General features: G+C 67.7%; 48 protein-coding genes (1 of these 48 running past the window's edge). 22 read left to right on the top strand and 26 right to left on the bottom strand.

Annotation, left to right across the window (positions count from 1 at the left end; all coding sequences use genetic code 11):
• Nucleotides 1-479, top strand: partial view of a pseudouridine synthase gene (locus ACYVG2_RS17520; RefSeq protein WP_460782267.1) — the 3' portion only. The gene continues 469 nt to the left of window position 1, outside the view; the window shows 479 of its 948 coding nt (coding positions 470-948); its start codon lies beyond the left edge, outside the window; its stop codon occupies nt 477-479.
• Here ACYVG2_RS17520 and ACYVG2_RS17515 read toward each other — a convergent pair.
• From ACYVG2_RS17515 to ACYVG2_RS17505, 3 genes are read right to left on the bottom strand one after another with little or no spacing between them, the layout of a single operon-like run.
• Entirely contained in the window at nt 428-1,114 is a 687-nt protein-coding gene (locus tag ACYVG2_RS17515; RefSeq protein ID WP_460782165.1) for a response regulator, read from the bottom strand. The genes ACYVG2_RS17520 and ACYVG2_RS17515 overlap by 52 nt on opposite strands.
• Nucleotides 1,111-2,382 (bottom strand): sensor histidine kinase, encoded by a 1,272-nt coding sequence (locus tag ACYVG2_RS17510; protein WP_460782164.1) that lies wholly within the window; start codon nt 2,380-2,382, stop codon nt 1,111-1,113. Before ACYVG2_RS17510 ends, ACYVG2_RS17515 begins: the two co-directional genes overlap by 4 nt.
• Nucleotides 2,383-2,391: 9 nt before the next feature.
• Nucleotides 2,392-3,324, bottom strand: coding sequence for a CPBP family glutamic-type intramembrane protease (locus tag ACYVG2_RS17505; RefSeq protein ID WP_460782163.1), 933 nt, complete (start codon nt 3,322-3,324; stop codon nt 2,392-2,394).
• A 221-nt stretch (nt 3,325-3,545) separates the two neighbouring features.
• Between ACYVG2_RS17505 and ACYVG2_RS17500 the strand changes: the two genes are divergently transcribed.
• The 10 genes from ACYVG2_RS17500 (at nt 3,546) to ACYVG2_RS17455 (ending at nt 18,168) form a co-directional block, all read left to right on the top strand.
• Nucleotides 3,546-4,931 carry a serine hydrolase domain-containing protein gene (locus ACYVG2_RS17500; protein ID WP_460782162.1) on the top strand — a complete coding sequence of 462 codons (1,386 nt, stop codon included), beginning with the start codon at nt 3,546-3,548 and terminating at the stop codon, nt 4,929-4,931.
• Nucleotides 4,932-5,003: 72 nt separating this feature from the next.
• Nucleotides 5,004-6,590: an ABC transporter substrate-binding protein gene (locus ACYVG2_RS17495; protein WP_460782161.1), complete on the top strand. Its 1,587-nt coding sequence runs from the start codon at nt 5,004-5,006 to the stop codon at nt 6,588-6,590.
• 15 nt (nt 6,591-6,605) lie between these two features.
• A complete protein-coding gene (locus ACYVG2_RS17490) occupies nt 6,606-7,607 on the top strand; it encodes an ABC transporter permease (RefSeq protein ID WP_460782160.1) in 1,002 nt (333 codons plus the stop codon).
• Entirely contained in the window at nt 7,607-9,352 is a 1,746-nt protein-coding gene (locus tag ACYVG2_RS17485) for a dipeptide/oligopeptide/nickel ABC transporter permease/ATP-binding protein (protein WP_460782159.1), read from the top strand. The genes ACYVG2_RS17490 and ACYVG2_RS17485 overlap by 1 nt, the downstream gene beginning before the upstream one ends.
• Nucleotides 9,349-10,098 (top strand): ABC transporter ATP-binding protein, encoded by a 750-nt coding sequence (locus ACYVG2_RS17480; protein WP_460782158.1) that lies wholly within the window; start codon nt 9,349-9,351, stop codon nt 10,096-10,098. The genes ACYVG2_RS17485 and ACYVG2_RS17480 overlap by 4 nt, the downstream gene beginning before the upstream one ends.
• A 32-nt stretch (nt 10,099-10,130) precedes the next feature.
• Nucleotides 10,131-13,490, top strand: a complete 3,360-nt coding sequence (locus ACYVG2_RS17475) for a serine hydrolase (RefSeq protein ID WP_460782157.1) — start codon at nt 10,131-10,133, stop codon at nt 13,488-13,490.
• On the top strand, nt 13,490-14,632 hold the full coding sequence (locus ACYVG2_RS17470) for a M20 family metallopeptidase (RefSeq protein ID WP_460782156.1): 1,143 nt from the start codon (nt 13,490-13,492) through the stop codon (nt 14,630-14,632). Before ACYVG2_RS17475 ends, ACYVG2_RS17470 begins: the two co-directional genes overlap by 1 nt.
• Entirely contained in the window at nt 14,620-15,423 is an 804-nt protein-coding gene (locus tag ACYVG2_RS17465) for a GNAT family N-acetyltransferase (RefSeq protein ID WP_460782155.1), read from the top strand. Before ACYVG2_RS17470 ends, ACYVG2_RS17465 begins: the two co-directional genes overlap by 13 nt.
• Entirely contained in the window at nt 15,423-16,529 is a 1,107-nt protein-coding gene (menC, locus tag ACYVG2_RS17460) for an o-succinylbenzoate synthase (RefSeq protein ID WP_460782154.1), read from the top strand. The genes ACYVG2_RS17465 and menC overlap by 1 nt, the downstream gene beginning before the upstream one ends.
• 16 nt (nt 16,530-16,545) lie before the next feature.
• The gene (locus ACYVG2_RS17455) at nt 16,546-18,168 is read left to right on the top strand and encodes a PucR family transcriptional regulator (RefSeq protein WP_460782153.1); all 1,623 of its coding nucleotides are present in this window, start codon (nt 16,546-16,548) and stop codon (nt 18,166-18,168) included.
• A gap of 11 nt (nt 18,169-18,179) precedes the next feature.
• Here ACYVG2_RS17455 and ACYVG2_RS17450 read toward each other — a convergent pair whose 3' ends face one another.
• Entirely contained in the window at nt 18,180-19,967 is a 1,788-nt protein-coding gene (locus ACYVG2_RS17450) for an ABC-F family ATP-binding cassette domain-containing protein (RefSeq protein WP_460782152.1), read from the bottom strand.
• A 46-nt stretch (nt 19,968-20,013) separates the two neighbouring features.
• Between ACYVG2_RS17450 and ACYVG2_RS17445 the strand changes: the two genes are divergently transcribed.
• Nucleotides 20,014-20,505, top strand: a complete 492-nt coding sequence (locus ACYVG2_RS17445; RefSeq protein WP_460782151.1) for a nucleoside deaminase — start codon at nt 20,014-20,016, stop codon at nt 20,503-20,505.
• Between the two features lie 17 nt (nt 20,506-20,522).
• Here the strand turns inward: ACYVG2_RS17445 and ACYVG2_RS17440 are convergent, their stop codons facing one another.
• Together ACYVG2_RS17440 and ACYVG2_RS17435 are read right to left on the bottom strand one after the other, a co-directional pair.
• Entirely contained in the window at nt 20,523-21,773 is a 1,251-nt protein-coding gene (locus tag ACYVG2_RS17440; protein WP_460782150.1) for a glycoside hydrolase 5 family protein, read from the bottom strand.
• 8 nt (nt 21,774-21,781) lie between these two features.
• Nucleotides 21,782-22,804: a LacI family DNA-binding transcriptional regulator gene (locus tag ACYVG2_RS17435; protein ID WP_460782149.1), complete on the bottom strand. Its 1,023-nt coding sequence runs from the start codon at nt 22,802-22,804 to the stop codon at nt 21,782-21,784.
• Nucleotides 22,805-22,945: 141 nt separating this feature from the next.
• On the opposite strand from ACYVG2_RS17435, the gene ACYVG2_RS17430 reads away from it, so the two are divergent.
• The 5 genes from ACYVG2_RS17430 (at nt 22,946) to ACYVG2_RS17410 (ending at nt 29,603) form a co-directional block, all read left to right on the top strand.
• Entirely contained in the window at nt 22,946-24,229 is a 1,284-nt protein-coding gene (locus ACYVG2_RS17430; RefSeq protein ID WP_460782148.1) for an ABC transporter substrate-binding protein, read from the top strand.
• 75 nt (nt 24,230-24,304) lie between these two features.
• The gene (locus ACYVG2_RS17425; protein ID WP_460782147.1) at nt 24,305-25,177 is read left to right on the top strand and encodes a carbohydrate ABC transporter permease; all 873 of its coding nucleotides are present in this window, start codon (nt 24,305-24,307) and stop codon (nt 25,175-25,177) included.
• A 21-nt stretch (nt 25,178-25,198) separates the two neighbouring features.
• Nucleotides 25,199-26,050: a carbohydrate ABC transporter permease gene (locus tag ACYVG2_RS17420; RefSeq protein WP_460782146.1), complete on the top strand. Its 852-nt coding sequence runs from the start codon at nt 25,199-25,201 to the stop codon at nt 26,048-26,050.
• The gene (locus ACYVG2_RS17415) at nt 26,047-28,296 is read left to right on the top strand and encodes a glycoside hydrolase family 3 protein (protein WP_460782145.1); all 2,250 of its coding nucleotides are present in this window, start codon (nt 26,047-26,049) and stop codon (nt 28,294-28,296) included. The genes ACYVG2_RS17420 and ACYVG2_RS17415 overlap by 4 nt, the downstream gene beginning before the upstream one ends.
• Nucleotides 28,293-29,603, top strand: coding sequence for a glycoside hydrolase family 125 protein (locus tag ACYVG2_RS17410; protein ID WP_460782144.1), 1,311 nt, complete (start codon nt 28,293-28,295; stop codon nt 29,601-29,603). The genes ACYVG2_RS17415 and ACYVG2_RS17410 overlap by 4 nt, the downstream gene beginning before the upstream one ends.
• Before the next feature lie 70 nt (nt 29,604-29,673).
• Here the strand turns inward: ACYVG2_RS17410 and ACYVG2_RS17405 are convergent, their stop codons facing one another.
• The 6 genes from ACYVG2_RS17405 to ACYVG2_RS17380 all read right to left on the bottom strand — a co-directional run bounded on the left by ACYVG2_RS17405 (nt 29,674) and on the right by ACYVG2_RS17380 (nt 37,723).
• Nucleotides 29,674-30,792, bottom strand: coding sequence for a substrate-binding domain-containing protein (locus ACYVG2_RS17405; RefSeq protein WP_460782143.1), 1,119 nt, complete (start codon nt 30,790-30,792; stop codon nt 29,674-29,676).
• A 28-nt stretch (nt 30,793-30,820) separates the two neighbouring features.
• Nucleotides 30,821-32,140, bottom strand: coding sequence for a multiple monosaccharide ABC transporter permease (mmsB, locus tag ACYVG2_RS17400; protein ID WP_460782142.1), 1,320 nt, complete (start codon nt 32,138-32,140; stop codon nt 30,821-30,823).
• On the bottom strand, nt 32,137-33,687 hold the full coding sequence (gene mmsA, locus ACYVG2_RS17395; protein ID WP_448967801.1) for a multiple monosaccharide ABC transporter ATP-binding protein: 1,551 nt from the start codon (nt 33,685-33,687) through the stop codon (nt 32,137-32,139). Before mmsA (ACYVG2_RS17395) ends, mmsB (ACYVG2_RS17400) begins: the two co-directional genes overlap by 4 nt.
• Before the next feature lie 150 nt (nt 33,688-33,837).
• Nucleotides 33,838-34,851: a LacI family DNA-binding transcriptional regulator gene (locus ACYVG2_RS17390; RefSeq protein WP_460782266.1), complete on the bottom strand. Its 1,014-nt coding sequence runs from the start codon at nt 34,849-34,851 to the stop codon at nt 33,838-33,840.
• 110 nt (nt 34,852-34,961) lie between these two features.
• The gene (locus ACYVG2_RS17385; protein WP_460782141.1) at nt 34,962-36,197 is read right to left on the bottom strand and encodes an ROK family transcriptional regulator; all 1,236 of its coding nucleotides are present in this window, start codon (nt 36,195-36,197) and stop codon (nt 34,962-34,964) included.
• Nucleotides 36,197-37,723: an ATP-binding cassette domain-containing protein gene (locus tag ACYVG2_RS17380; protein WP_460782140.1), complete on the bottom strand. Its 1,527-nt coding sequence runs from the start codon at nt 37,721-37,723 to the stop codon at nt 36,197-36,199. The genes ACYVG2_RS17385 and ACYVG2_RS17380 overlap by 1 nt, the downstream gene beginning before the upstream one ends.
• Before the next feature lie 172 nt (nt 37,724-37,895).
• Here ACYVG2_RS17380 and chvE point away from each other — a divergent pair, with 172 nt between their 5' ends.
• The 3 genes from chvE to mmsB (ACYVG2_RS17365) all read left to right on the top strand — a co-directional run bounded on the left by chvE (nt 37,896) and on the right by mmsB (ACYVG2_RS17365) (nt 41,905).
• Nucleotides 37,896-39,044, top strand: a complete 1,149-nt coding sequence (gene chvE / locus ACYVG2_RS17375; protein ID WP_460782139.1) for a multiple monosaccharide ABC transporter substrate-binding protein — start codon at nt 37,896-37,898, stop codon at nt 39,042-39,044.
• An 87-nt stretch (nt 39,045-39,131) separates the two neighbouring features.
• Nucleotides 39,132-40,685 carry a multiple monosaccharide ABC transporter ATP-binding protein gene (gene mmsA / locus ACYVG2_RS17370; RefSeq protein ID WP_460782138.1) on the top strand — a complete coding sequence of 518 codons (1,554 nt, stop codon included), beginning with the start codon at nt 39,132-39,134 and terminating at the stop codon, nt 40,683-40,685.
• Nucleotides 40,682-41,905 (top strand): multiple monosaccharide ABC transporter permease, encoded by a 1,224-nt coding sequence (gene mmsB, locus ACYVG2_RS17365; protein WP_448967595.1) that lies wholly within the window; start codon nt 40,682-40,684, stop codon nt 41,903-41,905. Before mmsA (ACYVG2_RS17370) ends, mmsB (ACYVG2_RS17365) begins: the two co-directional genes overlap by 4 nt.
• 67 nt (nt 41,906-41,972) lie before the next feature.
• On the opposite strand, the gene ACYVG2_RS17360 is transcribed toward mmsB (ACYVG2_RS17365), so the two are convergent.
• The 6 genes from ACYVG2_RS17360 to ACYVG2_RS17335 form a co-directional block, all read right to left on the bottom strand.
• Nucleotides 41,973-42,392: a hypothetical protein gene (locus tag ACYVG2_RS17360; RefSeq protein ID WP_460782137.1), complete on the bottom strand. Its 420-nt coding sequence runs from the start codon at nt 42,390-42,392 to the stop codon at nt 41,973-41,975.
• A gap of 89 nt (nt 42,393-42,481) precedes the next feature.
• The gene (locus ACYVG2_RS17355) at nt 42,482-43,417 is read right to left on the bottom strand and encodes a 4-(cytidine 5'-diphospho)-2-C-methyl-D-erythritol kinase (protein WP_460782136.1); all 936 of its coding nucleotides are present in this window, start codon (nt 43,415-43,417) and stop codon (nt 42,482-42,484) included.
• Nucleotides 43,418-43,424: 7 nt separating this feature from the next.
• On the bottom strand, nt 43,425-44,492 hold the full coding sequence (gene mgrA / locus ACYVG2_RS17350; protein ID WP_460782135.1) for an L-glyceraldehyde 3-phosphate reductase: 1,068 nt from the start codon (nt 44,490-44,492) through the stop codon (nt 43,425-43,427).
• Entirely contained in the window at nt 44,489-45,349 is an 861-nt protein-coding gene (rsmA, locus tag ACYVG2_RS17345; RefSeq protein WP_460782134.1) for a 16S rRNA (adenine(1518)-N(6)/adenine(1519)-N(6))-dimethyltransferase RsmA, read from the bottom strand. The genes mgrA and rsmA overlap by 4 nt, the downstream gene beginning before the upstream one ends.
• Before the next feature lie 43 nt (nt 45,350-45,392).
• Nucleotides 45,393-45,836 (bottom strand): type II toxin-antitoxin system VapC family toxin, encoded by a 444-nt coding sequence (locus ACYVG2_RS17340; protein WP_460782133.1) that lies wholly within the window; start codon nt 45,834-45,836, stop codon nt 45,393-45,395.
• Nucleotides 45,833-46,090: a type II toxin-antitoxin system Phd/YefM family antitoxin gene (locus ACYVG2_RS17335; protein WP_460782132.1), complete on the bottom strand. Its 258-nt coding sequence runs from the start codon at nt 46,088-46,090 to the stop codon at nt 45,833-45,835. Before ACYVG2_RS17335 ends, ACYVG2_RS17340 begins: the two co-directional genes overlap by 4 nt.
• Nucleotides 46,091-46,215: 125 nt before the next feature.
• Between ACYVG2_RS17335 and ACYVG2_RS17330 the strand changes: the two genes are divergently transcribed.
• Nucleotides 46,216-47,445, top strand: a complete 1,230-nt coding sequence (locus tag ACYVG2_RS17330; RefSeq protein WP_460782265.1) for an MFS transporter — start codon at nt 46,216-46,218, stop codon at nt 47,443-47,445.
• On the opposite strand, the gene ACYVG2_RS17325 is transcribed toward ACYVG2_RS17330, so the two are convergent.
• The 6 genes from ACYVG2_RS17325 to rsmI form a co-directional block, all read right to left on the bottom strand.
• Nucleotides 47,442-48,746, bottom strand: a complete 1,305-nt coding sequence (locus tag ACYVG2_RS17325; protein ID WP_460782131.1) for a hypothetical protein — start codon at nt 48,744-48,746, stop codon at nt 47,442-47,444. The two genes, ACYVG2_RS17330 and ACYVG2_RS17325, sit on opposite strands and share 4 nt — an antisense overlap.
• A gap of 41 nt (nt 48,747-48,787) precedes the next feature.
• Nucleotides 48,788-49,675, bottom strand: coding sequence for a TatD family hydrolase (locus tag ACYVG2_RS17320; protein WP_460782130.1), 888 nt, complete (start codon nt 49,673-49,675; stop codon nt 48,788-48,790).
• Nucleotides 49,672-51,249, bottom strand: a complete 1,578-nt coding sequence (gene metG, locus ACYVG2_RS17315; protein WP_460782129.1) for a methionine--tRNA ligase — start codon at nt 51,247-51,249, stop codon at nt 49,672-49,674. Before metG ends, ACYVG2_RS17320 begins: the two co-directional genes overlap by 4 nt.
• 10 nt (nt 51,250-51,259) lie before the next feature.
• Nucleotides 51,260-51,898, bottom strand: coding sequence for a class I SAM-dependent methyltransferase (locus ACYVG2_RS17310; RefSeq protein ID WP_460782128.1), 639 nt, complete (start codon nt 51,896-51,898; stop codon nt 51,260-51,262).
• Nucleotides 51,899-51,930: 32 nt separating this feature from the next.
• Nucleotides 51,931-53,466 (bottom strand): molybdopterin-dependent oxidoreductase, encoded by a 1,536-nt coding sequence (locus tag ACYVG2_RS17305; RefSeq protein WP_460782127.1) that lies wholly within the window; start codon nt 53,464-53,466, stop codon nt 51,931-51,933.
• Nucleotides 53,467-53,630: 164 nt separating this feature from the next.
• Nucleotides 53,631-54,452 (bottom strand): 16S rRNA (cytidine(1402)-2'-O)-methyltransferase, encoded by an 822-nt coding sequence (rsmI, locus tag ACYVG2_RS17300; protein ID WP_460782126.1) that lies wholly within the window; start codon nt 54,450-54,452, stop codon nt 53,631-53,633.
• 40 nt (nt 54,453-54,492) lie between these two features.
• Here rsmI and ACYVG2_RS17295 point away from each other — a divergent pair, with 40 nt between their 5' ends.
• Complete coding sequence (locus ACYVG2_RS17295; RefSeq protein ID WP_460782125.1) at nt 54,493-56,043, top strand: dolichyl-phosphate-mannose--protein mannosyltransferase; 1,551 nt, start codon at nt 54,493-54,495, stop codon at nt 56,041-56,043.
• Between the two features lie 10 nt (nt 56,044-56,053).
• On the opposite strand, the gene ACYVG2_RS17290 is transcribed toward ACYVG2_RS17295, so the two are convergent.
• Nucleotides 56,054-56,791 carry a phosphotransferase enzyme family protein gene (locus ACYVG2_RS17290; RefSeq protein ID WP_460782124.1) on the bottom strand — a complete coding sequence of 246 codons (738 nt, stop codon included), beginning with the start codon at nt 56,789-56,791 and terminating at the stop codon, nt 56,054-56,056.
• Nucleotides 56,792-56,823: 32 nt separating this feature from the next.
• A partial coding sequence (locus tag ACYVG2_RS17285; RefSeq protein ID WP_460782123.1) for an HNH endonuclease signature motif containing protein occupies nt 56,824-57,671 on the bottom strand: 848 nt, incomplete at its 5' end.

Here is a 57,671-nt window from a genome sequence, read left to right as displayed (position 1 = left end):
CGTACCAGACCCTGTTCCAGCGCCGCCGGATCGAGAAGGTGTACGAGGCGGTGTCTGCGCGGCCGGAGGGATGGGCGAACGATCTGCCCAGGACGGTGCGCCTGCACATCGAGAAGCTGCGCAGCCAGGTGTGCGTCGACGTCGACACCGAGCGGGAGCCCAACTCCGAGACGCTCGTCGAACTGCTCGGCGCCGACGAGCACGTGGTCCACACGCTGCTGCGCCCGCACACCGGCAAGATGCATCAGCTGCGAGTGCACCTCGCGAGCATCGGTCTCGGCATCCTGCACGACAACCTCTATCCGATCCTCACGGATGAGACGCCGGACGATCATGACCGGCCCCTGCAGCTGCTGGCGCGCGAGCTGCGATTCACCGATCCGCTCAGCGGTGAGGAGCGCGACTTCCGCTCGCGGCAGACCCTGCGCTACGCGCCGGACCCGGCGTCCGGATCCGCGACGGCGACCACTCGGTTCTGATACGCCCAGACCACGGCCTGCAGACGTGAGCGGACCCCGAGTTTCGGCAGCATCCTGGCCAGGTGCGACTTCACGGTCGACACCTCGACGACGAGTGACGAGGCGATCTCCTCGTTCGACATGCCCTGCGCCAGCAGCAGGAGGATCTCGCGCTCGCGTGCGGTGAGCACTCCGTCTGCCCGGTGCGCCGTCACCGGCTGCAGACGGCGCCGCTGCACGAACTCACGGAGGATGCGCTTCGTGAGCGCCTGGTCGATCGTGCCGTGACCTGCGGAGACCTGCCGTACGGCGTCGATGATGAGGTCAGGCTCGGCGTCTTTGAGGAGGAAGCCCGCGGCGCCGGCCTCCAGAGCACCGAACACGTAGTCGTCGAGATCGAAGGTGGTGAGGATGAGCACGGGAACCGGGTCCTGCACCCCCTCAGCTGACAGCGCCCGTGTCACCTCGATGCCGTCGAGTCCCGGCATCCGGATGTCGAGGCAGGCGACGTCCGGTCGGAGCTCCGTAGCGAGCGCGAGCGCCTCGACGCCGTCCTCCGCGACGCCCACCACCTCGATGTCGTCCTCCGCGTCGAGCAGCGCCGACAGTCCCGCGCGCACGAGCGCCTGGTCGTCAGCGATCAGCACCCTGATCATGCCTTGTGCTCCTTCGGTCCCTGTCGCTCTGCGACGAACTCGCGGGGGATGATCAGGCTGACCTCCCAGCCGCCGTCGGATGTCGGCCCGTGGCGCAGCTCGGCTCCGACGAGGTCGGCCCGTTCGCGCATCCCCACCAGGCCGAACCCTCCACCGGACGACACCGGAGGAGCAGGCGCTGCCGCGTTGCGCACCACGACGCGCACCTCTGTCGCGCTCGTGTCGTCGATCTCGACCACACTGTCCGCGCCGGGGGCGTGCATCGCCGCATTCGCGAGCGCCTCCTGGATGGTGCGGTACGCGGCGAGCTGAGCGAGCGGACCGACGCCGGACCCGAACCGCCGATCAGGCGACGATCCCCTCATGTGCAGCTGCATGTCGGCTGCGGCCTCGGCGCGCACTCCCGCGATCAGGTCGGGCACCGAGGCGAACGTCTCGACCGAACGCTCCGCGCCGCCGTCCTCGCGCAGCAGACCCACTACGCGGCGCAGGTTCTGGAGCACCGTGGTGCTCTCGGCGCGGATCTGCGCCGCCGCCCGGCGCGCGGCATCCGGATCCGTGCCGATCTGCCGCTCCACCGCCGAGGCCATCAGGGCGATCCCGGAGAGATGATGAGCGGCGATGTCGTGCAGCTCCCTGGCCATCACGGTGCGCTCGCGTGCCACTGTCGCATCCACCATGGCGTCCCGCTCCCTGGTGAGCGCATCGAGCTCGCGCCGCTGCGCCTCGCGCGATTCGCGTCTGGCGCGCAGCATAGCGGCGAGCAGGATCGGAACGACGAACAGTCCGCCGACCTGCACCGCGGCCTCACCTGCGGCGAGAAGGGGGTCGGCCCCTTCTCCCCCGATGCCGTTGACCACGCTCGCCGTGGCGAACAGCGCCGCCGAGAGGATCAGCGCCACCCACAGCGTGCGCGACGACCCGCTGCCGTATGCGAAGAACACCGCGACGGCGACGGCGAACGTGGCGATGTCGAACACGACGCCCGGCAGGCTCAGCGCGAACAGGAAGACGATCGCGGTCACGGTGAGCACGACTGTCCTGGGCGCATGGCGCGCCCAGGACAGCGACACGCACTGCACGACGATGACGGCGACGACGAGCCACCACTGCGCCGTGCCGACAGCCGGGGTGATCGGCACGTCACCGCCGCTGTCGGCCAGCAGCTCGCGGATCAGCAGCAGTGCGCCGAATGCGGCCGCTGCGGTCACCGCGGCGGCAGCGACGTCTGCCGCTCGCGGTGCGCGAAGAGTGTCTGCGACAGCCATGTCCGGAGTCTATTGCGTGGCGATCGACGGGCTCGGGGCCGTCGGCTCCGGCGCACCCAAACGGCCACGGGTGGCGACGATGATCACCGCGGCCGCCAGCGTCGCGATGACCATCAGCATGAGCGACAGTGTGCTGCCGTCCACCGTCGGGAACATGTCCGGCAGGAGGATCGACGCCGTGTTGTTCACGCCGACGTGCAGCAGCATCGACAGCGGCAGCGACTGGTTCGTGCGGTTGAACACCCACGACATCACGATGTTGAAGGCGATGCAGAAGCCGGCGAAGTACGCCATGCGTGTCCAATCCGCGTCGGGGTAGCCGCCCCATTCGGTGAGGAACAGCGGGAAGTGCCACAGCGCCCACAGCGGGCCGAGGATGAAACTGGACTTCAGAGGACTGAAGCGCCCCTGCAGGCGGGGCAGTGCGAAGTCGCGCCAGCCCGGCTCCTCCGCGAGGCCGGTGGTGATCATCTGCAGCGCGAGTCCGGGCAGAAGGAACGCGAGTGCCTCGATCGACGGCGCCTGCATGGCTCCGCCGGAGAAGACGAAGCTGCCTGCGATGAGCGCGACGGGCACGCCCACCAGCGCCAGCGCGTACCAGCGCCAGTTCACGCGCCAGCGCCATAGCCGCCCCGCCCAACGGCGAAGTCCTGGTCTGCCGTCGACCAGTGCGGTGATCAGGAGGGCGGAGGTGATCGGTCCCAGATAGGCGCCGGGCAGCACGCCCAGCAGCTGACTCGTGCCGAGGACGACGGGGAACTCGTAGTCCCAGACGCCCAGGCCGTTGTCGGACAGGATGTACGGGATCCAGGCGATCCAGCTCAACGCGTTCGCGAGCACGAAGAACGAGACGAGCGGATGCCGGGCGATCAGGCCGACCGGGCCCGACCGTTCGCGCGGACTGATCCGGCCAGAAGGCGGGGTGATGGTCTGGGAGGTCATCGGATGGTTCCTTTCGCGAGGAGCGGAGCCTCATGCCCCGCCTCTACGACGCTAGGAATCGGGGTGCCCGCGGCACGAGCGGCGGAAGGTTGAAGATCGGATGCTGCATCGAAAGATGCACGCCGGCCACGTGCACCATTCGTCCTGTGCGACGAAGACGTATCCATGAATGTGTCCTGGGATACGAAAATCACCGCTGCTCGCGTGAATAGGGTGAGGCCATGGAGAGCCACGAAGAGGTCGCTGAATTCCTGAGGACCGAACTCGCACGCCGAGCATCCGCTCGTGGGGTTCCCGGCGCTGCGGTCGCCGTCGTCATCGACGGGGAGATCATCGATCACGCGGTCGGCGTGCTGAGCACCGCGACCGGCGTCGAAGCGACTCCCGAATCCGTCTTCCAGATCGGATCCATCACGAAGGTGTGGACCGCGACGCTCGTCATGCAGCTCGTGGACGAGGGACTGGTCGAGCTGGACCAGCCGATCCGCACGTACCTGCCGGAGTTCCGGCTCGGAGATGACGCCGCCACCGGATCCATCACGGTGCGTCAGCTGCTCACCCACCAGGCCGGATTCGAGGGCGACATCTTCACGGACACGGGGCGGGGAGACGACGCGATCGAGAAGTTCGTCGCGCTCCTCGCTGACATGCCCCAGACGTTCGCGCCCGGCTTCATGTTCTCCTACAACAACGCCGGCTACATCGTGCTCGGCCTCCTCGTCGAGCGTCTGCGCGGCAAGAGCTGGGAGCAGGCGCTCATCGAGCACATCGCCGCGCCGCTCGGACTGCAACGGGTGTCGCCGAGCCCCTATGAGGCCATCCTCCACCGCGCCGCAGTCGGCCACATGGCAGCGGGGGACGACGGCATCGCGACAGCGGCACCCCTGTGGGCGATGGCCCGCTCGAACGAGCCGGCCGGTTCGATGCTTGCGATGACGGCGCGTGATCTCGCGGGCTTCGCCCGGATGCACCTCGCCGGCGGGACCGCGCCGGACGGCACCTCCGTACTCTCCCCGTCAGCGGTGGAGGCGATGCGCACCACCGGCATCCGTCTGCCGGTCATCACGGGGCTCGGTGCCGCGTGGGGTCTGGGCTGGGAGATCGACCGCGACGACGACGTGCGCCTCCACGGCCATGACGGGAACACGATCGGGCAGGCCTCGTACCTGCGCATCGCGCAGGATGCGCAGGTGGCGATCGTGCTGCTCACCAACGGGGGCGACGGCCCCGGGCTCCTCCACGACATCGTGGATCCCCTGCTGCGCGAGCTCACCGGACAGGGTCTGCCTGCGGCCCCCGTTCCGACGGCGCAGCCAGGCGCAGTGGATGCCGCGCCGTACATCGGCACGTACTCGAACTCGATCTTCGACATGGAGGTGTCGCAGGACGACACCGGCAGGGTCTGGCTGGAGCAGCGCCCGAAGGGCCTTCTGCTCGAGATGGGCGAGCAGCCGTCCACGGACGAGCTGATCGCCTTCGGCGAGGACTCGCTGATCATGCGCGACGAGAAGAACGGCATGCACATCGTGTACACGTTCCTCGCTCCGGATGCCGAGGGCCGGCACTCCTACGTCCAGTTCGGGCGTGCGCTCGCGCGCACAGCCTGAGGATCGACCAGCACGACGCACGACACCCATCGCAGGCATGACCCGAGCATTCATCGCCCAGGAGGAATCGAAATGACACCGAAACGCACTGTCGCCGCGGCCGTCACCGCTGTCGGCGCTCTCGCACTGTCCCTCGTCGGATGCGCGTCCGACGGTGGAGGCGCACCGACGGGTGAACCGGTCGAAGGCGGGACCTTCACTCAGATCCTCAATGCGGACCCCGGCAACCTCGATCCGCAGATGTCGGCCGCGAGCGCTCTGTTCGACGTCACCGTCTTCGCGTACGACACACTCGTCGCCGTCGACGCCGAGGGCAATCCGCAGAGCCAGCTCGCCTCGGAGTGGAGCGTCGACGGTCTGACCGCCACGCTGAAGCTGAAGGAAGGCATCCTCTGCAGCGACGGCACGGAGTTCACCGCGCAGACCGCGGCGGACAATCTCAACTGGATCTCGGATCCCGCGAACCAGAGTGCGTTCCTTGGAGCCTTCTTCCCCGTGGGCGTGTCCACCGTGGCGGAGGGCGACACCATCACGCTGACTCTCAGCGCGCCAGCACCCTTCCTGCTGCTGGGCCTCGCGAACCTCCCGATGGTGTGCGATGCCGGTCTGGCCGACCGCTCCACGCTCGCGGCGGCATCCAACGGCACCGGACCTTACGTCCTCACCGAAGCCGTGCCCAACGACCACTACACGTTCGAGCTCCGCGAGGAGTACGCATGGGGACCGGACGGGGCCACCGTCGACGAGACCGGCATCCCGGAGGTCGTCAACATCCGCATCGTCGCGGACGGCACGACAGCGACGAACCTCATGCTCTCCGGTGAGGGCAACGCCGCGCAGCTCCTCGGGCCGGACGCGGAGCGCGCCCTCGGCGCCGACCTGTTCACCCTGGAGTCCAGCGCGGTCGTCGGCGAGCAGTGGTACAACCATGCAGAAGGCCATCCGACGAGTGATCCTGCTGTGCGCATGGCGCTGACGCAGGCCGTCGATCTCGACGAGCTGGCGAATGTGATCACGACGGGCAAGGGCGGCCCGGCGACCGCTCTCGCGACCGTGGACCCCAGAGGCTGCACCTTCGACTCGGTGTCCGACGTCCTTCCCGACTACGACGTGGATGCGGCGAACGCGGCACTCGACGCCGCGGGCTGGGAGCTCGGCGCTGACGGAGTGCGCGTCAAGGACGGCACTCCCCTGAGCATCGTGTTCCTCTACCAGAACGGCCTCGGCGCCGCGGGTACGGCCGCTGCGGAACTCGCGATCGAGGCGTGGGAGCAGATCGGCGTGAAGGTGGACGGCAGGGAGCAGGACGAGCCCTCGATCCTCGATGCGATCTTCAGCACCGGCGCATGGGATGTCAGTTGGGTTCCGGTCAGTGTGAACAGCCCGGACCAGCTGATCGGATTCCTCAGCGGCATCGTCCCCCCGGACGGCGTCAACTTCTCCGCCATCCAGAACTCCGACTACGAGACCGCCATCGCCGAGGCGACGCAGCTGCCCGGCACGGAGGGCTGCCCGAAGTGGCAGGAGGCGGAATCCGCTCTGGTCGAGGCGGCGGACATGGTGCCGTTCGCAGAGGGCACCGTGTACATGTTCGGCAGCGGAGCCGAGTTCGAATGGACCGGCCAGATCGCACCGACCAGCATCCGCATGCTCGGCTGAGTGGATCTCGAACCTATGAGTACGAGCACGGTGACAGCCCGTGTGGCGGAGGATGCCACCCGACTCGGCGACAGTCGATGGCCGCGATTCATCCTCCGCCGCACTGGCCGGCTGCTCGTCTCGCTGTGGGTGCTGGTGACGGCATCCTTCCTGATGATCCACCTCGTCCCCGGCGACCCGGTGCGCACCTCGCTGGGACCGACCGCCTCTGCGGCGGTGGTGGACGCGCGGCGGGAGTCCCTCGGACTCAACGACCCGCTGTGGCAGCAGTATCTGAACTACCTCCAGGGGGTGCTGACCGGCGATCTGGGCATATCGATCGGATCGCAGCTGCCCGTGGCCGACACCATCGCACAACGGCTTCCTGCGACGGCGGCGCTCGCCGTGCTCGCGTTCGTCGTCGCCGTGCTGATCTCGATCCCGATCGGGGTCTCGGTCGCCATCGCCACCCAGCGCGGGCGCGCCCGCGGCCTCGAACTCGGCTTCAGCTCGACGAGCGTGCTGCTCGGCTCCATCCCCGAGTTCCTCCTCGGCGTCGCGCTCGTCGCGGTGTTCGGAGTGCAGCTGGGGTGGCTGCCGGTCGCCGGGCGGGAGGGAGCCGCCTCGTACATCCTGCCCGTGCTCGCGCTGGCTTTCGGCCCCGCGGCGGTGCTCGCGCGCATCGTCCGGCTGGAGGTCCTCTCAGTGCTCGAGACCGACTTCGTCCGCACCGCGCACTCCAAGCGGCTGCGCAGCTGGAAGATCAACCTCCGCCATGTGCTGCCCAACGCGCTCACCGCGACCCTCACCCTGGGCGGGCTCATCCTCAGCAGCCTCGTGGCCGGAACCGTGCTCGTCGAGACAGTCTTCGCCTGGCCGGGACTCGGCAGCACGATCGTCGGCTCGATCCAGACGAAGGACTATCCGCTGGTTCAGGGCACTGTGCTCGTCTACGGCATCGGCGTGCTGCTCGTGAACACCGTCGTCGACGCGACGCTCGCCGTGCTCAACCCCCAGTCGACGGTCGCGGAGGGATGATGCGCACTCTCCGTCTCATGCTGCGCAGCCCGCTGGGCGCCACCGCGATGACGCTCTTCGCGCTCGTCGTGCTCACAGCCGTCCTCGCTCCTCTGCTCTGGGGCGAGCAGGCGGCGGTGACCGACACGGACGACCTGCTCGCCGGTCCTTCCTCAGAGCATCTGATCGGCACCGACAACCTCGGCCGCGATCTGCTGCTGCGCACTCTCGTCGCGACACGGCTCTCCGTCGTGCTGGCCGTGCTGGCCACCGCGGTCGCGGTCGGAGCAGGCCTCATCCTCGGTGTCGCGCCCCTCCTGCTCGGACGCGTGCTCGGACGACCGGTGATCTGGTTCACCGGTGTCGCGGTCGCCTTCCCAGGACTGCTGCTGGCGCTCTTCTTCGCGGCGATCTTCGGCAGCAGTTCGACCGCCGCGGTGTTCGCCATCGGGCTGGCAGGCGCCCCCGCGTTCGCTCGCCTGTGTCAGAACCTCATCGCCGGCATCGAGGCACGCGACTTCGTCGCCGCCGCACGGGTCGGTGGCGTCGACAGGTTCCGCGTGCTGCTGCGGCACGTGCTGCCCAACATCGGCGAACCTCTCATCGTGAACGCCACGATCGGCGCCGGCGGCGCACTCCTCGCGTTCGCAGGGCTCTCGTTCCTCGGCCTCGGAGTGCAGCCGCCTGAGTACGACTGGGGGCGGCTCATGATGGACGGCGTGCGCGGCATCTACCTGAATCCGCTCGCCGCACTCGCGCCCGGCATCGCCGTGGTGATCGCCGGCCTCGCCTTCAACCTCCTCGGCGAATCCGCGGCGCGCACCCTCGGGATCTCGGATGACGCCGTCCTCCTCTCGGTCGCACGCCGACGCGCCTCGCGGCGGTCGCGCACCGTCACCGCCCCGACTGCACCGGCTCCGGCCGAACCCGACGGAAGCGTGCTCGAGGTGCAGGACCTGCGCGTCACGTTTCCCGGCGCCACCGGCCCCGTGCACGCGGTGCGCGGCATCTCCTTCGCGGTCCGCGAGGGCGAGATCGTCGGCATCGTCGGAGCGTCCGGCTCCGGCAAGTCGATGACCGCGCTGGCCGTGGCCCAGCTCGTCGCCGATCCTGGGCGCGTGGAAGCATCCGTGCTGCGATTCCTCGACACCGACTTGCAGACCGCGACGAAGCAGCGACGGCGCCGCCTGCTCGGCACATCGCTCGCGATGGTCTTCCAGGACCCGATGTCGTCCTTCAACCCCACCATGCGGATGGGCGACCAGCTCGCCGAAGTGGCCACCGAGCACGCCGGGCTCAACAGACGAGAGGCGCGGCGGCGCGCCGCAGATCGACTGGCCGCGGTGCGGATCTCGCAGCCGGCGCGACGGGTTCGCCAGTACCCTTACGAGTTCTCCGGCGGCATGCGGCAGCGGGCGATGATCGGGATGGGACTCATGGTCTCCCCGCGGCTGATCATCGCGGACGAGCCCACCACCGCATTGGACGTCACGGTGCAGAGCCAGGTGCTCGAACTGCTGCGGGCGATCCGCGAGCAGGACGGCGCGTCGATCCTGTTCATCAGCCACGACATCTCGGTGGTCGCCGAACTGTGCGACCGGGTGCTGGTCATGAACGCGGGAGAGATCGTCGAAGAGCTGCGGACCTCAGAGCTCTCCTCGGCACGGCATCCGTACACCCGTGCCCTGCTCGCGGCCGTCCCGCATATGGGGACCGATCTGGGACGACCCCTCGCCGGCATCGAGGACGAGGTGACGACGCGATGAGTGAGCTCCGCTTCGAGAACGTGTCCGTGCGATACGGCCACGGTCGGACCGCCATGACCGCGGTCGATGATGTCTCACTCGTCGTCCCCGACGGTCAGGTGCTCGGCGTCGTCGGTGAATCGGGCTCGGGCAAGTCGACCCTCGCCCGCGCCGCCGTCGGTCTGGTCCCCCTGCACTCCGGGCGCATCCTCGTCGACGGCGAGCCGATCCCCCGACGCGGTCCCCGCCCGCTGCAGATGGTCTTCCAGGATCCCTACTCGTCGCTCGATCCGCGGATGAGCATCGGCGCGAGCATCTCCGAGATCATGCCTTCGGGGATGACGCGGCGAGCGCGATCGGCCGAGGTCGCCCGTCTGCTCGAGCTGGTCCACCTCGATCCGGACAAGGCGGACGCCTTCCCCGCTCGGTTCTCCGGTGGGCAGCGACAGCGCGTCGCCATCGCCCGCGCTCTGGCCGGCAAGCCGCGGGTGCTGATCGCCGACGAGATCACCTCCGCGCTGGACGTGCTCATCCAGGGCACGATCCTCAATCTCATCCGCGAACTGCAGGCCGAACTCGGCCTCTCCATGCTGTTCATCTCGCACAATCTCGCCGTCGTGCGCTACGTCTCCTCCCGCGTCGCCGTGATGCATGAGGGCCGCGTCGTGGAGGAGGGCACCTCCGCCGAAGTGCTCGGCGATCCGCAGGACGAATACACCCGCGAGCTTCTCGCCGCGATCCCCCGACCCATCCGATTCACCCCGTGACGAAGACCCACCACGTAATGAAGGAGCACAACGTGACCCGCACAATGCGCATCGACGACGTCCTCGCTCTCACCGTCCCGAGTCAGCCGGCCCTCTCCCCCGACGGTGCACGGCTCGCGTACGTCCTCGGAGGCGTCGACGTCGATGCCGATCGAGCGACCAGCGCGATCTGGCTCGTCGAGGACGGCGCCACCCGCGCGCTCACCCATGGCACGAGCGACGCCGCTCCGGTGTTCTCCCCCGCCGGTGACGAGCTCGCCTTCCTGCGCGACGGCCAGTTGTGGACGCTGCCGCTCGCCGGCGGCGAGCCGCGTCAGCGCACCCGCATACCGCTCGGCGCCGGCGCCGGCGTCTGGAGCCCCGATGGCTCGAAGATCGCGTTCACCGCCCCCGTGGCCGTGGAATCCGGCGAGACGGAGACCGACGAGCAGCGCGCAGCGCGTGAAGGCGCCCCCATCGTCACCGATGCCATCGATTACATGATCGACGGCGCCTGGTTGATCCGCGGGGTGCGCCAGCAGCTGCACGTGCTCGATCTGGCGGGCGACAAAGTCCGGCGGCTCACAGACCGCGACGTGCATGTGGGCAGCCCTGCGTGGTCGCCCGACGGGAAGACGCTCGCATACACCGCCCGCCCTTCCGATGCGACCGACCTCGAGGCGCGCTCCGCGGTGCACGCCGTCGATCCGGCCGACCCCGCCGCCCCGCCGCGCGAGCTCGCGTTCACCGACGGCTACGCGGCGACGGTGTCGTACACACCAGACGGCGGATCGCTGATCGTCGTCGGATGGAGCGGCGAGCCGGTCGGTCACGCCGGTCTGTTCACCGTCGACCTCGCATCCGGGAGCGCGACGGATCTCGCAGCCTCCCTGGACCGCAACGTCATGCCCGGCGCTCCGGCCTACCCCGGCGCGCTGCCGCAAGTCACGGACTCCGGCGACGTGCTCTTCGCCGTCAGGGACCGCGGAGCGACCCATCTGTACGCGGTCCCGCGAGCCGGCGGCGACCCCCGCCATGTGTTCGGAGGCACGGACGAGGTCGTCAGCGGCCTCTCCGTCGCGGGCGGCACCGCCGCCGTCGCGCTGTCGACGCCCACGTCGTTCGGCGAGATCGTGCGGGTCGATCCTGCGACCGGAGCCGGCGACGTGGTCACATCGCACGGCTCAGCGCCGGAGGGCGTCGAGCTGTTCGTACGGGAGAGTCGTGAGTTCACCATCAGCGACGGCACCGTGGTTCAGGGCTGGATCGTGCGCGACCCGTCGGTGACCGGACCGACCCCGCTTCTTGTGGATGTGCACGGCGGCCCGCACAACTCCTGGAACGGCGCGATGGACGAGATGCACGTCTTCCATCAGGAACTCGCGGCACAGGGCTGGACGATCGTCATGATCAACCCGCGCGGCAGCGACGGATACGGCGAGGAGTTCTGGAAGGGCGTGAACGAGGCCTGGGGCGTCGCGGACGCGAACGACTTCCTCGAGCCCATCGACGAACTCGTCGCCGACGGCACCGCCGATCCGAAGCGACTGGCGATCACCGGTTACAGCTACGGCGGGTTCATGACCGCCTACCTCACGGCTCACGACGATCGCTTCGCCGCCGCAGCCGCCGGCGGCATCGTCTCCGATCTCGTGAGCATGGGCGGCTCGAGCGACGACGCGCACCTGCTCAACGTCTTCGAGATCGGCAGGATGCCGTGGAGCTCGGCGGACCGCGAGAGCCTCATGGCGATGTCGCCGTACACCGCGGTCGAGAAAGTCACCACACCCACTCTCGTGCTGCACGGAGAGAAGGACCTTCGCTGCCCTCTCGGCCAGGCGCAGCAGTGGTACGCGGCGCTGCGCGAACGGGACGTGCCGACGCGCCTGGTGGTGTACCCGGGCGGCAGCCACATCTTCCCGCTGATGGGCGTGCCGAGCCACCGGGTCGACTACGCACGGCGCGTCGTCGAATGGGTGCAGCAGTACGCCGGCAGTGCCGACGGACCGCGCCCCGCACGTATCGACGCCGCGCACTGGCAGCGACGCCTCGACGCGCTCTCGGCCCTGCACGGGGTGCCGGGTGCGCAGCTCGGCATCCTTCGCTACGACGCGCAGGGAGCGGATGACGTCGTCGTCTGCTCGACCGGAATCCTCAACCGGAACCTGCCGCCCGCATCCGCCGCGACGCTCGATGACTCCCTGTTCCAGATCGGCTCGATCTCCAAGGTCTGGACGGCGACCGTGATCATGCGCCTCGTCGAAGAGGGCCGCTTCACGCTCGACACGCCGGTGCGCGAGATCATTCCCGGCGTACGTCTCGCGAACGATCACCTCACGGACGGCATCACGATCCGTCATCTGCTCACGCACACCAGCGGTCTCGACGGCGACGTGTTCACCGACACCGGTCGTGGCGACGACTGCCTCGAGAAGTACGTCGGCCTGCTCGCAGAGGTCGGCGAGAACCACCCGCTCGGCGCCACGTGGTCGTACTGCAACGCCGGCTTCTCGCTGCTCGGGCGCATCATCGAGCAGGTCACGGGCAAGACCTGGGACGACGCCATGCGCGAGCTGCTGTTCACCCCGCTCGGCCTCACGCACACCGTGACGCTGCCGGAGGAGGCGCTGCTGCATTCCGCAGCGGTCGGTCACGTCGATGCCGGTGAGGAGCAGGTCCTCGCCCCGGTGTGGGGGCTGCCGCGCTCGCTCGGCCCTGCCGGTCTCATCGCCGCGCGCGCAGAGGATGTGCTGGCCTTCGCCAGGCTGCATCTCGCGGGAGGCATCGGCGGCAGTGGCGAGCGGCTGCTGTCGGCTCAGACCGTGTCGGACATGCAGGCGTTCCACGCCGAGGTGCCGGACAAGCACGTGCTGGGCGATTCGTGGGGGCTCGGCTGGATCCGGTTCGACTGGAACGGCGCACGGCTGTACGGCCACGACGGCAACACGATCGGGCAGGCCGCCTTCCTGCGCGTGCACCCGGAATCCGGGGTCGCGGTGACGTTGCTGACCAATGGCGGCCATACCCGCGACCTGTACGGCGATCTGTACCGGGAGATCTTCGCCGAACTGTCCGGCGTGCGAATGCAGGAGCCCGTCCAGCCGCCGGCGGAGCCGATCGACGTCGATCTCACGCCCTTCGTCGGCACGTACGAGCGCGCCTCCGTGCGCACCGAGGTCTACGTCGCAGAAGACGGCAGCCCGATGATGCGCACGACCACGCTGGGACCGCTCGCCGAACTCGAAGCCGATCCGGTGGACGAGTACTCGTTGACCGCGCTCAGCGAGAACGTGTTCGCGCTGCGTCAGCCGGGAACCCAGACGTGGGTCACGGTGACGTTCTACGCGCTGCCCACCGGCGAGGAGTACGTGCACTTCGGCGCACGGGCGACCCCCAAGGTCACGGCCGGCTGATGAGTACGCCTTCCCCTCTCCGCGCGCGTCCGATCACCGAGGCGACGATGGTGGACAGCATCCGCCGCCTGATCGAGTGCGAGTCGCCCTCGGACGATCACGCCGCCGTCGCGCGTTCGGCCGATCTGGTCGCCGAGCTCGGCACGCTGTTGCTGGGCTCGGCACCGGAGCGCATAGAGGTCGAGGGGGTCGCGCATCTGCGATGGCGGTTCGGCTCATCGACGCGCGTGCTGCTGCTGGCGCACCACGACACCGTCTGGCCGCTCGGCACTCTGCGGCGCCTCCCGTACGGCGTGCGCGGGGGCGTGCTCTCCGGTCCGGGCAGCTTCGATATGAAGACCGGCCTCGCCATGGCCCTGCACGCAGTCGCGGCGCTCGAGGATCGCGATGGCGTCACGGTCCTCGTCACCGGCGATGAGGAGCTGGGCTCTCCTCGCTCACGCGCGCTGATCGAGGAGACGGCTCGCGGCGCGAGCGCCGCCCTCGTGCTGGAGGCATCCGCGGACGGCGGCGCGCTCAAGACCGAGCGCAAGGGCGTCGCGCTGTACGAGATGGTCGTCTCCGGACGCGCAGCGCACGCCGGGCTCGAGCCGGAGAAGGGGGTGAACGCCGGTGTGGAGCTCGCGCACCTCATCATCGCGGCCGCCGCGCTGTCGGATGCGAGCGCCGGCACGAGCGTCACCCCGACCCTCGCCGCATCCGGCACGACGACGAACACCGTCCCCGCCGAGGCACGCCTGCGGATCGACGTGCGCGCGCGCACGATCGCCGAACTCGAGCGCGTCGATTCCGCTCTGCGCGGCTACACATGCGTCGTACCCGGCGCCGGGATCGACGTGCGCGGCGGCGTCAACCGCCCGCCGCTGGAGCTCGGGATGTCGGCGCAGCTGTTCGCACTCGCCGCGAAGGTCGCGGATCGTCTGGGCCTCGACACGCTGAGGCAGGCCGCGGTCGGCGGCGCGAGTGACGGGAACCTCACGGCGGGGCTGGGCGTGCCGACGTTGGACGGGCTCGGCGCGGTCGGAGGCGGCGCACATGCCGATCACGAGCACGCCCTCGTCGCCGAGATCGTTCCGCGCACACGCCTTCTGACCGAGCTGGTCGCCGAGATATCGAGAACGGAAGAGCCATGGCACAACTGACGCGAGACGATGCGGTCGCAGTGGCAGCCGTCAGAGACGCCGAACGGGCGGCCTCCGCCGCCGGCGTCGACCTGCGCGAGTTGACCGGCATGGGCGAGCAGGCGGAGGCCATCCGGTTGCTCTCGGACATCTGGAAGCGTTCACCGGAGAACCCGCCAGTGCCGCCGGAACTGCTCCGCGCGATGAGCAAGGCCGGCAATTACATCGCCGGCGCCTTCGTCGATGCCGAGCTCATCGGCGTGGCCATCGCGTTCCACGCCGATCCCGATCGACATGCCCTGCACAGCCACATCGCCGGCATCGCTCCCGCCCACGCCGGCAGATCAGTCGGCTTCGCCCTCAAGCAGCATCAGCGGGCGTGGGCCCTGTCGCGCGGCATCGACACGGTCGAGTGGACCTTCGATCCGCTCGTCGCGCGCAACGCGTACTTCAACCTCAGCAAGCTCGGCGCGGTGCCGGTGGAGTATCTCGCGAACTTCTACGGCGAGATCGCCGACGGCATCAACACCGACGATGAGACGGACCGCCTCCTCGTGAGCTGGCGCCTGCGCAGCGCGGAGGCCATCGCGTGCGCGTCCGGCGCCTCGCTGACCGTGGCGAGGGAGCCGGGCGACACGGCGGTCGCGGTGCCGGCCGACATCGAGCGCGTCCGGCGGGAGGACATCGCCGCCGCGCAGCAGTGGCGACGCCGTGTGCGGGAGCAGCTCACCCGGCTGCTGGACGCCGGCGGACGCATCATCGGATTCGATCGGGCCGAGGGATACCTCGTGCGCCAGGGGAAGGACTCGTGATGAAGATCGAAGGACTGGAGCTGCGCCGCGTCTCGATGCCGCTGGTGTCCCCGTTCCGCACCTCGTTCGGAACGCAGACGGCGAAGGACATCCTGCTGATCAGGGCCGTCACCGAGAACGCGGAGGGATGGGGGGAATGCGTCACGCTCCCCGACCCGGTCTACTCCCCCGAGTACACCGAGGGCGCCGTCGACGTCATCAGGCGCTTCCTCGCCCCCGCACTCGCCGGTGCGGAGCTGACCGGGGCGCACATGGTCGGCGAGAAGCTCGCGAAGTTCAAAGGTCACCGCATGGCGAAGGCCGCCATCGAGATGGCGCTGCTCGATGCCGAATTGCGCGCGGCCGGCCGTTCGTTCGCCCGTGAGCTGGGCGGCGTGCGCGACACGGTGCCGTGCGGGGTCTCGGTCGGAATCATGGATGAGGTCCCCCGGCTCCTCGACGCGGTCGACGAGTACCTCGACGAGGGCTATGTGCGCATCAAGCTGAAGATCGAGCCGAGGTGGGACATCGACGTGGTCCGCGCAGTGCGCGAGCGCATCGGAGACGATGTGCAGCTCCAGGTGGACGCGAACACCGCCTACACGCTGCGCGACGCCCAGCATCTCGCCCGCCTCGACGAGTTCGGTCTGCTGCTCATCGAGCAGCCGCTCGAGGAGGAGGACGTGCTCGGTCACGCGGAGCTCGCCCGCATCCTCCGTACGCCCATCTGCCTGGACGAGTCGATCACGTCGGCGCAGACGACCGCTGCTGCGATCGCCCTCGGAGCCACCAGCATCGTGAACGTCAAACCGGGACGGGTGGGCGGTTACCTCGAGGCGCGACGCATCCACGACGTCGCGATGGCGCACGGCACCCCGGTGTGGTGCGGCGGGATGGTGGAGTCCGGTCTGGGCCGCGCGGCCAACATCGCCCTGGCCTCGCTGCCCGGTTTCACCCTTCCGGGGGACGTCTCGGCCAGCGACCGCTTCTACCGGACCGACATCACCGAGCCGTTCGTGATGAAGGACGGCCACCTCGCCGTGCCGCAGGGGCCCGGCCTCGGCGTCACCCCGGTACCCGAGGTGCTCGACGAGCTCACGACCTGGACCGAGTGGGTGCCGATGTGAGGTTATGCTCGCGGACATGAGCTCGCTGACCCGGTCGAGCTGGGGTCGTGTCTACGACGACCTCGGCGTGACCCTCCTCGACGTCGCCCACGGCGCCATCGATGTGGATCAGCAGATCGGCGGTGTGCTGATCCACGATCCGGTCGACGAACCGGTGTATCCGCCGGATGCGATCGTCCTCGCCGTCGGGATGCAGGATCCTGCGGCACTGGCGGCGCTGGTGACGGACGCCGGAGAACGCGGCGCCGTGGCTGTGGTGGTGCGGGCGTCGACAGATCTTCCGGATGCTGTCCTCATGGCGGCGGATGATGCCCGTGTCGCCATCCTCGGCCTCGCGCGCGGAGCCACCTGGACGCAGCTGGCGGCGCTCCTGCGCTCCGTGCTCTCGGAGGACGACGTCGGGCGCACACCGTCGGAGTCGCTCGGGGGCGTCTCCGCTGGGGACCTCTTCGCCGTCGCGAATGCGATCGCGGCCCTCCTGGATGCTCCCGTCACGATCGAAGATCGATCCTCGCGGGTGCTCGCGTTCTCCGGCGGCCAGGAGGCGGCGGACGAGTCGAGGGTCGAGACGATCATCGGGCGCCAGGTGCCGGATCGTTACGCGCGGGCTCTCACCGAGATGGGCGTGTTCCGCGATCTGTATCGCGACGACGTCCCCGTCGTGATCGATCCGATGGATCTCGGTCAGGGGGTGACGACGCAGCGCATCGCGATCGCCGTGCGGGCGGGCGATGAGGTTCTGGGGTCGATCTGGGCGGCCATGGACGGACCTCTCACACCGGAGCGCACCTCCACCCTGCGCGATGCCGCGAAGCTCGTCGCCCTGCATCTGCTGCGCGTCCGCGCAGGAGCGGATGCCGAACGCCGTCTGCGCGCCGAGCTCGTGAGCAGGGCGGTTGACGGCGGCGTCGGGGCGCGCGACGCTCTCGGCCGATTGGGCCTGGCCGGTCAGCGCGTCTGCGTCGCCGCGGCTATGCTCGCCCCGGCTCAGGACGGCGTGCCGCGAAGCGATCAGGACCTCATCGCGGACCGCGAGAGGCTCACCGATGCGCTCGCGCTGCACCTGTCGGCCGTGCAGCGCGGAGCGGCGGTGGCGCTCGTCGGAGACACCGTCTACGGCATCCTGCCCGTCGCCGATGTGGCGGCGGAGGAGCGCTCTACGCGCCTGGCCGAGGACTTCCTGCAGCGGGTGGGACCGCGCCTTCCCGCACTGATCGGGATCGGGCAGCCTGCGCAGTCCGTCGCCGACATCGCCCGCTCGCAGACGCAGGCGCGACGCGTGCTGCGCGTTCTGACCGAGAGCCGCGGACAGCGCACGATCGCCAGGATCTCGGAGGTGGAGACCGAGTCGCTCGTGCTCGAGCTGCGCGATCTACGCTCGTCGCGCGGCGATGTCGTCTCGACGGCGCTCGAGCGTCTCCTCGAGTACGACGCGCGCAGTGACGCGCGTCTGGTGCAGACGCTCGCCGCTTGGCTGGACAGCTTCGGCGACGTGAGGAGCGCCGCGGCGGCATGCTTCGTCCACCCGAACACGTTCCGCTATCGACTGCGCAGGGCCGTGGAGGTCAGCGGCATCGACCTCGATGATCCGGAGGCGCGTTTCGCGACCATGCTCGAGCTGCGAACGCTTCCGCTCTGACCCTCCGGGGCTCAGCCGAGCTGATCGGTGAGCTCGAGCCAGCGCGTCTCGTTCTCCTCGACCTCGGCCTCGAGGGCACTGATCCGCTTCATCTTCTCGGCGAGGCCTTCGTAGTCGGATTGGTCGTGCTCCACGAGCGCGTGCTTCGCCTTGTCGATCTGCTGGGTGAGCTTCTGGATCTTGCGCTCCGCTGCAGCGATCTCCTTCTGCGCAGCGCGCAGCGCCGCGCCGTCGAGACCCGGCTTCGATGTCGACGCCTTGGTCGCGGACGGTGCCCCGCTCTGCTCGGCCGTCCGAAGACGCAGGTACTCGTCCACTCCGCCCGGCAGGTGGCGCAGTCGTCCGCCCATGACGGCGAACTGCTGATCTGTGACGCGCTCGAGGAAGTACCGGTCGTGGCTCACCACGAGCAGCGTGCCGGGCCAGGAGTCCAGCAGGTCCTCGATGGCGGCGAGCATGTCGGTGTCCATGTCGTTGGTCGGCTCGTCGAGGATCAGCACGTTGGGCTGCTCGAGCAGCACCAGCAGCAGCTGCAGGCGGCGCTGCTGTCCACCGGAGAGGTCCTTCACGGGCGTCGAGAGCTGCGCGGATGAGAATCCGAGGCGCTCGAGCAGTTGGCCGGGTGTGAGCGACTGCGACTTGGACCCTGTGCCGAAGGTGTACTCCGTGCGCAGGCCCTCGATCACCTTGCGCACCGGATCGTTCCACACCGCTGTCAGCTCATCGATCCGCTGCGTCAGGGTCTTCACCTTGACCGTCGTTCCGCGTTTGACCCGACCGCTGGTCGGCTCGATCGTGCCGGCGACGAGACCGAGCAGGGTCGACTTGCCTGCACCGTTGACGCCCAGGATGCCGGTGCGCTCGCCGGGCGCGATGCGCCACTCCACGTCGCGCAGTACCTCGCGGTCGCCGTACTGCACGCCGGCGTCCAGCAGGTCGACGACGTCCTTGCCGAGGCGAGAGACGGCGAGGGACTGCAGCGACACCTTGTCGCGGATCTCCGGCACATCCTCGATCAGTTCGTTCGCCGCGTCGATGCGGAACTTCGGCTTGCTCGTGCGGGCCGGCGCTCCACGGCGCAGCCATGCGAGCTCCTTGCGAGCGAGATTCTGGCGCTTCGCCTCGGTCGCGGCCGACATGCGGTCGCGTTCCACGCGCTGCAGGATGTACGCCGCGTAGCCGCCCTCGAAGGGCTCGACGATCCGGTCGTGCACCTCCCACGTCTCGGTGCAGACCTCGTCGAGGAACCATCGATCGTGCGTGACGACGAGGAACGCGCCCGAATTCACGGCCCAGCGCTTCTTCAGATGGCCCGCGAGCCAGGTGATCGCCTCGACATCCAGGTGGTTGGTCGGCTCGTCGAGCGCGACGATGTCCCAGTCCTTGACGAGCAGAGCGGCGAGGGCGACACGGCGTCGCTGTCCGCCGCTGAGGCCCAGCACCTGCGCGTTCCAGTCCAGGTCGGCGAGCAGCCCTTGGATGACATCGCGCACGCGGGCATCGCCGGCCCACTCGTACTCCTCCAAGTCGCCGACGACCGACTGCGCGATCGTGAGGGAGTCGTCGAGGGTGTCGGCCTGATCCAGCACGCCGACCGTGGTGCCCGCTCGCATCGTCACACGTCCGGCATCCGGTTCCTTGCGTCCCGCGAGCATCGCGAGCAGAGAGGACTTGCCGTCGCCGTTGCGCCCGACGATCCCGATGCGATCGCCCTCCTCGATGCCGAGGGTGATGGAGTCGAAGACGACCTTGGTCGGATATTCCAGATGGAGGCCCTCGGCCCCGAGAAGATGTGCCATGTCACTCCAAGGCTACGGCAGTCGGCTGATTGCTAGCCTCGGTGCCATGACGACGTTCTACCTGCCCACCGAAGTCGAACACGCGCACCTTCGCCGGTGCGTCGATCTCGCCCGCGAGGCGCTCGAGGACGGCGACGAGCCGTTCGGGTCCGTCCTGGTGGATGCGCAGGGCGCCGTGCGGTTCGAAGACCGCAACCGCGTCAAGCACGGAGATCAGACGCGCCATCCGGAATTCGAGATCGCGCGCTGGTCGGCGTCGAACCTCACGCCCGAAGAGCGCGCGTCGAGCACCGTCTTCACCTCGGGTGAGCACTGTCCGATGTGCGCGGCGGCGCACGCATGGATGGGACTCGGGCGCATCGTCTACGCCGCGAGCTCCGCGCAGCTCGTGGAGTGGAGCGCTGAGCGCGGCGCAGCGCCCTCCCCTGTCGCTGCCCTGCCCATAGGGACCGTCGCTCCCGGTGTTCCCGTCGCGGGGCCCGTCGCCGCGTTCGCCGACGAACTCCGCGAACTGCATCTGCGCCGCGCTGGCGGCTGATCGCGGTCCGCGCGCCGTCACACCGAGCGCGTCAGGTCCACCGAGGTGATTCCGAGATCCGCGAGTCGCCCGGCATCCGCCGCTGTGCGAGACGTGATGACCGTGACAGCCTCGCCCTGCTCGCGCAGTTCGTGCCACCTTTCGAAGACCGCTCCGCCGGGTGCCAGATCCGTACGAGTGACGGGAAGATCGTCATCATCCACGTCGACGACGACGCCGACGCTGCGCGGTTCCGCGATCGGGAGCTCGCCGGCGCGTGCTCGCGCGATGAGGTCCGCGAACTCCCGCCCGAGCGGCTTCACCGCGTTGTCGACGTCGAGGAGACCGAGTGAGTACTCGAGCTCCTTGTAGTCCCCGAGTGCGCGGGACACGTCATGCGAGCACCACCATGTGATGCCGTACAGCCCCGGCGCGCTGAGGGCGGCCGTCACGGTGCGCGCCGCGAACTCCGGCATCTCCTCATCCGCGAGATTCAGCGAAGGAGCGCCGACCTCCTGCAGCCAGACCTGACGCCCGGGATCGGTCGCGAACGCCTTGGAGAGCTCGATCATCCACTCCGCATGGCGCACGGACTGCGCAGACAACCCGCCGTAGGTCGCCGCCGTTCCGTTGAAGATCCATGAGTGGACCGTGGTGATGTCGCCGAGGCGGGACGCGTGAACGGGAAGGAAAGGGTGCCCGTCGCGGTACCAGAGATGGTCGTTCTCGCTGTGCGTGATGAGGTGGCGCGGGTCAGGATCCGACGGCGCTGTCAGGAGAGAGGACAGCCAGTGACCGATCTGGTCGCTGTCCGCCGGCATCGCCGACGGATTCGGGAGCTGGAATTGGTTGAGCTCGTTCCCGAGGGTCAACCCGATCAGGTTGGGACGATCCCTGACCGCGTCGTACACGGCCGCGACCAGTTCGGCCTGCGCGGCGATCGCGGCCTCGTCGACGAACATGTTGCCGTCATGCCAGTTCACCAGCCACGCCGGCACGAAATCGAACCCGGACATGTGGCCCTGGATGACGTCCACAGCGATGTCCAGTCCGAACTCGGCGGCGATGTCGGCGACCAGTGCGATGTCATCCAGCGCCTTCTTCCGGATCAGAGTCCGGTTCGGCTGGAGCACAGGCCACAGTGGGAAGACTCTGACGTGGTCGATGCCTAGACCCGCGAGCGCTTGGAAGTCGGCGCGCACGACATCCGGGTCGATCCCCATCCACTGGAACATCCAGTCCTTGGAGGGCGTGTAGTTCGCTCCGAATCGCGGAGTGCGGTCAGTCACTGTGAGTCTCATCCTTCTTGCTTTGCGGGTGATGCGGTCGATTCACGAACGATGAGTCGACGGCCGGACACGGTCTGCGAGGAGACCTCCTCGCCGTCGACGAGCTTTCGCAGCATCTGCACTGCGGTGCGGGCGCTCTCCTCCACTGGCGCGTCGAGGGCCGTCAGACGCGGCCGGACCAGCGTCGAGACCCAGGAGTCCTCCCACGCCACGACGGAGAGCTGCTCCGGTACGCGTACCCCGATCTCCGGCGCATGCGCGACGATCTCCGCGGCCATCGCCTCGCTGTCCACGACGAGCGCGGTGGCCCCGCCGGCGCGGTGCAGCAGATCTGCAACGGGATCGGAGGTCGCCGGATCCCATCGCAGCACTTCTGCGGCGATGCCGCTTCGCCGCGCGGCCTCGGTGAAGCGACGGTCGCGGTCGCGGGCGTGCACGAGTCCGGGAGAATCGCTCACGCGTGCGATCTGCCGATGTCCGAGGTCGCCGAGGTGAGTGAGCACCTGGTCGTACGCCGTCTCGTCGCTCACTGTCACCGCGGGGACGGCGTCGTCGATCGGCGCACCCAGCAGCACAGCGGGGACTCCGAGTTCTCTCACGTGCGCGAGACGAGGGTCGTCGTCGCGGACGTCGACGAGGAGAAAGGCGTCCACGCGCCGCTCGCTCCACCATTCCCGATAGACGCGCTGCTCGTCTTCTGCACGTACGAGGGTGAGAGAGAGCGACCAGTCGATCTCTGCCAACGGCTGCGTGAGCCCGGCGATCAGCCTCATGAAGAACGGATCGCGCTCGAATCTGCCTCCGACTCGCGATACGACGAGCCCGAGGCTGCGCCCTCCCTGCCCTCCGACTTTGCGGCTGGCGTAGTTCGGGCGCCAGTTCAGTTGGTCCGCGGCCTCCCGGATGCGGGCAGCTGTCGCCTCCGAGACATTGGGGCGCCCGTTGAAGACATGCGAGACGGCGGACGGGGAGACGCCCGCTCGCGCGGCGACGGCGGCGATGGTGACTCGGGCTGGTTTCTTCTCGTTCATCTCATGAGAGAGATTAGGGGCTTGACCGTTGAATGTAAAGCGGTATACATTAGCCGCCAGTTGATGTGTACCGCTTTACTAAATCCCGAACGAGCGACCATCATCCCCTATCAGATGCACCGCAGCTCTCAGGAGGTCTCCTTGTCCGAAGGCATCAGCAGGCGCACGTTCCTCGGTGCGTTGATCGGAACCGGCGTCGTGACACCGTTGCTGGCAGGGTGCGGCCCGCTCATGCCCGCGTCGAGCGCGCCGGGCGCCTTTTCCGTGCACACGCAGCTCAGCGGTGCCGTCTCGGGTGCGCAGGTGTTCTCCGACGTGGTGGCCGCATACCAGCGCGCGAACGATCAGACCGTCGCACTGCTCAAGAACGGATCCGATCTGCCGATCGTGTTCGAGACGAGCGCCCTCGCCGGCAAGGAGGCCGACATCGCGATGGTCAACCTGCAGGGACGCACCCTGTCGTGGACGCGTCTCGAGGCGACGATCCCGGTCGAAGACCTTCTCGACGAATGGGGTCTGCGCGACAAGATCATTCCGGAGGCGATCGAGGAGTGGACGGACGAGGACGGCCACCTCCGCGCATTCCCCTTCACACGAACGAACTGGCCCGTCTCGTTCAACGTCGGCCTGCTCGACGAAGCCGGCGTGCAGTTGCCAACCACGACGGATGAACTCATCGCGGTCGCCGATGCGCTCCGGTCCAAGGGGATCGGTCCCGTCACGGTCGGCGGCTCCGACTGGAGCGGGCAGAAGATGTTCCTGCAGATCCTGCAGGGCTTCCTCACCAAGGAAGAAGCCAGTCGAGCATTCTCGAGCGGCAAACTCTCCGAGAGTCCAGGTGCGATCGCCGGAGTCGAGCATTTCGTCGAGCTCCGCGACGCCGGGGTCTTCGTCGACAACGTGCAGGGGTACACCTCGGACTCCGAACTCACCCAGTTCAACACCCGCAAAGCAGCCATCGTCCCTGCGATGTCGTCGGCACTGGCACTCGTGCCGGCGGAGCGGGCGGCAGAGGTGGTCGTCGGCGGCTGGCCGAAGCCATCCCGAGGCGGCGTCCTCGCCCATCCGAGCGTGATCCAGAGCTACAACGGGCACGGGATCTGGATCAGCACGAACGGCGCGGAGAAGCTCGATCTGCTCAAGCCGTTCATCCAGAACCTCTACAGTCCGGAGGTCACGAAGGAATTCATCCTCGGCTCGGGACGCGACATGAGCAGGGTCACGGATGTCGTGAGCACCGACTTCCCGCTCGTCGCGCAGGCGTCGCAGCTGACGACCGACCAGGTGACCCCGGTGATGCTCCCCGATCTACTCATCCCCGATGCCGTGTTCGAGCCGATGATCCGCGCCACGGCGATGGCGTACGGCACCGCCTCTGTCGATCAGATCATCGACACGTTCGAGAAGGCCTACGACGCGGCCTGACGGCCCGGAAGGACAATGATGACCGCGCTCGCCCCATCTCCCACCGCACCCGCATCCTCCGAACCACGAGGGCCCGTGCCACGACGCCGCTCCACCTTGCGCGAGCGCTTCCCCGGTCTGGCCCTGCCTGCCCTGATCTGGTACGCCGTGTTCATGATCGGGCCCGTCGTCGCGATCTTCGTGATCGCGTTCCTCGACTGGCCAGGGATGCTCGAGACCCCGACCGCCGCCGGATGGGCGAACTTCTCCGCTGTGTTCGCCGACACCACGTTTTGGGCCGCTCTGGGCAACTCGGCGATCCAGATCATCATCGGGCTGCCGATCATGATCGTGCTGGCATTCCTGCTCGCGTTCTACGTCGTGCAGAAGCCGCCGGGGCACCGCGTCCTGCGCTATCTGCTCTTCATCCCCGCTCTCATCTCGGCCCCTGCCACCGCCATGGTGTTCTACGCCATGCTCAACCCGGACGGCCTGGTCAACGGCGTCCTGCGACCGCTCGGACTCGAGGGCAACGCCTGGCTCGCTGATCCGAGCACCGCCCTGGGGGCGATCATCGCCGTCGAACTGTGGAGCGGCATCGGATATTCGGCCGTGCTCATCGCCGCGCGACTGGACGGCGTCGACTCCGAGATGATCCAGGCGGCACGCGTGGACGGTGCCGGGGACTGGCGTATCGCATGGCGGATGTACTGGCCGATCGCCCAGGACTTCATCGGCGTCGTCACGATGCTGCAGTTCCTGTCCCTGTTGTTCAACTCCGCGCAGACCGTGCTGCTGCTGACCCAGGGCGGGCCGGGCAACTCCACGATGACGCTGTCCTACCTCATCTACCGCAAGGCCTTCGTCGAGACCGATCTCGGCTACAGCCAGGCAGTCGGTGTGATCCTGTTCATCATCGGGCTGGTGGGAATGGGCCTCATCCGCCGCTTCCTGCGCGCAACCCACTGACCTCGGACGAAGGCGAACCTCATGGCACGACGCACTGTCCTCCCGCTGCGCGACCGCGTGGGATCGATCACCAGCGGGACGCTCGCGTGGCTCTATGCCGCCGCGCTGCTCATCCCGTTTTATTACTTCATCACCTCGTCGTTCAAGACGAACGAGGAGATCTTCGAGTCTCCGCTCGCATTGCCGACGCAGTGGGACCTGTCGAACTTCGCCATCGCGATCCAACAGGCCGACCTCTGGCTCGCGATAGCGAACTCCGCCCTCACGACGGTCTGCGCCCTCATCCTCACGCTGCTGCTCGCGCTTCCGGCGTCCTTCGCCCTTGCCAGGGCGAAGGGACGAGTGGGCAGGGTCATCGAGACCGTGTTCAGCCTCGGTTTCCTGATCCCGTCGTTTGCGGCCTTGTTCCCCACCTTCCTGCTGGCCGCAGCGCTCGGCCTGTTCCACACCCGCACGTTCGTCGTGCTCCTCCTGCCTGCCACGGCGCTCCCGTTGTCGATCGTGATCCTCACGTCCTTCATGCGCACGATCCCACGAGAGTTGGAGGAGGCCGCGTCCATGGACGGGGCGACGACGCTCCAGGTGCTGCGTCAGGTGTACCTGCCCATCTGCATCCCCGGCATCGCCACCGTGCTGCTGCTGAACTTCCTGTCGTTCTGGAACGCGTACCTCTACCCGCTGATCCTGATCGGCCCCGACACCGCACAGCGCACCATCCAGGTCGCGCTGCCGACCCTGAAGGTGGATGCCGGTACCGATTACGGTGTGCTGATGGCTGGAACCCTGCTCACACTGCTCCCGGTGTATCTCGTCTACACCGTGCTGCAGCGTCAGATGCAGCGTGCGCTCGTATCGGGAGCGATCAAGGGATGACCTCTGCGAACGACCTCTCGCTGCGCGAACGCGTCGGACAGATCAATCAGCGCCTCAAGGGCTGGGAGGCCGTCCGCTGGATCGACGGCGAACCCAGGATCACCGATGTGCTCCGCCGAGAGGTGGACAGGTGGGGCGGCGTCGGAGCCGTCTACGGTGTGCTGCGCGCCGACCCGTGGTCGCAGGTCCGGTGGGACAACGGCATCCCGCCCGAGCGGAGTGCCGAGGCGTACCGCGCGGTGCAGGACCACGTCATCAGCAACGGTGCCGGCATCCCGACGCTGTTCGTCGAAGAGGCGCCCCACGGGCTGATGGCTCTGGGCGCGACCACGCTCCCGGTGAATCTCGCTCTCGGCGCCACCATGGACCTCGAACTCGCCGAGCACCTGGCCGGGGAGGTCGCTGCCGAGGCACGCGCCCGCGGGACGCATGTCGCCCTGGTATCCGGTCTCGATGTCCTGCGCGACCCGCGGTGGGGACGTGCGGAGGAGTGCTTCAGCGAGGATCCGGCGATCGCTGCGGCGTTCGTCGAGGCGACAGTGCGCGGCATGCAGGGCACCGGCTCGCACGCAGCCATCGACCGCGCGCACGTCGCGGTCGTCGCCAAGCATCTCGCCGCACAGGGGGCGGGAATCGGCGGGCGCAACGGATCTGGTGCCCCGATAGGCGTCCGCGAGCTGGGTGAGGTGCATCTGCGACCCGCCTACGCCGCCGCGCGAGCGGGTGTGTCCGGCTTCATGGCCGCGTACAACGACATCGACGGTGTCCCCTGCAGCGCGAACCGTCAGCTGCTCACCGGCACGCTCCGCGAGGAATGGGGCTGGGAGGGCATCGTGATGGCGGACGGGACGGCCATCGACCGCCTTCGGGACTGCACTCCCGACGCGGCATCCGCAGCGGCACTGTCCATCCACGCCGGTGTGGACCTCAGCCTGTGGGACGACGCCTTCACGCATGTCGTGGAGGCCGTGGAACGCGGGTTGCTCGATGAGGACGACGTCACCGCCGCGGCGGATCGCGTCCTGGGTTTGAAGGCGCGACTAGGCCTCCTCGACGGCACCGGTGATCCGCACCGCGGATCTCCGCACGAGGGCCGCGAACTGATCGCGCTCGCCGCAACGGCCGCGAAGGAATCAGTCGTCATCGTCCACGACCGCGACGCCCTCCCGATCTCCGCGTCCGCCGTGATCGCGCTCGTGGGGCCGAACGCCGACGATCTCGAGGCGCAACTGGGCGACTACTCCCCTCCCCGGCCGCCGGAGGATCCGGAGGCGTCGACCGTGCGCTCCGCTCTGATCCGGCGGTACGGGAGCGAGAACGTGCGATTCGCCCCCGGTTCGACGCATCGCCGAGGCCTGGGCGCCGATGGACTGGATACGGTCACCGCGGCGTGCACAGGCGCGGATGTCACGGTCGTCGTGCTCGGAGGGACGAGTCGCCGCAGCTACGACGACGAGTTCGCCGCCAACGGAGCCGTCGACGCTCCAGCCGCCGACACGACGAACGGCGAGGGGGTCGATCTGTCGCAGCTGGCGCTGCCGACGGCTCAGCTCGACGTCCTTCGGGCGGCGCGTGCAGCCTCGCTGCGCGTGGTCACGGTCGTCATCGACGGCCGACCCCGGCCGCTGACCGAGGTGGCTGCGCTGTCAGACGCGCTGATCGTGGCTCCGTTCCCTGGTCCAAGCGGCGGGCAGGCGATCGTGGATGCCTTATCCGCTGATGTTGCCGGCGGACTGCTTCCTGCGACGTTCCCCTCCGTCGACGGCGTCCTGCCCGTCGCGCACGACGAGCGCAGGGAGACGGCGCGCGGCTACGTCGACGCACGGTACCCCGTCGGTCATCTCCTCGGCACCGGTATGCCAAAAGGCGTCACGGTGCGCCTGCGGTCCGGCCGTTCGTCGATGACAGCGAGTGCCCTGTCCGATGGAGCCGTCAGCACGCTCGTCGCGGACGTCGCGAACGGCTCCGCCTCCGAAGCCACGATCGCCGTGCCCCTCTACGGCCGGCGCCACGAGCTCGGCCTGCGCCCCAGGCGGCGCACCGTGCTCGACGTCCGTCGCGTCCGCGTGCCGGCCGGTGGGTCGGCCGCCGTGCGGTTCACGCTCGGGCTCGATGCCCTGGGCTCCTGGGAGACCGGCCGTCCGGTACCTTCGCCGGTCGAGATCCTCGCCTGGACGAGCCCGCAGCATGATCCGCCGGAGGATGCCGCGACAGTGCTGATCACCGAGGAGCAGAGCGCAGGATGAGCAGGTTGACGGAGCTGACACCTGATCGAACCACCGTCGATCTCCTCCGGACTGCGGCAGAAGAGGTCGGCGCCGTCTGCGGGGCCCGCAGCGGCGAACTGGTCGAGGCCGCCCTGCTGCGCACGCTCACCCGCACGATCAGCGTCGATGAGACGGGTTCGGTGTTCGTCATAACCGGTGACATCCCCGCCATGTGGTTGCGCGATTCCACAACTCAGCTGACGCCGTACCTGCGGTTCCTCGACCGCAGTGCGTGGCTGGCCGACCTCGTCGGATCCGTCGTCGCGCGCCAGTTCGCGTTCATCGCCCACGACCCGTACGCGAACGCGTTCAACGATGGGCCGACCGGGGCGCATTACGACGCAGATGACATCTGCGCGGACCCGGCGGTGTGGGAGCAGAAGTACGAGATCGACAGCCTCTGCTATCCGATCGCACTCGCCCATACGCTCTGGAAGACGACCGGACGCACGGACTTCATCGATGACGTCGTCCACGCCGGTCTCCGCGCGATCGTCGCCCAGTTGCGTCTCGAACAGCGCCACGAAGACTCGCCCTACCGTTTCGAACGCGCCACCGCGGTTCCGACCGAGACCTTGGCGCGAGGCGGCAGGGGATCCGCGATCGGATACACGGGGATGACATGGAGCGGGTTCCGGCCGTCGGACGACGCCTGCACCTACGGCTACAACATTCCCGCGAACCTGTTCGCCGCGCAGGCTCTCCTGTCCGCTGCAGAGATCGCAGAGGCCGTCTGCGCGGATCCGGACCTGGCCTCGAGTGCCCGGAGTCTGTCCGCCGACCTGCGAGCGGGCGTCGAGAGCTTCGCAATCGTGGACGGGCCGACCGGCGCCTCCATCTACGCCTACGAAGTGGACGGCCTCGGCGGCGTGCTGTGCATGGACGATGCCAACACGCCATCGCTGCTCTCGCTCCCGCTCATCGCGCCGGACGTCATCGACCGCCGGGTCTGGGAAGCGACTCGCGAATTCGTGCTGAGCCCCGAGAACCCGTATTGGTTCTCCGGCTCGGCGCTGCGCGGTGTCGGCAGTCCGCACACCAGGACGGGACGCGTCTGGCCGATCGCGCTGGCAGTGCAGGGCCTCGTCGGGACGCCCGCCGAGCGGATCCGCCTTCTGCGGATGATCAGCGACACGGATGCCGGGACGGGGCACATCCACGAGAGCGTCGATGTCAACGACCCGACGGTGTTCTCGCGGCCCTGGTTCTCGTGGGCGGAGTCGATGTTCTGCGAGCTCGCGCTGGCATCGGTCGATGATGTCAGGGGCATCCCTGCAGCGAGCTGACCACCGCCGGACGGAACGAGCCGCCCGGACCAGATGGTCCGGACGGCTCGCGCGTCCCCAATGGGAGTCGTTACTTGTACGACTCCACGATCTCCAGGAGGGTCGGAACGTTGGCGTAGGCCTCTGCCGCGTTCTCCTTCGTGACGATGACCGGGTCGAGCAGGTACGACGGGACGACCTTCGAGCCGTTGTCGTAGGACTCGGTGTCGTTGACCTCGGCCTCCTCGCCCTTCTGCAGCTGGCCGACCATCTTGATGGCCTGCTCCACGAGCAGCGCGGTGTCCTTGTTGATCGTGGAGTACTGGATGCCCTCCATGATCGACTTCACCGACTCGACCTCGGAGTCCTGACCGGTGACGACCGGAACGCCCTTGCCCGCCTGCTGCGCAGCAGTGAGGATGGCGCGGGCCAGGGTGTCGTTCGGCGACAGCACGCCGTCGAGCACGACGTCACCGCCGTACGATCCGGTCAGCAGCGTGTCCATGCGGTTCTGCGCGTTCTCGGCCAGCCAGCCCTCCGTCGCCGTCTGGGCGATCTCGGTCTGACCCGAGACGACGTTCAGCGTGCCGTCGTCGATCGCCGGCTGGAGAACCTCCATCGCACCGTCGAAGAAGACGGCCGAGTTGGCGTCGTCCGGCGAGCCGGAGAACAGCTCGATGTTGTACGGCGCCTCGTGACCGGCGCGCTCGGCGAGCCCGTCGAGCAGGGCCTGGCCCTGGAGGTTGCCGACCTTGAAGTTGTCGAACGCGACGTAGTAGTCGAGTGCGTCGGTGTTCTCGATCAGTCGGTCGTACGCGATCACGTAGGCGCCGGCATCCTTGGCCGCCTGCACCTGCGTGGCCAGCTGCTTGCCGTCCTTCGCGCCGATGATGATGACCTTGGCACCGTTGGTGACCATGGTCTGGATCTGGTTCTGCTGCTCGGCGACGGTGTTGCTCGCAGGTGCGTACTGGACGTCGGCCTTGTAGCCGGCTTCCTCCAGCCCGTCGGTGAACAGCTGACCAGCCAGAACCCAGTTCTCGCTGGTCTTGTCCGGCAGCGCGACACCGATCGTCGAGCCTGCTTCGAATCCGGTGACTTCCTCGTCGGTGCCGCCTCCGGTGCCGCCGCCACGTTCGCCGGAGCAACCGGTGAGGGCGAGAGCTGTCGCGGCGACAATCGCTGTGGCCGCAAATGCCATTCTCTTCATGCGATCTCTTTCTGTTTCTTGGTGTGGATTATTTGGACTTGGGATAGTCGGTGAGGTTGGGGGCGTCGGGTCGATTGCGCTTGCGCATCATGAACCCGATCAGCGACGGCCGCCCCTGCTGCTTGTTCCAGACGTCCACGCCGACCGCGACCAGGAGCACGAGGCCCTTGATCATCGAGACGACGTCGGCACCCTGACCGAGCAGCTGAAGGCCGTTGTTGAGGAACGCCATCACGAGACCACCGATGATCGAGCCGATCACGGTTCCGATACCACCGGCGACGGCGGCGCCGCCGATGAACACGCTCGCGATCGCGTCGAGCTCCCACCCGTTGCCGTCACCGGGGCCGGAGGCCTGCGAACGTGCGACGAAGATCATGCCGGCGAGGGCAGCGAGCACGGACATGTTCATCATGACGAAGAAGTCGACCCAGCGGTCCTTCACGCCGGAGAGACCCGCCGCCTGGCGGTTGCCGCCGACGGCGTAGATGTGCCGGCCGAAGACCGTGTTGCGGGTGATGAACGAGTAGATGATGACGAGTGCGAGCAGGATCAGCCCGGACACCGGGAAGCTCGTTCCTGGACGACCGGTGGCGAACATCCAACCGGCGGCGAGCACGACCACGGACAGCAGCACGACCTTGGTCACGCTCACCCACAGTGGTGCCAGGTCGGAGCCCATCTTGCGCTGGACCCGGCGAGTGCGGATCTCCCAGAAGACCAGCCACGCCACTGCGAGAAGGGCGAGGGCCATGGTCGGAACGTTGAACGGGAGCGGAAGGGCGACCTCCGGCAGGTAACCGGCGCCGATGTACACGAACTCCTTGGGCACCGGGATCGACTGCGAGTTGCCGATCCACTGGTTGGCGCCGCGGAAGAACAGCATGCCGGCCAGCGTCACGATGAACGCCGGCACCCCTACGTAGGCGACCCAGAACCCCTGCCAGGCGCCCACCAGCGCTCCGACGACGAGGCCGAGCACGATCGCGAGCGGCCAGGGGAGGTTCCATTCCGCCATGGATTTCGCGACGATGATGCCGACGAATGCCGCGACCGAGCCGACCGAGAGGTCGATGTGGCCCATGATGATCACCATCACCATCCCGATCGCGAGGATCAGGATGAAGGAGTACTGGTTGATGACGTTGATCAGGTTGCCCGGCGTGAGCGTCGCACCGTTGGGGCCGTTGCGCACGAGTGTCAGGATCTCGAACAGCAGGACGATGACGATGAGGCTGCCGAAGATGCCGAACTGACGCATCGAGGACTGCGCGCCGCCGAACATCTTGCGGATGTCGCGGAAGTGGAATCCCTGATTCTTGACCTCGGGGGTCGTGCTGGTGCTCATGCGTTCGCTTTCTGATTCGTGGAGGTCATGCTGCGCATGAGCGCCTCCGGAGTTGCCTGGTCAGCGGGGATGCAGTCGGTGACGCGCCCCTCGAAGATCGTGTAGATGCGGTCGGAGATGCCCATCAGCTCTGGCAGCTCGCTGGAGATGACGATGACGCCCTTGCCTGATGCCGCGAGTTCGTTGATGATCGAGTAGATCTCGTACTTGGCACCGACGTCGATGCCGCGGGTCGGCTCGTCGAGGATCAGCAGATCGGGGTCCGTGAACATCCACTTGGCGAGCACGACCTTCTGCTGGTTCCCGCCGGAGAGCTTGTTGACACCCTCTTCCACGGTCGGCGTCTTGATGCGCAGCGCCTTGCGGTACCGCTCGGCGACCGAGAACTCCTCGCGGTCGTCGACCACTCCCCTGGTCGAGATCTTCGAGAGCTTCGCCGACACGATCGCGCGCTTGATCGTGTCCAGCAGGTTCAGCCCGAGCGTCTTGCGGTCCTCGCTGACGTACGCGAGGCCGTGACGGATCGCGCTGGAGACGTCGCGGAGTTCGATCTCCTCGCCGTCCTTGAACATCTGGCCGCCGAGGAAGTTGCCGTACGAGCGGCCGAAGATGCTGCGGGCGAACTCGGTGCGTCCGGCTCCCATGAGGCCGGCGATGCCGACGACCTCGCCACGGCGGACGGTGAGCCCTGAGCCCTTGACGACCATGCGCTCCGAGACCGTCGGATGCTGCACCCACCAGTCCTTGACCTCGAAGAAGACCTCGCCGATCTCGGGGGTGCGATCGGGATAACGGCTCTCCAGGGAGCGCCCCACCATGCCGCGGATGATGCGGTCCTCGTTGATCTCGCCCTTGGTGATGTCGAGGGTCTCGACGGTGCGACCGTCGCGGATGATGGTGATCTCATCGGCGATCTGCTCGATCTCGTTGAGCTTGTGGCTGATCATGATCGACGCGATCCCCTTGGCCTTGAGGCCCAGGATCAGATCGAGCAGGTGCTGCGAGTCGTTCTCGTTCAGCGCCGCCGTCGGCTCGTCGAGGATGAGCAGGCGCACGTCCTTGTTGAGTGCCTTGGCGATCTCGATGAGCTGCTGCTTGCCGACGCCGAGATGCTTGATCGCGATGTCCGGGTCCTCGTTGAGGCCGACGCGGGCGAGCAGTTCGGTGGCACGCGTCTTGGCCGCGCTCCAGTCGATGACGCCGCCGCTCGCGATCTCGTTGCCGAGGAAGATGTTCTCGGTGATCGACAGCTCGGGGATCAGCGCGAGCTCCTGGTGGATGATCGCGATGCCGGCCTGCTCGCTGGCCACGATGTCCTTGAAGCGCTGCTCCTCGCCGTACAGCAGGATGTCGCCGTCGTAGGTGCCGTACGGGTAGACGCCGGAGAGCACCTTCATCAACGTCGACTTGCCGGCGCCGTTCTCACCGCAGATGGCATGGATCTCACCCGCGCGTACGGTGATCGAGACGTCGGAGAGTGCTTTGACTCCGGGGAACTCCTTGGTGATGCCGCGCATCTCCAAGATCGGCCCCGACACTGCTGGCATCGCTGCTGTGCTGCTCACGGATCTTCCTCGATACTTGACGGCCGTTCTTAATGTGACCGTTCACATGAGACACAATATTGCGCCTCTTGATCTCCGGTGTCAAGTACGGGACCTCTGTCGTTGCGCTATCGAGACGCGGGCGCGACGGTGTCAGCGCGAAGCGCTGGAGGAGCGCAGCCGCAGCTGCGGCACGGCGGGGCCGAATTCCGGCACTTCCTCACCGCGGATCTGCGCCAGCAGGATGTGCACGGCGCGCTGGCCCAGCGACGGGAAGTCCTGGTGCACCGTGGTCAGCGGGGGCCAGACGTGCGCGGCGACGGGGATGTCGTCGAACCCGACGACGCTGACCTGGCGCGGCACCTCGATCCCGGCATCCCTGAAGCCGTGCATGAGGCCGATCGCCATCAGATCGTTCGCCGCGAAGACCGCCGTGAAGTCAGGGCGGCGCGCGAGTTCCGTGCCGGCGAAGTAGCCGAAATCGGCCGTCCAATCACCACGGATCGGCGGGAACGTCGGCAGATCGGCTTCGCGCAGCGCCTCGAGGTACCCGCGCATGCGCGACTCCGCCTCGATCCAGTCCTGCGGTCCGGCCAGGTGCACGATGTCGCTGTGCCCCAGCGATATCAGATGCTCGGTGACCGCGCGCGCCCCGTCCACCTGGTCGGCGGAGAGCGAGAACCCGTCGGAGCCTGAGGCGGTCTGCAGACTGACGAACGGCACGCCGACGGCCATGCCGCGCAGCACGTTGAACACACGCACCTGCGGCGCCAGCACGACGATCCCGCTCACCTGCTCCCGCCCGAGCTGCCTGATCGCGTCGCCGATCGCCTCCGGCGTCGTGGCCGGCAGATTCACGGTGGTCACCGAGTACCCCTCGACGCGCGCGGCATCCTCGATGCTCGCGATCGACGAGGTAGGTCCGAACTCCCCGATCGTGGCCGAGAGGATTCCGATCGTGCGAGAACGACTCGTGACGAGCGCTCGTGCGGCGAGGTTCGGCTTGTAGTCGAGCACCGCGATCGCATCCTGCACGCGTTTCTTGGTCTCAGGACGGATGCTGGGGTGATCGTTGAGCACACGGGAGACCGTCTGGTGGGAGACACCCGCCAGCCGCGCGACATCGCGGATACTGGGCAGTCGTGCGCGCTCGGAGGCACTGGACATCATTGCGGCCTCCTCCCATGTGCACGATCACATCGTCACTTCATTATGTCTGCTCGCGCAGATCGGCGCACGTCATGGCCCCCTGGGCCGAGGGGCACGACCGGCGAAGGCTAGACCCGCGGTGCCCTGGCCACCGGATCGACCAGCAGCGACTCGAATGCGAGTTCGGCGGGTGCGATCTGCATCAGGTGCGACCTCATGTGCGCGCGTTCGAGACGCACGGTGCGACCCTCGGCGCCCACGGGGTGCAGTCGGACGGCCGCTGACAGACGCTCTCTGCTCGTCGCCAGCAGCACACCGAGATAACCGGACAGCACGACCATCTGCGGTGCGAACGCGTTGACGAAGTTCGTCAGCGCGACCGAGAGCACATCGACCTGCCTCGCCACCTCCGCGAGGGTGACCGGGTCTCGCACGAGGCCGAGTTCGATGTCGAGCTCGTCCTCGTCGAGTCCGCGCCTGCCCAGCAGTGCGAGCACCTTCGCCGGGTGCACCTCGACCTGGAGGCATCCGCGGCGACCGCACGAGCAGAGCGCTCCCGACGTGTTGACCACGGTGTGGCCGAACTCCCCCGCGAACCCCGATGTGCCGCGCACCAGTGCGCCGTCCAGGACCAGCCCGCCGCCGATCCCGTCCATGGATCCGCTCAGGTACAGGACGTTGTCGACGTCTCGTCCGACGCCGAAACGCGTCTCGGCCATCGCACCGACGCTCGTGTCGTTGCCGACCGTCACCTCCATGCCGATCGCATCCGCGAGCCGGTGCGCGAGGTTCTCCCGCCGCCAGCCGAGCGAAGGAGACAGCAGCACCGTCCCGCCGCTGTCCACGAGCCCTGGAACAGCGACGCCGGCGCCGACGAGGCGGTAATGGCGATCGATGTCCGCACGCATGCCGTCGACAAGAGATGAGGTCAGCTGGGCGAATCGCCTCGGGTTCGGAGGTTTTGCGAGGTCGTGGCGCACCCGGGAGTGCACGGCTCCGCCGAGGCCGACCAGAGCCACGGACACGGCGTGCGGGTCGGCGCTCACGCTCAGCGCGACGACGCGGTCCTCCGCCGCGACCCCCAGCGACGGACGACCGGCCCTGCCGGTCGGCTTCACCGATGTCTCGCAGACGACCTTCAGATCGAGGAGCTCCTGCACCAGCGCCGTGACCGTCGAGCGGGTCAGCCCCGTCCGCGCACCGATCTCCGATCGCGACAGGGCGCCGTATCCGTGCACCAGCTGCAGCACGGTCGACAGGTTCTGCTGGCGCACGTCCTCGTTCGTGGTGCGCGCCGCCGGCCGGGCCGTCGTCGGCGACGGCCCCACGAGATCACGGTCCGCCACGTGCTGGCGCGCAGCCATCAGTGGGTGACCATCATGTGTCGCATGAGCAGCTCCTGAGTCGCATCCGCCCTGGTCACTTCGGCGGTGATGCGCCCTTCCGCGAGCGTGTAGACGCGGTCGGAGAGCCCGATCACCTCCGGCAGTTCGGAGGAGATGACGATGATCGCCTTGCCCTGGGCGGCGAGTTCGTTGATCAAGCCGTAGATCTCGTACTTGGCGCCCACGTCGATGCCCCTGGTGGGTTCATCGAGGATGAGCACATCCGGATTGCTGAAGATCCACTTCGACAGCACGACCTTCTGCTGATTGCCGCCGGAGAGGGTCGCGGTGGCCGCACTCACGGTCGGGGTCTTGATGTTCATCTTGTAGCGATAGGCCTCCGCCACCTTGCGCTCGCGGACGCCGTCGACCAGTCCGCGATGGGCGAGCCGTCCGAGCGCCACCGAGGAGATGCTCGTCTGCACCGAGGCGAGCAGGTTGAGTCCGTCCTGCCTGCGATCCTCCGGTGCGTACGCGATGCCGTGAGCGATGGTCTCGCGGATCGTGCGGAGCTCGATCTCCTCGCCGCGTTTGAACGCCGATCCGGTGATCGTCGAGCCGTACGAGCGGCCGAAGATGCTCATCGCGAGCTCGGTGCGCCCCGCTCCCATGAGCCCTGCGAGCCCCACGATCTCCCCCGAGTTGACATGGAAGCTCACATCGTCGATCACGAGCCGCTGGGGGTCGCTCGGATGATGGACGCTCCAGTGCTCGACGCGGAACAGCTCGTCGCCGATGTCGGGCTCACGCGGAGGGAAGAGATCATCGAGGGGCCGCCCCACCATCGCCCTGATGATCCGGCTCTCATCCGTCTCCGGATCGTCGCGGCGCATCGTCTCGATCGACGAGCCGTCGCGCAGCACGGTGATCCGGTCGGCGATGTCCAGGACCTCCTGCAACTTGTGCGAGATCAGCACGCAGGTGATCCCCTGGGAACGGAACCGGTCGACCAGTGTCATCAGACGATCCGAATCCTCGCCACCCAGCGCGGCCGTCGGCTCGTCGAGGATCAGCAGCCGGACGTCCTTGGCCAGCGCCTTCGCGATCTCGACCAGTTGCTGTTTGCCGATCCCCAGTTCGGACATCCGCGTCGCCGGGCTCTCGTGCAGCCCCACCCTGGCCATGAGCTCGGCCGCACGCGCATGGGTGCGGTCTTCGTCGACGAGGCCGAACCTGGTCATCTCGTGCCCGAGGAAGAGGTTCTCAGCGATCGAGAGCTGCGGCACGACGGCCAGTTCCTGGTGCACGATGACGATGCCCTCGGCCTCGCTGTCGGCGAGGGTGCGGAACTGCATGTCTCGCCCGTCGAACGTGATCGTCCCCTCGAAGCTGCCATGCGGATGCACCCCGCTGAGGATCTCCATGAGCGTCGATTTGCCCGCGCCGTTCTCGCCGCAGATCGCGTGAACCTCGCCGCGGCGCACCTCGAGAGACACGTCATTCAACGCCGTGACGCCCCGGAAGCGCTTGGTGACGCCCGACATGCGCAGCACCGTGTCGGGCATCGCACCACCTCTTCGAGCGTCGATCGGATCCAGCCATGCTACCGAAAAAAATAATTTGTCCGCAGGTACGTCAATATGCAATGCTTCGGGGGCGGACGACGAGAGCCGACCCGCAGAAGACAGAGTGGTCCGACAGCACGGGCTGCTGACCTTTCAAGGAAGAGAGAACGCAATGCGTAGAAAACTCCTGCGTGCAGTGGCGACGACGGGCGCCTTCGCCCTCGCCTTCGGACTCGCAGCCTGCTCCGGCAGCCCTGCTCCCGAGTCGGAGGGCAACCCCGAGGCGAGCGACATCACCGTCGGCGTCGCGATGCCGACCGAGACCAGCGAGCGCTGGATCGCCGACGGCGACGCCGTCAAGTCGCAGCTCGAAGAAGCCGGCTACGAGGTCGACCTGCAGTTCGCGAACGACGACATCCCGCGCCAGCAGCAGCAGCTCGACCAGATGATCACCAACGGTGCCGACATCCTCATCGTCGCCTCCATCGACGGCACCGCTCTGGCGACCCAGCTCGAGAACGCCGCGAGCAAGGGCATCCCGGTCATCGCCTACGACCGTCTCATCAACGGCACCGAGGACGTCGACTTCTACGTCACGTTCGACAACTACACCGTCGGCGTGCAGCAGGCGCAGTCGCTGCTGCGCGGGCTCGGCTTCCTCGACGAGAACAACGAGGACACCGGCCAGACCGATCCCAAGGCGATCGAGGTGTTCGCCGGCTCACCGGACGACAACAACACGAAGTTCTTCTACGACGGCGCGATCGACACCCTGCAGCCGTACCTCGACGACGGCCGTATCACCGTCCCGTCGGGGCAGATCGACATGGACACCGTCTCGACGCTGCGCTGGGATCAGGCGACGGCGCAGAAGCGCATGGAAGACCTGCTCACCAGCACGTACGCCGGCGGCTCCAAGCCGCTGGACGGTGTGCTCGCGCCGTACGACGGCATCTCGCGCGGCATCATCACGGCCCTCGAGAACGCGGGCTACGGCTCGAGCATCGAAGGCGGACTGCCGATCGTCTCCGGCCAGGATGCCGAGATCGCGTCGGTGAAGATGATCGCCGACGGCGTGCAGTACGCGACCATCTTCAAGGACACCCGCAAGCTCGCCACGCAGGCGGTAGCCGCCGCCGACTCGTTCGCGAAGGGTGAGGAGCCCGAGGCCAACGACACCGAGACGTACGACAACGGCGTGAAGGTCGTCCCGTCCTTCCTGCTCGAGTCCGACATCGTCGTGGCCGACAACATCACCTCGCTGCTGGTCGACTCCGGCTACTGGACCGAGGAAGAGGTCGCGGCAGGCGTCGCGGACTGATCCTCCGGCTGTGATGCCCGTCCGCCGTGCCTGGCGCGGCGGACGGGCGTCACGGCTGCTGTCCCCCACTCACAGACAGGAGCTGCGATGTCCGACGCTATCCTCGAGATGCGCAACATCACAAAGAACTTCCCCGGCGTCACGGTGCTCGACGATGTCACCCTGACCGTCGCCCGCGGCGAGATCCACGCGATCTGCGGCGAGAACGGCGCCGGCAAATCCACCCTGATGAAGGTGCTGTCGGGCGTGTACCCGCACAGCTCGTTCGACGGATCGATCGTCTTCGATTCCGAGCCGCGGCGGTTCAACGCGATCAAGGATTCCGAGCACGCCGGTATCGTCATCATCCACCAGGAGCTGGCGCTGGTGCCTCACCTCTCGATCGCCGAGAACATCTTCCTCGGCAACGAGGTCATCCACCGCGGATTGATCGACTGGCACGAGGCCAACGCGCGAGCGGCGGTTCTCATGGAGCGCGTCGGCCTCCACGAGAATCCGACGACGCCGGTGGGTCAGCTCGGCGTCGGCAAGCAGCAGCTCGTCGAGATCGCCAAGGCGCTGACGAAGGACGTCCGTCTGCTCATCCTCGACGAGCCCACCGCCGCACTCAACGACTCCGATTCCGAGCACCTGCTCGGTCTGCTCCGCGGTCTCCGCGAGCAGGGCATCACCTGCATCATCATCAGTCACAAGCTCGGCGAGATCATCGACATCGCCGATTCGACCACGATCATCCGCGACGGCAAGACGATCGAGACGATCGACATGCACGGTGCCGATGCCACCCAGGACCGCATCATCCGCGGCATGGTCGGCAGATCGCTGGACCGCCGTTTCCCCGAACGCACGCCGAGAATCGGCGAAGAGATCTTCCGCATCGAGAACTGGCGCGTCCTCCACCCCACGCAGCAGGACCGCGTCGTCGTCGACGACGCCTCGTTGTCGGTGCGCGCAGGCGAGATCGTCGGCATAGCCGGGCTCATGGGCGCCGGTCGCACCGAATTCATGATGAGCGTCTTCGGACGCAGCTACGGACGTGATGCCTCGGGGAAGGTCTTCCTGCGCGGCGAGGAGATCTCCACCCGCACGGTGAAGGACGCCATCGACAATCGGATCGCGTATGTCTCGGAGGATCGGAAGGAGTACGGCCTCAACCTGATCACCGACATCAAGACGAACATCTCCGCTGCCGCTCTGGGCAATCTGACCTCCACCGGACCGTTCATCGACGGCAACCGAGAGGTGGAGGTCGCGGAGAAGTACCGCAAAGACCTCAACATCAAATCGAGAACGGTCGCCCAGCTCGTCGGGAACCTGTCCGGCGGCAATCAGCAGAAGGTCGTGCTGGCGAAATGGCTGTACACGGATCCGGAGGTCCTCATCCTCGATGAGCCGACGCGCGGCATCGACGTGGGCGCCAAGTACGAGATCTACGAGATCATCGGCGCGCTCGCCGCGGCGGGCAAAGCCGTCATCCTGGTCTCCAGCGAACTTCCGGAGCTGATCGGCCTCTCCGATCGCATCTACACCCTCGCCTACGGGCGAATCACCGGGCAGCTCCCCGTCGCGGATGCGACGCAGGAGGCGCTCATGTCCCTCATGACGATCGAAAACTCTTCCCCGAAGGAGGCCGCGGCATGAACAACGTGTTCACCGAGGTCAAAGACCTGCTGACCCACAATCTGCGCACATCCGGCATCTACATCGCGTTCATCGCGATCATCCTGCTGTTCACGATCCTCACCGGAGGAACGCTGCTCAGCCCGGAGAACGTCACGAACATCGTGCTGCAGAACGCGCACATCCTGATCATGGCGCTGGGGATGATCCTGGTGATCGTCGGCGGACACATCGATCTGTCGGTCGGCTCGGTCCTCGCGTTCGCATCAGCGGTGTCGGCCGTGCTCGTCATCCGCATGGGCATGCCGTGGTGGGTCGGCGTGATCGCCGCCATCATCACGGGCATCGTGGTCGGTGTATGGCAGGGGTACTGGGTCGCGTACGTCGGGATCCCGGCGTTCATCGTCACCCTGGCCGGCATGCTGCTCTTCCGCGGCCTCACCTGGCTGGTGCTGGACAACGTGTCGCTGTCACCGTTCCCGACCGCCTACCGCGAGGTCGCGAGCGGGTTCCTGGACGGCACGTTCGGATCGATCACCGTGGGTCAGGGCGAGGGTCTGATGGCGGTGCCGCAGACCGTCGACATCTTCACTCTCGTGATCGGCGTGCTCGCCGTGATCGGCGTCGTCGTCTCGTCCTTGCGCAGCCGGCGTACGCGCCAGGGCTACAACCAGACCGTCGAGTCGATGCCGTTGTTCGTGCTGAAGCTCGTGGTGGTCTCGGCCGTGCTGCTGGCCTTCGCCTGGGCCCTGGCCTACAACCGCGGCTTCCCGATCGTCCTGATCACCGTCGCCGTGCTGATCCTGATCTATCAGGTGATCGCGAACCGCACGGTCTTCGGTCGTCATGTCTACGCGGTGGGCGGCAATCTGTCGGCCGCCCGACTCTCGGGAGTCAACGTGCGCAGCGTCAACTTCTGGATCTTCGTGAACATGGGCTTCCTGACCGGTGTCGCCGCTGCGGTGTTCTCCTCGCGCTCGAACGGCGCGCAGCCCGGCATGGGCAACATGTTCGAGCTCGATGTGATCGCGGCCTGCTTCATCGGCGGCGCCTCGACGATGGGCGGAGTCGGTCGTGTCGGAGGCGCGCTGGTCGGCGGCCTCGTCATGGCCGTCATGACGAACGGGATGCAGCTGATGGGGGTGCCGCAGTCCAGTCAGCAGATCGTGAAGGGTCTCGTGCTGCTGCTGGCTGTCGCGTTCGACATCTACAACAAGCGTCGCGCCGGCACGGTGCGCTGAGCCCGGACGGCGCAGGAGGAGGTCGGGGTGCACCGCGCACCCCGACCTCCTCCTCGTCTCCGCGCTGTCAGGCGCGCGGCGCGAGACCCGCGTACAGCAGGTTCCCGCTCTGCGGATCGCGCATCACGAGAACCTGGTCGCCCGTCCGCGGGATCTCCAGCCGCGACACCAGCGTCGCGATCGCGGTGGGCTGACCGGCGACGTCGAGGTGGAGGATGACATGCGGATTGTCGTTGATGGTCTGCCCCGTGTCCTGCACCGAGACCACGGATACCGTCTCGGTCGGAACGCCCGAGGCCCTCAACTGCGCGGTGTACTCGAGCTGGCGGTACGATCCCGTCACGCCCTGCAGCTGCTCGGTGAACTCCGAGCCCATCACCGCCTTGGTCATCTTGCCGACGAAGCCTCGCCCCTGGCCGATGTCCTCCGCCATCTTCATGGCGTCTTCCTGACGCTGCTGCATCGACTTGCGGTTGAACAGTCCCATGATCACTCCTGACTTCGGCGGTGGCTTTGACACCACGTTAGGCACGCCGAGACGCTCCCGATCACGGTTTCGGTGAAGATCGGATGAACTCAGGCCGAGATGATCCTGGCGCCGGCTACCGGGCCGTGCACGTGCAGGGCCGTGCGTCCGGCCTCGATGAGCTCGCTCTGCACGTATCGCGCGCTCTCGGGTGTCTCGCAGAGGAATGCGACGGTGGGACCGGAGCCCGAGATGATCCCGCTCAGGGCTCCGGCGTGCAGCCCCTCGTTGATGATGTCGTCGAGTGCGGGTCGCTCCAGCAGTGCGGGCACTTCGAGGTCGTTGAACATGCATGCGGCGAGCGAGTGCGGATCGCCCGCACGCAGCGCCTGGAGCACCGGGATCGGCACATCCAGCGACAGCGGCGGATCATCGGCGAGAGCGCCGTTCTCCGCACGGTGCGTATCCAGTCGCGCGTAGATCTGCGGCGTCGACAGTCCTTCGTCGCTCGGCACCAGCACCCAGTCGAAGCGACCGCGCGCGAGGGCGGGGTTCAACTGATCGCCGCGTCCAGTGCCGACCGCGGTCCCTCCGTGCAGTGCGAACGGCACGTCGGCTCCGAGCCTGGCGGCGAGCTCGTGCAGCCGGTGCGGCGAGAGGCCGGTGCCCCACAGGGCGTCGCACGCGACCAGGGCGGCCGCGGCATCCGCAGACCCGCCGCCCATGCCTCCGGCGACAGGCACGCTCTTGCGGAGCTCGAGCTGGACGCCGCCGGTGTAGCCGGTCGCCGATGCGAGCAGCTTCGCCGCGCGCATCGCGAGGTTGCGATCGTCGACGGGCACGGTGCTCGGATCGGCGACGCCGACGACGCTCACGCTGAAATCGTCGGCGTCACGGGCGATGACGTCCTCGTACAGCGAGACCGCCTGGAACACGGTGGCCAGCGCGTGGTACCCGTCGTCGTGACGGCCGCCGACGCCCAGGTAGACGTTGATCTTCCCCGGGGCGCGCACGTGCACCGCTTCCGGGAATGCGGCGAGGCTCATCCGGTTCTCACAGAGCGGACGATGAGGCCCAGAGGTTGACGTCGATGCCGTCGGAGAGGGCGTCGATGCGAGCGAGCTCATCGTCGGTGAGCGCGGGACCCTCGAGCGCCGCGATGTTCTCATCGAGCTGCTCCGGCCGCGACGCACCGATCAGCGCCGAGGTGACCACCGGGTCGCGCAGCGTCCACAGCAGCGCGAGCTGCGCCAGCGACTGCCCGCGCTCCTTCGCGATCCCGTTGAGGCTGCGCAGGATGCCGAGACCCTCTGTCGAGAGCGGGTCGTCGGAGAGCGATCGGCGCTTCTGCGCACGCTCCGCAGTGCCGTCGCCGAGATACTTGTCGGTGAGCAGCCCCTGGGCGAGCGGGGTGAACGCGATCGCGCCCATGCCCTCGGTGCGCAGCGCATCCGTCAGCCCGTCCTCGATCCAGCGGTTGAGGATCGAGTAGGACGGCTGGTGGATCACCAGCGGCGTGCCGAGTTCGCGAGCGACCTGTGCGGCCTTCGCGGTGCGCTCCGCGCTGTACGAGGAGATGCCGACGTAGAGCGCCTTGCCCTGGCGCACGAGCGTGTCGAGCGCACCGACGGTCTCCTCGACCGGCGTCACGGGATCGGCGCGGTGCGAGTAGAAGATGTCGACGTAGTCGAGTCCCATCGAGGTGAGCGAGTTCTCCGCGCTCGCGAGGAGGTACTTGCGGCTGCCGAAGTTGCCGTACGGCCCCGGCCACATGTCGTAACCGGCCTTGGAAGAGATGATCAGCTCGTCGCGGTACGGGCGGAAGTCCTCGGCGAAGATGCGGCCGAAGTTCTTCTCGGCGGAACCGTAGGGAGGGCCGTAGTTGTTGGCGAGGTCGAAATGCGTGATGCCCTTGTCGAAGGCGTGGCGCAGCAGGGTGCGCTGGTTGTCGAGGGGGATGTTGTCGCCGAAGTTCCACCACAGCCCGAGGGAGATCGGCGGGAGGTACAGACCGGACGCGCCGACCTGGCGGTATTCGAAGTTCTTGTACCTGTCCTCCTCTGCCGCGTACGGGCGGTGGAGTTCGGCGATGTCGGTGGGGAAGCGCGGCGTCTCGGTCACGAGTCCAGGTTAGCGTCCAGCGCCTCGGCGATTCTCACGAAGTCGTCGATGGTCAGCTGCTCGCCGCGCGCGGTGGGGGCGACGCCCGCCTTCTCGAGCACTGCGGATGCTTCGGCAGCGGTGCCGCCGAGCACGACGGACAGCGCCTGGCGCAGCATCTTGCGACGCTGCTGGAAGGCCGCGTCGACGATCCGGAAGGTCGCCCTGCGCAGCTCTTCACTGCCGCGCGGCTCGGCGTCGCGCTCGAAGGCGACGAGCACGCTGTCGATGTTCGGCACCGGCCAGAACACCTGTCTGGAGACGGTGCCCGCGAGGCGCCACGGACCGTACCACGCCGCTTTGACGCTGGGGGCGCCGTAGACCTTGCTCCCCGGAGGAGCGGCGAGGCGCTCGCCGACCTCGGCCTGCACCATCACGACGCCGCGCTGGATGTTCGCGAACGTCTCCATGAAATGCAGCAGCACCGGGACGGAGACGTTGTAAGGCAGGTTCGCGACCAGCACGGTCGGATCGCCGGGAAGCTCGGTGACACGCAGTGCATCCGCATCGACCACGGTGAGTGCTTCCTCCGCGACACCGTGATCGGCGGCCGTCTGCGCCAGCCGCGCGGCGAGTCGGTGGTCGATCTCCACGGCGGTGACGGATGCTCCGGTCTCGAGTATCGCGAGCGTGAGCGAACCGAGACCCGGGCCCACCTCGACGACGCGCTCCCCCGCCTGCACCTTCCCGACGTTCACGATCTTGCGCACGGTGTTGGCATCGACGACGAAGTTCTGTCCGAGCTTCTTCGTGGGTGTGACGTCGAGCTCGGCGGCAAGACGGCGGATCTCGGTGGCGCCGAGCAGCGTGACGGTCATCCTGCCATTGTCCCCCATGCATGCCCATGGCCGGCCAGCGCCATCAGGAAGCAGGGTTGAGCGACCCGCTCGTGTCCACTGTCGTGAATCCCTCTTCGGATGCGGCCACGAGCAAGCGCTGATCGCCGGATGCGAAGACGACGTCTCTGGCACGGATCAGCGACGCTGTCGCCAGATGAACGGAGTCGTAGCCTCGAAGCCCCCGCGACACCGCCAGCCTGGCGGCGCGCTCGATCACGATGGTCGTCACGTCTATCAAGGTGGCGTCGAAGATGAGTCGAGATGCGGCCTCCTGCAGATACGGGTGATCATCATCTGCAACGCGGCCGATGCGGTTCCCCTGCGCGATCGCTGCAGCGGCTTCCGCAACGATCAGATGAGTACTCACCACGTCATCAGCATCACGCCAGACACGCGTCGACACTTCAGTGCCCGCTTCAGCGATCACCAGTGGCAGGAGGGCCGACGTGTCGAAATAGACGATCACTCGCGTTGCTCGGAGACGAGATCGCTCACCGGCCCATCGGTGATCAGTGGATGCGGCGTCGCACGGCGCCGATGTGCAGGCGGCATCGCAATGCCCTCATCGATCAGTCGTTGCAGCGCGGAGTCGCCTTCGGCAGGAAGGATCTGCGCGACGACAGTGCCGCGGTCGGTGATGACGATGCGCTCGCCATCACGAGCCGACTTCACATACGCGCTCAGATGCGCCTTGAGATCGCGGATTCCGATCTGCGCCATGCGAACCTCCGATCAATGTAGTCACAAGGATACCTCGATGTGACCACAGCCCGGCACTTCGCGGATACCCATGCCGGTAATGTGTTCGGGTGCCCTCGCTCGGAGAACTCGTCGCGCCCCGTCGCATGGGCCGCGACTTCCGTTGGCTGCTGGCGTCGTCATGGACGAGCAACGTCGGTGACGGCATCGCACTGGCAGCCGCTCCCCTGCTGATCGCGTCGATGACCTCGTCGCCGATCCTCGTGGCGGCCGGCGCGGTGCTGCAGTTCCTGCCGTGGCTGATCTTCGGTCTGCATGCCGGGGCCATCGCCGACCGCTTCGACAGACGGCGCCTGGTGATGTTCGCCAATGCCGCACGGGCGCTCGTGCTCGCCGGGTTGTGCGTGTTCCTGTTCACGGACACGGCGAACATCTGGATCGTGCTCGCCGCGGCGTTCCTGTACGGCACTGCGGAGGTGTTCGTCGACACCACGAGCAGCACCCTGCTGCCGATGCTCGTGAAGCCCGCAGATCTCGGCACCGGTAATGCGCGGCTGCAGGCGGGGTATCTCGTGGCGAACCAGTTCGCCGGGCCGCCGATCGGCGCGTTCCTGTTCGCCGCAGGTCACGCCCTGCCGTTCCTCGTCGAGGTCGTGTGCGTGCTGCTCGCGGTCGTGCTGATCTCGCGGATGGCGCGGACGCCGGTACCGCCGCGTGCGGCGTCGTTCGAGAAGCACTCCCCCGTCCACACCGACATCGCCGAGGGCGTGCGCTGGATGTGGCGCAATCCTCCTGTGCGGATGCTCGTGCTGATCATCCTCACCTTCAACATCACCTGGGCGGCTCCCTGGGGCGTACTCGTGCTCTATGCGACCGAGCATCTGCACATGGGCGCGGTCGGATACGGCGCTCTCACCACGGCATCCGCCGCCGGAGGCATCCTCGCGACCCTGACGTTCGGGTGGCTGGAGCGGCACGTGTCGTTCGCCACCCTCATGCGCATCGCGCTGTCGCTCGAGGTGCTCATGCACCTGGCGTTCGCGCTCACCAGTGTCGGCTGGATCGCGCTGGTGATCATGTTCGTGTTCGGCTCGTACGCGTTCGTCTGGGGCACCATCTCGACGACCGTGCGACAGCGCCTGGTGCCGCACGAACTGCAGGGCAGGGTCGCGTCGGTGAACATGGTCGGCGTGTTCGGCGGCATGGTGATCGGCCAGGCCCTCGGCGGCGTCATCGCCCAGGTCTGGGGCCTCACGGCACCATGGTGGTTCGCATTCGTCGGCGCGGCGATCACGCTGGCGCTGGTGTGGAAGCCGATCTCGCACATCGTGAACGCCAAGCTCGTGGTCGACGAGGCTGAGGATGCTGTGGACTAAGGCGTCGGGATGGTCGTGAGATCCGCGTGCCGCCACGCCGGTTCGTCGCCGTTGCCGGCATCCGCTGGGGTCTCGGTGAGGAGCACCCATCCACCCTCCTCGGCATCTGACGCGGCGAAGTATCCCCCTGCCGCGTCGGGTCCGAAGACTTCTTCCGAGGCGATGCATCGATACTCACGCAGCGAGCCGTACCCCAGCTCCTGCTCGACGTCCGGCTGCGACACCCAGACGCGTAAGGCACCGACGATCCGCGCCGCCTGCGCATCCGGCACTGTGTGGTCTACGAGAATCCGTCCGGGTGTCGACGAACCCTCACCTCCGTCGAAGTAGTACGGCGAACGGTGAACTTCGCAGACGATCGAATGCGTGAAGGTCCTCTGGTCCGATTCTCGTCGCCGACGCGGATAGGACCTGACCCGGTGAACGGTCACTCCTATCGCGATCAGTAACCAGATGAGCCCGCCGATGCAGATGAGCCAGAAGTCCCAATGCTCGGCCGCATCGAATCCGGCGGGGTCGCTGATCGTTCCGTAGGCCAGGATTCCGATAACGACGACGGGTATCAGCGCCAAGAAGAGAGGCGCGAGAAAGGCCTCGGCGTGCGGGAATCGTGACGGATCCGCCCAGCGCGAGACCTGCTGCACCGATTCCATGACAGGCACCGGACGCGGCCTGGTGATGTCGGCGGTCGTCCCACCGGACGCGGCCCATACCTCGACCGGGTCGCCTGGCCACGACGTACGCCGACCGGTGATCGGTTCGCTGTACCAAGTCGCGTCGTTGCGGAAGGGCATCACTCCGAAGAACGGGGATCCGCGCCGCGCCGGCCACACCTGTTGTTCCGCACCGCGTACGCGTACTCCGTCGAGGTTGTATCCGCTCCGGGGAACGTCATCGTGCGCTTCAGTGAGGAGGCAACGCCTGGCCGTGGTCCGAGGCTTTTCGAAGCCGTACACCTGCCATGCGGTGCCGTTGCGGAACCGGTGCACGTCGTCATCGTGGATGACGTCAGCCAGGAACTCCTGCCGCACAGCGCCGTCGGCATCGCGGTACTCGACGTCGATGAGCCACAAGTCCCCTGGCAACCGAGATGCGCGGCGACCGGCCCGCGGCCGCCTGCGGGGAGCGAGCCCTCTACCCACGACAGTCGCAGTGCGTGGGGTGCGGTCGAGGACGGGCAGTGGTTTGTCCGTGCTGCCGCCGCGGAAGAGAGTGAGGATGAACTCCCAGAAGACGCTGATGACCGCACCGGCGATGATCAGGACGATCCACCACCAATCCATCGGTGCGGTCGATTCCATGACCCCACTTTGGTGCAGAGGTCGTGCTCCCGATCACAGGATCAGTCGGCGAAGTCTCCGTAGACGCGGAGCGTGTTCTCGGCGATCTGAGCTGCGAGAGCGTCGACCGGCATGTCGAGTTCGACTGACATGAACCGCAGGGTGAGCGGGATCAGGTATGGGGCGTTCGGGCGGCCCCGTAGCGGCACGGGGGTGAGGAACGGGGCATCCGTCTCGACGAGGATGCGATCGAGTGGGGTGACCTGCAGTGCATCGCGCAGGTTCTGTGCGTTCTTGAACGTGACGTTCCCGGCGAACGACAGGTAGTACCCGGCATCCGCGCAGGTCCTGGCCATCGCGTCGTCACCGGAGAAGCAGTGGAAAACGGTGGTCTGTGGCGCCCCGACTCGCGAAAGGGTCTCAAGGACGGCATCGTGGGCATCGCGATCGTGAATCTGCATCGCGATCGAATGCTTCTTCGCGAGTGCGATGTGCGCCTCGAACGATTCGAACTGCGGTCCTCGTCGCTCTTCCTCGGTACGGAAGAAGTCCAGGCCGGTCTCGCCGATGGCCCGCGTGCGCGGGTGAGCCGCGAGCTCGTCGATCACACCGATCGCGTGGTCGAGCCGTCCGGCCTCCGCGTACACCGGCGCGTCGTTCGGGTGGATCGCCACGGCCGCGAGCACACGCGGATCGGATGCCGCGGCATCCACCGCCCAGCGGGACGACTCGACATCGCCCGACGCCTGCACGACGCCGGCGATGCCGACCGCCTCTGCCCTGTCGAGCTGCTCCTTCAACGAGAGAGGCTCGACGCCGTCGGTGATCTCCAAGTGCGCGTGGTTGTCGTACACCGCCACGGCCAGCGGCTCGGGAGCGGCGGGGTAACGGAGGTCCTTGCGGCCCTCCGTCGCCCGCTCCCGAACGTACTGGCTGGGGTTCTCGGTCAAGCCTGCGACTCCACGCGGGGGAACAGCGGGACGAGCGCGTGCACCGTCGTACCCGGCGCGAGCACGCCCCAGGCGCCGGATTCGCGGATCGGCTGCGACTGCAGGGATCCGAGGCCTTCGGCCGCGCCGAGGGCCGACCACAGCTTCTCGGTCGCCTGAGGCATCACCGGGGACAGGAGCACGGCGAGTGCCCGCAGTCCCTCCGCGCACGTGTACAGCACGGTGCCGAGTCGGTCGCGCTGGTCCTCGTCGCGGGCCAGCGCCCACGGCTCGTTCTCCGTGATGTAGCCGTTCAGCGCGTCGACGATGGTCCATATCGACGAGATCGCCTCGTCGATGCGGAACTGCTCCATCCACCCATCGGCTGCAGCCGCGGCATCCGCCACGATCTTCTGGATCGCGAGATCCTGCGCGGTGTACTCGGCGGCCTCCGGCACGACGCCCTCGAAGTACTTCTCGATCATCGCGATCGTGCGCGAAGCGAGGTTGCCGAATCCGTTCGCGAGCTCGGACTGGTAGCGCGCGGCGAGGTCCTCCCACGAGAAGGACCCGTCCTGTCCGAACGCGATCGCGGAGAGGAAGTAGTAGCGGTACGCGTCGGAGCCGAAGGCGTCGGTGATCTCGGTCGGCGCGATGCCGGTGAGCTTGGACTTCGACATCTTCTCGCCGCCGACGAGCAGCCAGCCGTGGGCGAAGACGCCCTTGGGCACGTCGACGCCGGCAGCCATCAGCAGCGCCGGCCAGATCACGGCGTGGAAGCGGAGGATGTCCTTGCCGACCACGTGATACGCGGGCCAGCGGCGGGCGAACGTCTCCTCGTCCGAGCCGTAGCCGACACCGGTCGCGTAATTGAGCAGGGCGTCGACCCACACGTAGATGACGTGCGACTCGTCCCACGGCAGCGGGATGCCCCAGTCGAAGGTGGAGCGCGAGATGGAGAGATCCTTCAGGCCCTGCGACACGAACGAGACGACCTCGTTGCGCGCGGAGTGCGGGCGCACGAAGTCGGGCTCGGTCTTGTAGAGCTCGAGCAGACGGTCCTGGAACTCGCTGAGCTTGAAGAAGTAGTTCTTCTCCTGCAGCAGTTCGAGGGGCTTGGAGTGGATCGCGCAGACCTTCAGGCCCTCGAAGGGTCCGGTGCCGTCGACGATCTCCGACTCTGGCTTGAACTCCTCGCAGCCGACGCAGTACAGCGCCTCGTACTCGCCGGCGTAGATGTAGCCCGCGTCGTACAGCCGCTGGAAGAACACCTGCACGTTCTTCTCGTGACGCTCCTGCGTGGTGCGGATGAAGTCGTCATTGGCGACGTCGAGGGTCTCCAGCAGCGGGAACCAGCTCTCGGTGACGAGCTTGTCGACCCATTCCTGCGGCGTGACGTTGTTGGCCGCGGCGGCACGGAGCATCTTCTGCCCGTGCTCGTCCGTGCCGGTCAGCATCCAGGTGTCATCACCCGACTGACGGTGCCAGCGCGCGAGCGTGTCCGTCGCCACCGAGGTGTACCCGTGACCGATGTGCGGTACATCGGAGGGGTAGTAGATGGGCGTGGTGATGTAGAAGGATTCGCCTGCGGGCATGCGGTCAATTCTAGGCGGGTATGCCGGTGTGGTTACGCGGGGCACTGGATGCTGTCAGCGCGCCGTGGGGCCGGTTGCTGATCTCGCCCGGCTCCCTTGTGCGTCGCTCGGTGGCGGTGACGACGAAGCCGGCGTCGCCGAGGAGTTCGGAGAGGGCATCGGCCGACCAGAAGTAGGCCGGCGCGACGGCGTGGGAGAACTGTTCGCGCGCACGGCCGTCGAAGTAGCCGATCAGAAGCGACCCTCCCGGCTCGAGCACACGGGCGAGCTCGGCCACGATCAGCGGAAGCTCGACGGGCGGGGTGTGGATCAGTGAGTACCAGGCGAGGATGCCGCCGAACGACGCGTCTTCGAACGGGAGATCGCGCAGCGTCGCCTGCTCGAACACCAGATGCGGCGAGCGGGTGCGCGCGGCGGCGAGGAACTGTGCTGCGATGTCCACGCCGACGACGTCGCGATGACCGTCGTGGAGGAACTCGGTCCACAGTCCAGGGCCGCATCCGGCATCCAGCATCCGTCCCTGCGACCGGTCGCGCCAACCGCCGATCAGGTCGCGGTCGGCGGGGTCCATCTGCGCGATCGAGCCCGCGATCTCGATGTATTCGGCGGCGCGGGCGTCATACGCGGCGGCGATCGCATCATCGGTCATGACGACGAGCCTAGGGTCAGCGCAGGGACCGCTCAGCGCACGGTCACGCTGATGCGATGCCAGCCCTGCGCGCCGTCCGGCGCCGGTGGCGCAGGCGTCGACGTCTGCGTCTCGCCGTCGCGGCTGAGGGCGCGGCATTCGATCTCGTGCGTGCCGGGCTCCGCCTTCCACGGCAGACTCCACTGCACCCAGGTGTCGTCGGAGATCGCCGTGGCCAGTTCCGCGCGCCGCCACGGCCCGCCGTCGATGCGCACCTCCACACCCTCGACGCCGACGTGCTGATGCCAAGCCATCCCGGCGATCACCGACGATCCGGATTCGACGTCGCGCCCGTCGCGGGGCACATCGATCCTGGACTGCAGCTTGATGGGTCCGCGCTCCGACCATCCACGCGTCGTCCAATAGGCGCTCGTCCTGTCGAAGCGGGTGACCTCGAGTTCGGTCACCCACTTCGTCGCCGACACGTACCCGTAGAGGCCCGGCACGACCAGTCGCACCGGGAAGCCGTGCGCGAGCGGGAGCGGCTCGCCGTTCATCCCGACCGCGAGAAGCGCATCGCGATCGTCGGTGAACGCCTCGAGCGGCGTCGATGCGGTGAATCCGTCGATCGAGGTCGAGAGCACCATGTCGGCGTCGGCTGACACGCCGGCCCGCGCGAGCAGCTCGCGCACCGGGTGACCGAGCCACCTCGCATTGCCGATGAGGTCGCCGCCGACGGTGTTGGACACGCACGCGAGGGTGATGTCGCTCTCCTGCATCGGCAGCTCGAGCAGCTCGTCCCAGGTGAGGACGACCTCCTGATCGACCATGCCGTGCACACGCAGGCTCCAATCAGCCGGATCGACCTGCGGCACCACCAGTGCCGTGTCGATGCGGTAGAACTCGCTGTTGGGAGTGACGAGCGGAGCCAGACCGTCGATCGCCAGTTCGGCGCCCGCCGGCACCGCCGGTGCAGTCGTCGCCGCAGAGGGCAGACGCACGGCGGCGCGAGCCGCCTCGACCGTGCGCACCGTCGCCCGAGCGAGGTTGCCGACGAGGAGCGCCGCCATGCCGAGCGCCGCGGTGGCGCCGGTCCACACCAGGAACTGCCGGCGATCCGGCCCCTCGGGCGATTCGTCTGCCGCCGTGATCGTCCGCTTCATGAGCACGTGCAGCGCGATGGCTCCCGCAGCTCCCGCCACCATCGAAGGCAGCGACGCGAGTGGATTCCCGTCCGACCGCATTGTCGCCACGACCGCTCCGACGATGCCGAAGGCGATGAAGGTCAGGGTTCCGGTGGAACGCCACCGGAGTTCGAGCAGGCCCGCGAGCGCGGCGAGTGCTCCGGCGACCACAGCGATGGCCGTGAGGAGTGCGACCTTGTCCGCCGTGCCGAACAGTGCGATCGCCAGGTCTTTCGCCCAGCTCGGCGCGATGTCGATCAGGCCGCCGCCGATCGCTGCGAACGGACTCGCGGACGGTGCGAGCAGGGATGCCGTCAGTTCACCGAGACCTGCGGCGAAGAGCACGGCGGCGACGCCCGCGGCAGCGGCGCGCCATCGGACTCCGGCCGCGGATTCTCGCCTCATTCGATGAGCTTACGCGCGGATGGGCTGCGCAGGCTCCGGCATGCCCTGTCGCCGTGCGAGGTGCGTACGCTTCGCTCGGAGAATTGCACTGCCTTCGGAGCGATTCGGGTGATTCTCTCCGAGCCGAGCGCACTTCTCCGAAAAACGTGCACGGCTCGCGTCGCTCATGGCTTCCGCGCGGCGAGGGCCTGCTGGTAGAGGTCGCGCGAGCTCAGTCCGGTCGCCGCAGCGACCTCCGCGCAGGCCTCCTTCAGCCGCATGCCCCCTGCGACGAGTGCCTGCACCTGGGCACCGGCATCCTCGGCCGACACATCCTGATGAGGGGCGCCCTCCACGACGACGACGATCTCACCCTTGACGCCGTTCTCGGCCCACTGCACGAGTTCGGCGACTGTGCCGCGGCGCACCTCTTCGTAGAACTTGGTCAGTTCGCGGCACACGGCGATGCGACGATCCGCACCGAACGCCTCTCCCATGTCAGAGAGAGTCGAGGCGAGGCGGGCCGGAGACTCGAAGAACACCATCGTGCGCTTCTCGCTCGCCACCGCGCGGAGGGCCGTGCGCCGCTCCCCCGGTTTGCGCGGCAGGAAGCCCTCGAACGTGAAGCGGTCGGTGGGCAATCCCGAGATCGCAAGCGCCATGAGCACCGCACTCGGCCCTGGAATCGCGGTGACCGTGACTCCCTGCGCGACGGCCTCGGCGACCAGGCCGTAACCGGGGTCGCTCACCGCCGGCATTCCGGCGTCGCTGACGACGACGATGTCCTGTTCTGCGGCGAGGGCCGCGAGCTCGGCAGCCAGATGCTTCTCGTTGTGATCGTGCAGAGCGACCAGACGGGGTCGATTCTCAATCTGCAGCGCACGGAGCAGGTGCGCCGTGGTGCGCGTGTCCTCCGCCGCCACGATCTCGGCGTTCTCGAGCACCTCGATGAGACGGCGGGACGCATCGCCGAGGTTTCCGATCGGAGTCGCGGCGAGGATGATCACACGATCAGCTTAGGCGGGCACTGCCGCTTAGGCTTGTGCCGTGACCGCGCCCGTGCCTCTGCTGCCTCCGCCTGAGGAGCGCCTGACCAGGTGGGGCCGGCTGCGCGATCGAGTGCTGTTGGATCCGGACGGCAATCGGCTCGTCCGCTTGCTCGCACCGCTCGTGGTCACGGCGCTCGCGGCGGTGCTGCGGCTGGCGAATCTGTCGCATCCGAATGTGCTCGCGTTCGATGAGACCTACTACGTCAAGGACGCGTGGTCGCTGTGGGTTCTCGGCTACGAGGGCACGTGGGGCGACGGGGCGAACGAGTCGTTCCTCAACGGCGACACGACGGCGTTGAGCGCAACGGGCAGCTTCGTGGTGCATCCTCCGCTGGGTAAGTGGATCATCGCGCTCGGCATGGGTGTCTTCGGTGCGGGCAACAGCGCGGCGTGGCGCCTGATGGTCGCTCTGATAGGTGCCGCGACGGTGCTGCTGGTGTACTTCGTCGCCAAGGAGCTGACACGATCGGTCGTCGCGGCGACCGTCGCGGCGCTGCTGCTCGCGATCGACGGACTCAGCATCGTGATGAGCCGTATCGCCCTGCTCGACGGCATCCTCACCTTCTTCATCCTGCTCGGGTTCCTGTTCATCCTGTACGACCGCCGGCGCAGCATCCCGAACGTGGAGAAAGCGGATCCGGATGCGCCGGACGCGCTCTGGGGCACGGTGATCTGGCGCCGCCCGTGGGTGATCGCGGCGGGTGTCGCGCTGGGCGCGGCATGCGCGGTGAAGTGGTCGGGACTCTATGCGTTGGCGGGCCTGGGCCTGTACCTCGTGGTCACGGATGCGCTGGCGCGCCGACGTGCCGGCGTGCTGTTCTGGCCGACGGATGCCGCGTTCCGACAGGGCGCGGTCTCGTTCGTGCTGCTGGTACCGGCGGCGCTGCTCACCTACCTGATCACCTGGACGGGCTGGCTGGTGACGACCGGCGGCTACGACCGGCACGCGTCCGAGAACCCTTTGGCCGCGCTGTGGAAGTATCACGAGTCGATGTACGGGTTCCACGTCGGTCTCAGCAGCGGGCATCCGTACGCCAGTCCGGCGTGGCAGTGGCCGTTCCTCATCCGTCCGACGGCGGTCTGGGTCGGCGACGATCAGACCTGCGGCACCGATCACTGCATCTCGGTGGTGTCATCGGTTCCGAATCCGCTGATCTGGTACGCCGGCGTCGCCGCTGCGGTCTTCCTGCTCTACCGGTTCGTGCGCGGGCTGGTGCAGCGCGCACCGATGCCGTGGACGTATGCGATCCCGCTGGTCGGTCTGGCCGTCACATATGTGCCGTGGTTGCTGTACCCGGAGCGCACGATCTTCCAGTTCTACACAGTGGTGATGATGCCGTTCCTGGTGCTCGCGCTCGTGCTCGCGCTGCGCGAGTTGGCCGGGCGGCGGGACCAGCCGCTTCATCGACGGCAGGCGGGAGAGCGCACCGTAGTCGTGTTCCTCGCGGTCACGGTGCTGGTCTCGGCGTTCTACTATCCGGTGTGGACGGGCATGAACGTGCCGTACGAGTTCTGGCTCATCCACAACTGGATGCCGACCTGGGTGTAGTCCGCCGCTCTCACGTCAGTCGGTCGCGCAGCCGGACGGCGTCGCGCTCGTACATCTCCGCGTGCGCCGCGAGCTCGGGCCTGGCCATGGATCCGGCCCGCGAGTGCTCAGCGAGCGCGTCGAGTCGAGCGGCCATGATCGTCCACAGCGCGTCAGCCGATGCGTCGGTGCCGTACGCCGACAACAGCATCGCCAGTCGTTCAGGTTCGGCCTCCCGAACGTCTGCCGGCGCTTCCGCATCTTCCACGTAGGGCACCAGCCGGTACGCCAGATAGGCGAGGTCCCACAGACGCGGACCGGGAGCCGCCATGTCGAAGTCGATGACTCCGACGAGCTCCTTGTGCTCGAACACGAGGTTGTACGGCGCGAAGTCGTTATGGCACACCACTTCCATCGGCTCGCGCGACGGCATCCGCCACCCGCTCGCACGGTGGACGCTCTCGGCGCCGGCATCGTGGATGCGTCGGAGGAGCTGTGCGGCGCTCACCAGGATGCGGTCATCCCACAGCCACTTCGGCAGCGGATAGTGCGCAACCTCACCTTCGATGAAGGAAAGCCGTTCGCGGCCGTCAGCCGTGATGCCGAGAACCCGTGGGACACCCTCGACGCCCGCGGAGTGAAGCTCTTGCAGAAACGCGTGGACGTTCATCGTCCATGCCCCCGTCGGCCGTCGAACCTCTCCGTCGACCAGTGTCACTTCGTTCGTGTTTCCGCCCGCGAGCTCGGTCTCCGGCGTCTCCTCGCTCATGACTCGATGCTAGACGCGGATGCTGGCGCTCCTCATCCGGGGACGGGTTGTCGGTGGTGGGGGCTTCGGGTGGGATGCCATCTCTGGTGGCGGTCCCACCATGCGGGGCCGCGGACTTCGGGGACACCGTGGTTCATGCGGATCACCCACTCGGTCAGGTGCAGGGTGCGGTGATGGAACCAGCACAGCAATACCCCGTTGTCCGTATGCGTCGGCCCGCCCGCGGCGTGCTCTTGGACGTGGTGCACCTCGCACCAGGTCGCGGGGATCGTGCACCCCGGGATCACACACCCACCATCGCGGATCGTGATCGCGCGGCGTTGCAGGCCGTTGAAGATGCGCCCGCTGGTCCCGATCGACACGATCCGGCCGTTCTCGTCGAACAGGATCCGCTGGATCCCGCCCGCGCACCCGGTCTGCAACGCCGCCGCCAACGGGACCAGGTCACCGGTGTGCCCGATCCGCGCCCACCCGTACCCCGCCGTGAGATCCGCGGCGGTCGCCGAGACCGTGAGCGTGGGCGCCGCACCACCTAGATGCGGGAACAAGTCCGTGCGGGCGGCGGTGTTCAGGATCGTGGCGAGAGCGTCGTGGAGCTTCTGCCCACGGGTCCGGATATCCGTGACAGCCGTATCCGTATCCGACCGGTCTGCGGGATCCGTGTCTTCGGACGGCTCGAACCGCACACCACCCGCACTCGTGGCTCCGCCGTCCTGGTCGGGTTCGTCGGCGCCGTTGACCTTCGGGTTCAGGAGGCTGTCGATCAGCAGGGCAAGTTGCGCGGCGACCTCGGGCAGCAGACTCCCCCGCACCGGCGCCGCACCATCCTTGACCTTCCCGATCGAGAAGTACCGCCCCCGCATCGCCGCCTCTTCCGCCG

Source organism: Microbacterium shaanxiense (genome assembly GCF_054779995.1).
Note: the sequence above shows the minus strand (reverse complement) of the source record. Positions and strands in the feature narration are given on the sequence as shown.

Coding starts and splice junctions, on each gene's coding strand:
- ACYVG2_RS17355 (WP_460782136.1), bottom strand. CDS start 43,417: ATGAGCCTCGCCGCATTCCCGGAAGCGGTGCACGTGCGCGCCCCGGGG.
- ACYVG2_RS17290 (WP_460782124.1), bottom strand. CDS start 56,791: ATGAGCGAGGAGACGCCGGAGACCGAGCTCGCGGGCGGAAACACGAAC.
- mmsA (WP_460782138.1), top strand. CDS start 39,132: ATGTCCGACGCTATCCTCGAGATGCGCAACATCACAAAGAACTTCCCC.
- ACYVG2_RS17310 (WP_460782128.1), bottom strand. CDS start 51,898: ATGACCGATGATGCGATCGCCGCCGCGTATGACGCCCGCGCCGCCGAA.
- chvE (WP_460782139.1), top strand. CDS start 37,896: ATGCGTAGAAAACTCCTGCGTGCAGTGGCGACGACGGGCGCCTTCGCC.
- mmsB (WP_460782142.1), bottom strand. CDS start 32,140: ATGAGCACCAGCACGACCCCCGAGGTCAAGAATCAGGGATTCCACTTC.
- ACYVG2_RS17420 (WP_460782146.1), top strand. CDS start 25,199: ATGGCACGACGCACTGTCCTCCCGCTGCGCGACCGCGTGGGATCGATC.
- ACYVG2_RS17470 (WP_460782156.1), top strand. CDS start 13,490: ATGAGTACGCCTTCCCCTCTCCGCGCGCGTCCGATCACCGAGGCGACG.
- ACYVG2_RS17510 (WP_460782164.1), bottom strand. CDS start 2,382: ATGGCTGTCGCAGACACTCTTCGCGCACCGCGAGCGGCAGACGTCGCT.
- ACYVG2_RS17435 (WP_460782149.1), bottom strand. CDS start 22,804: ATGAACGAGAAGAAACCAGCCCGAGTCACCATCGCCGCCGTCGCCGCG.
- metG (WP_460782129.1), bottom strand. CDS start 51,249: ATGCCCGCAGGCGAATCCTTCTACATCACCACGCCCATCTACTACCCC.
- ACYVG2_RS17330 (WP_460782265.1), top strand. CDS start 46,216: ATGGGCCGCGACTTCCGTTGGCTGCTGGCGTCGTCATGGACGAGCAAC.
- ACYVG2_RS17410 (WP_460782144.1), top strand. CDS start 28,293: ATGAGCAGGTTGACGGAGCTGACACCTGATCGAACCACCGTCGATCTC.
- ACYVG2_RS17495 (WP_460782161.1), top strand. CDS start 5,004: ATGACACCGAAACGCACTGTCGCCGCGGCCGTCACCGCTGTCGGCGCT.
- ACYVG2_RS17450 (WP_460782152.1), bottom strand. CDS start 19,967: ATGGCACATCTTCTCGGGGCCGAGGGCCTCCATCTGGAATATCCGACC.
- ACYVG2_RS17455 (WP_460782153.1), top strand. CDS start 16,546: ATGAGCTCGCTGACCCGGTCGAGCTGGGGTCGTGTCTACGACGACCTC.
- ACYVG2_RS17445 (WP_460782151.1), top strand. CDS start 20,014: ATGACGACGTTCTACCTGCCCACCGAAGTCGAACACGCGCACCTTCGC.
- ACYVG2_RS17405 (WP_460782143.1), bottom strand. CDS start 30,792: ATGAAGAGAATGGCATTTGCGGCCACAGCGATTGTCGCCGCGACAGCT.
- ACYVG2_RS17305 (WP_460782127.1), bottom strand. CDS start 53,466: ATGAGGCGAGAATCCGCGGCCGGAGTCCGATGGCGCGCCGCTGCCGCG.
- ACYVG2_RS17485 (WP_460782159.1), top strand. CDS start 7,607: ATGCGCACTCTCCGTCTCATGCTGCGCAGCCCGCTGGGCGCCACCGCG.
- ACYVG2_RS17390 (WP_460782266.1), bottom strand. CDS start 34,851: ATGTCCAGTGCCTCCGAGCGCGCACGACTGCCCAGTATCCGCGATGTC.
- ACYVG2_RS17415 (WP_460782145.1), top strand. CDS start 26,047: ATGACCTCTGCGAACGACCTCTCGCTGCGCGAACGCGTCGGACAGATC.
- ACYVG2_RS17500 (WP_460782162.1), top strand. CDS start 3,546: ATGGAGAGCCACGAAGAGGTCGCTGAATTCCTGAGGACCGAACTCGCA.
- ACYVG2_RS17380 (WP_460782140.1), bottom strand. CDS start 37,723: ATGCCCGACACGGTGCTGCGCATGTCGGGCGTCACCAAGCGCTTCCGG.
- ACYVG2_RS17385 (WP_460782141.1), bottom strand. CDS start 36,197: ATGGCTGCGCGCCAGCACGTGGCGGACCGTGATCTCGTGGGGCCGTCG.
- rsmA (WP_460782134.1), bottom strand. CDS start 45,349: ATGACCGTCACGCTGCTCGGCGCCACCGAGATCCGCCGTCTTGCCGCC.
- ACYVG2_RS17515 (WP_460782165.1), bottom strand. CDS start 1,114: ATGATCAGGGTGCTGATCGCTGACGACCAGGCGCTCGTGCGCGCGGGA.
- mmsB (WP_448967595.1), top strand. CDS start 40,682: ATGAACAACGTGTTCACCGAGGTCAAAGACCTGCTGACCCACAATCTG.
- menC (WP_460782154.1), top strand. CDS start 15,423: ATGAAGATCGAAGGACTGGAGCTGCGCCGCGTCTCGATGCCGCTGGTG.
- ACYVG2_RS17480 (WP_460782158.1), top strand. CDS start 9,349: ATGAGTGAGCTCCGCTTCGAGAACGTGTCCGTGCGATACGGCCACGGT.
- ACYVG2_RS17490 (WP_460782160.1), top strand. CDS start 6,606: ATGAGTACGAGCACGGTGACAGCCCGTGTGGCGGAGGATGCCACCCGA.
- ACYVG2_RS17325 (WP_460782131.1), bottom strand. CDS start 48,746: ATGGAATCGACCGCACCGATGGATTGGTGGTGGATCGTCCTGATCATC.
- mmsA (WP_448967801.1), bottom strand. CDS start 33,687: ATGCCAGCAGTGTCGGGGCCGATCTTGGAGATGCGCGGCATCACCAAG.
- ACYVG2_RS17335 (WP_460782132.1), bottom strand. CDS start 46,090: ATGGCGCAGATCGGAATCCGCGATCTCAAGGCGCATCTGAGCGCGTAT.
- ACYVG2_RS17465 (WP_460782155.1), top strand. CDS start 14,620: ATGGCACAACTGACGCGAGACGATGCGGTCGCAGTGGCAGCCGTCAGA.
- ACYVG2_RS17360 (WP_460782137.1), bottom strand. CDS start 42,392: ATGGGACTGTTCAACCGCAAGTCGATGCAGCAGCGTCAGGAAGACGCC.
- ACYVG2_RS17505 (WP_460782163.1), bottom strand. CDS start 3,324: ATGACCTCCCAGACCATCACCCCGCCTTCTGGCCGGATCAGTCCGCGC.